This is a genomic window from Alkalispirochaeta alkalica DSM 8900 (assembly GCF_000373545.1).
Lineage (GTDB): Bacteria > Spirochaetota > Spirochaetia > DSM-27196 > Alkalispirochaetaceae > Alkalispirochaeta > Alkalispirochaeta alkalica.
In genome coordinates, this window is record NZ_KB891736.1 from 24,792 (window position 1) to 82,462 (window position 57,671).

The following is a 57,671-nucleotide window of genomic DNA, read 5'->3' on the forward strand; positions in this document are numbered from 1 at the left end:
GGCTGCGCAGGTGCAGACTGCAGCAGCGGTTGGGATGAGCGGCGGAGCGCTGGTGATGGCTCGTCTGCTCGCGCAGCCCGCCGGTGAAGCAGCCCGTGGGGTGAGTGTGATCACCACGGCCACCCCCGAGGGCGCCGGAGGGGCGAGAAGCGAGTTGCTCTGGGCGTTTCTCGGCTACGACGAGGAGGTGCAGGAGCGGCTTGTGACGGCGATGAAGGACCTGCGGGAGGGCGCGCGCCCCGGCGCGGATGCTCGGAGTTTCCAGGGGATCGATGTTGTACGGCGGAGCCTCGGGGGCGGTACGCCCGGGAGCATCTGGACGGGAAGCGGAGGGCGAGGACCCGGGGTGGTTCGTCAGGAAGAGGGATCGGGCCGGGTGCGGTGGTACGGCGGGATGCCCCGGGTGTCGGCAGAAGGGACGCGGCAGCAGGAGCGTGGAGTGGGGCCCGGGGGTGGTGTGATTCGCGGACCTCGACAGGTGTCGTCGGGCCCGGAGGTGGTTTCGGGGGTGATGATCCCGGGCGGGGGCGCGGGGAGGAGCGCTGTTCCCGGCAATCCTGCCGGAGCTGTGTCGATGACCGGGACGATGCCGGGCGGATTGGGGGGCGGCGAGGAGCGTGGTTTTGCGCGAAGGGCCGGAGGCGCTCCTGCTCCGGGAACTCCTGCCGGAGCCGGGGCCGAAGCAGCTCCTGCCAGGGCTGGGAGGCGGGAGCCCGAAGAGGAGCGGATGGAACGGATCCGGCGCAACTACGAGACCGACAAGGCCGCCCTCGCCGGGGAAAGAGATGCCCAGCCTGCCCTGGCCCGCAGTGCCAGCCACGACGTTGGTGGAGCTGGGGGGAGTGGGGGAGCAGGAAGTGGTGGCGAGATCATGACATCCTCTGATGAGTTCCTGAGAGAAATACAGCGTCGGGCGATGGAGGACATGGTATGAGCCAGTCGGTCCATGAAGAGATCAGGGTGTATGTTGAGGCTATCCTGACCCTGCATCGAGAGACCAGAGAACTGGATGAGGATAGTGACACACACGGTCTCTTCAGAAAGAGAGATTATGGTGGAAGTCAGAGTGGTTGGGATGTGCGGGGACACAGAGGAAATGAGGATCGGGTGTTCCCGCTTGATATGACGACGAGGGAACAGTATGAGCGGCTGTTTGGGGTCGATCTGTCGATGGTACGGATTCATCTTGGACCCGATGCTGATGAAATTGCGCGTTCAAATGGAGCCTTGGCGGTGAGTGTCGGGTATGACCTGTATTTTTCGCAGGGAAGCTATGCCCCCGATAGTGAGGAAGGCCTGAAACTTCTCGCGCATGAACTTGCCCACGTTGTTCAGTTTCAGCGCGGGAACAGACTGGTGTATGCCGAGGAAATCGAGCTGATGGAAGAATGCGCGCTGGCAATGGAGGCCTCGCTCTCCCGTGTGCGACTCCATGGAGTGCATGGACCAATTGTGGGTTCAGGCACGGAATCGGGGATTGATCCTGAAGGTCTGGAGGAAGCGCTCCGTGATGCCGGGCAGGAAGGATGCGTCGGAGGAAAACCGGAGGAAAAGAGTATGGCGGCCTTTCAGAACCGAAGTCGCGGGATAACCTACCGGGTCCAGCTCCCCAGTGGTCAGATGGTCTGCATGAGCCGAAAGGAATACCAGGCAGTAATGGATCGGGTTTCTGATGGTATCCGGGTCTGGCTGGAAGATGAACGACTTGCACGACCAGCCGAAGAGTATGAGCAACTTCTGCTCCGTTACTATAGCTGGCTGCAACGGGCCTGCGCCTGAGGGGGCGACAAATGAGTCACGAAACTGATTTTGATAAACTGGGTCGTTCCCTTCGGATAGTACAACTACTGAAACGATTTAACAGTGTGGCCCGAAGAGTAGAGCTTGCCGGACGCGCGCATGGAGGGTATGCGACCAGCCACGGGAATGATCTTGATGATGCTGAGGCTTTAATCAACTTCCACAGTAACGGGGTGGAGAGCGAAACCCGGAGATATGAGCTGGTGCGAAGGCTGTATGATGGCGATGGGGAAGATCTGAGGAAAACAGAGGAGCGGCTTGAAAAGGCATTGCAGGAGCTTGATGAGCCTATTGCAGATATTTTGTCGCACGAAGAGTTTGCCCGAAAAGAGCAGGAACGGTGGACGGCCAGACAGAGAGAGGCCCAGAATGTACAAAGCCGGTTTGATCAGCTGGTAGAGACGGTGAGTCAGCGCAGTGCCGAAGCCTTTCAGCCGGGGTTTCAGTGGTTTGGGGTGGAAAGCGGTAACACGGCTGATATCTGGAACAGCTCAGGCTATTATTACAAGGTGGTTCGGGAACGGTTCAGCGTGGATGCAGCGGGAAATGAAGAGGTGCTGTATCGGCATCGGGTGAACCGGAGTGAAGACCGAGGGGATTATGGCAACAGAACTGTGGCGTATCACGAGCGGTATGTGTTGTGGCGGCTGCCGCAGCGGAAGCTGTTGTCGCCGGATGCCCATTATCCGGGGGAGCAAATGGCGGTGGTTGAATTGCCGGTGGATAGCAGAGGCCATCATATCGTCGATCCCGGTTTGGTAACGGTGAGGGAATGGAACCGAGGGGAGGTTGTAGAGCCCGAAGGCGGAGAAGGTGCAGATTTCATCGGGCTGGTACGGGGATTGAAGGACTGGGAGCATCAGCGGCATGGTCTGAACCGGCAGTTACGGGAAGAACGACAGCGGGTAGAGCAAGAGAATGGGCGGCGACAGCAGGCTCGCCAGGAGTATCGAGAGCGCGTGAGGTACGATGAGTTGGAAGCGAAGGTTCGGCAGAGCGAGGGCGAGCTTATGCGGGTGAAGGGAGAGCGTTTGAGCGCCCGGGAGTCACGCAATGGGCTTGAAAGAATCTGGCGCGAATTATTGCTGCTGTTACCCACGCAGACCCAGCAGCGCTATAATCAGCAGCTTGCTGCCGAGCAGGACATGAAGGAACTGGTGAGGGAAGCACGGGGTGAGCTTGCGGCCCACGATGCGGAGCTTGCAACCATGCAGCCGATTGAGGGGCGTGTGGGGCAGATTGAACAGGAGATCGAGCGCATGAATACCGAGGTAGAACAGCGCATAGCCGCGATGAACCTGGATGTGCCGCTGCGGGCACTACAAGAGAATGGTGGAAGCTGGCAGGACATGGTGCGGGCAAGCTACTGCAACTTCCTGGTAGGCGCGGCGGTGGCTGAGCATACGAGGGATAATCCGAGGTTCTTTGATGAGCGTTTCGATAGCATTCAAATCCAGAATCCCCGGTTGAGATTCTCGATCAACGAGCAGGGAGAACGGGTGGTAACCGGAGAGCGCAGCGCGAACACTATGATACAGGCCCTGCGCGCAAACGCAGGAGGGAACAGGCCAGAAGCGGAGGCGCAGTGGCGAAAAATCAGAAATCCGCAGGCGGCACACGCGATTGTGAACACGATATCTGCACCGGTGATTGTAGGATGGGAGAATGAGGGCGTTGGTTCGGGACACGTAGCCGTACTGTATCCTGATCCGAATTATCTCCCTACCGCGTATGATGATTTTAATGAGCGGAACATGCGCATCTTCCAGGCCGGAGGATCCTCGGGAGCCACAACAGAGCTAACAATTGGTGGCGGGTTTGGACAACGAGAGCCGCTTGAGTACTTTGTGCTTGAGGCAGATTACCAGAAGTATCTGGATACTGTTTCGGAGAACCGATGATTTGTTTAAAAAAGTTTCGATTTCTGTTCTATGTCTTTTTGTTTTTTCCAGTACAGATTGAATCTCAAAATATTCCTTTCTCAATAGTAATTGATGATCCCGAAATACATCTGCTGAATGAACAGGATCGCGTTATATCCGGGACAGAAGATGTGATTAACTACATTGATTTTGTTGCCGGACAGGTAACAGAGGTGTATCGCGAACACTTCTACCACTACGACCTCGGCGTGCATGTTCTGTATAACAATGGTGCGTGGGTTGCATTCAATGAGTATCCGGTAGGTGAGGGACTCTTGTACTCACTTGAAAGCGGCCGGCGTGTTTCTGCCGGCGGAAACATGCCCGGGGTAATTATCGGAATGTCGAAAGATAGCAAATGGGTATTTGTTTTCAACGGATTTGGGTATGGGAATCCCTGGAGTATCTTTACCGGACGAATGTTACACACCGAGGCCTATGCCCCTGACGAACGCCCCGGGCGATTGTTCACCCTGTCTGCCGATGAGTTGCACGGAGACTACGAACCCGGGGAGCTGAGCTGGTATTTGCGCCGGTTGTATATGATCCGCTACATGTATGACACCCGATTTGTGATGACGGTGGCCATGGACGAGTCGGTAGATTTTCGTCCTACCGAGATTGGCGAGAGAGACGGATCACGAGTGTGGTATTCCCGCACGGAAAAGAACACCATGCTGCCCTTTCCGGTCGTGAATTACGAGGTGCTGCCCAGTTCTTTGTGGGTGCTGGATATGCCTGATGCGCTGCCACCAAACGATGAAGAAATCGGTGAATATACCATCACCCCGATACCCCTTGATCTGCGCGACTACGGCATTGACGGGGAGCTTGGGAGGGACGACCCGTTTCGCATTCAGGAACATCTGGGATACTCGGTCTACCTTGACCGTATTGCCTTTGCCGCCCGGATTATGTCGGATAATGGTAGAGCGTTTCGGGAGTATATCTTCCTGGTTCCTGAGGAAGGCGGAGCTCCCGAGGTGCTGGTAGAGATGGCCGAGGGGTATACCCTTGAGGACATGCTGTTCAGCCCCGATGGCCGGGAACTTGCCCTGCAGGTAGCTGATGAGGTGTATATCATCAGCGGGTTTGAGGCCTCTCGATAAGGTCAAGGTGCTTCCCCCGCCAGGGGGCGGAGCGGAAATCCCGCAGGGCCTGGCGGTGACCGCCGGCGAGGGGCAGTGAGCCGGAAGCGGGCACCGCGCGAGAGTGAAGCCTGTGCAGGCCAGGAGGTTCGTTGGGCGAGGAGTGAGCGGGCCCGAGGAATTGCAGCGGAGCACCCGGATGCGGCAGCGTGCTGCCGCAGGGCGGCCGAAGATCCTGGAGAGGATACAATGTACCGCCGATGCCCTATCCCCGATAGACATTTTACAGATCTCTTGATAGTACAGGGGCATGGTTTCTTTACGCAGGTTTTTCAGCGGCTCCAGGAGCGTTCCGGGCCTCTGTGGTGCCGGGGCGCCCCCGCTCTTTTCGGGAGGAATTTTCCGGATCCTCGTGTGCGCCCTCCTCTTTGCTCTTGCGAGCGGCCTCCTCCCGGCAGGGGAAACCGGGAAAAGCCCGACGCCGGGCGAGGTCGAAGCAGCAGCCGATCTTTTGCGGGAGCAGAGCTCCCCCCGGGAACACAGCGCTGCCGAGCGTTTTTCCGTTCCCCCTCCATTTGTGGAATACGCCCCGGTCGTGGCGATCATGGATTATACCACGGGAACGATCCTCTACGAACGGGGTATCGATGCGGAGTGGGTCCCTGCCTCGGTGACAAAACTGGTCACGGTCTATACGGCCCTGGAGGCGTCGCGGGATGACCGCTTCCCCCTGGAGGAGGCCCTGCCGGTCCACCCCGAAGCCTACGCCCGGGCTATGCCCCCCCGCAGTTCTCTCATGTTTCTTGGTCCCGATCAGCTGGTAAACGGTTGGGACCTTCTGCGGGGTCTGGCAGTTTCCAGCGGAAACGATGCAGCTGTGGAGGTGGCCCTCCGTGTGGCCGGCTCGGTGAGCTCCTTTGCCGGCGAGATGAACCGGAGTGTCCATTCCCTGGGGTTGAAGAGCCTCTATTTTGAGGAGCCCTCGGGGCTCAGTCCCGGAAACAGGATCACCGCCCGGGAAATAGCGCTGTTTACCCGGGTGTTTATCGAGCGCTGGCCCGAATCGCTGCCAAAACTCTTTTCCCTGCAGTCCTTTGCCTATCCCGAGGCCCGGCATTTTCCTGGGGGGCGGCTACAGGGGAATACCATCATCCAGTACAACCGGAACACCCTCTTGCGGGACTACCCCGGGGTAGATGGGATGAAGACGGGCTACACCAGCGCTGCCGGCTACAACGTGGTTGCCACGGCGCGGCGTGGCGATCAGCGACTGATCGCTGTGGTGCTTGGTGTTGCGGGGCCCACTCACCTCGAGGGAGGCAGACGCCGGTCCCAGGATGCAATCAGCCTCTTTGACTGGGCCTTCTCCTCTTTTCAGACCGTTCCCCTGGCTCTTCCTCCCCCTCAGGATATTCCCGTCTGGGGCGGGCGTGAGCGCTTTGGTACGGTGGCAGCCGAGCAGAATCTCTCTGTTGTGATCCCCGCCGGGACAGAGAGCCTGCTTCGGGGAGAAGTAGAGATGCCCGACAGTGTCTGGGCACCCCGGGAGCGGACATCGCCGGCGGGGAAGGTGCGGTATTTTCTGGGTGAGGAACCACTCCTGGAAGTCCCTCTGTGGTTTGCACAGCCCCTGGAGGCGGGAGGGTTTCTGCGCCGGAGCTGGGACCGCCTGAGGTGGTGGTTTTCCCGCCTTGCCCTGAGCCTTGTCGCATGAAGAGGGGCGCAGGGCGGGAAAGCAGCGTCCGGATCAGCCCGGGCTGATCTCCCGGGGGGCGCTAGGACTCGTGTTCCCCGGGGTTTTCCAGGGAGCTGGAACGTCGGCTCTCGCTGAGGCTCCCGCGAAGGTCGAAGAGGCTGGCAAAACCCTTGCGTCGCATCCACCGGAGCAGGGCCTCCTGGTAATCTTTTGCCCAGGAACCCGCTTCGGTCTCTTTCCCTGCACCGACGGGAATTGTTCCCAGAGTTGCCCCGGCCAGGATGCTCTCGGCCAGACTGTCGGGCTGTCCCAGGGGGAGGCGTGCGGCGATGTGCGGGGCAACCCGACGGTAGAGGAGCTGGATCGACGAGAGGACCGTGACAAACTCTGCGTCGGACCGCCGGTCCTGAATAGCCCGGGAATCGGTGGAGATCGTCTCGATATCGATGGCGGTCAGGGCGGCAGAGCTTTTCAGGAAGATCCCCTTCACCGAGCTTTCACCCAGGGTATGAACCAGAGCCTGCATACCGTAGGGTGCAGCGGGAAGCTGGACGGTGACGGGGATGTTTGTTTTGGGGGCTACTGCGGCGCTTGTCCGAAGGATCTCCTTCTCCAGCCGATCGGAGCGCATGGCCCGGCAACGCTCTTCCCGGAGCGGCATGAGGATAACGGCACCGGCTCCGGCCTTCTCCATGGCCCGGGTCGTGTTGAGCCACTCACCCCTTCGGCCGCATTGCAGGGGTGTGATGATCGGTATCTCCGTCAGGTCCGTGAGCTTCTCCACGTGCTCCAGATAGGAGTTATAGTTCAACCGTCGACGGATCTTTTCGCTGTCCCGAATCGCTCCGTCGGTCTGGTTGTTCCCGGTTATTTCCTGATCGTTCTCGCTCCAGGAGAGCCAATCCTCGTCCAGAGGAGGAAGCACCACGGCGCCTGCGCCCACGGTGTTCAGGTTGTCAACGATTTCCGGTGGAGGAAGTGTGTCAAGAAACTCGACGATCACCGGACTCTTCAGGGAGAGGCCTGCATAGGTTACGTTCAGGTCTATCATCGTGGCCAGAGTATAGAAGGGCTTGGCCCCTTAGGCAAGGAGCGAAATGCTGCCGAAGCGGAATGCTGCCGGAGCGGGAAGAGTTCCTACCAGGATCGGGCCAGGGCGTTATAGATTCGTCGTGGCACCAGCCTGGCGAGCGCCAGAATCAGGCGGTTGGAGAAACCTGGAACGTATACGGGCGATCGCCCCGTGATCCCCGGGGCGGGTCTCCACAGGCGGCGGAGAGATCGTTTCGCCACATCCCGGGGGTCCATCCATCGAATCAGCCCCCGGTTCTGGAGCCGTTGAGGGTCCCACCCCAGATGATCGTGAAAACCCGTGCGGGTGAACCCGGGACACAAAACCTGAAGGGCGATCCCCCGCCGTGAAAGTTCGGGGAACAGCGCCCTTCCCAGGGAGACGATAAACGCCTTGGTGGCAGTGTACAGGGCCGGTCCCGGTGCCGGAAGAAAGGCTGCTGCCGATGAGACCAGGATAATCCCGGGGGGTGCTGATGAACTCCGCCGGGGCCTGTCCGGGCAGAGCAGGGGAACGACCTGATTCACCAGGAGAGCTGTGGACTGAACGTGAAGCTCCCCCAGGGCCAGGACTTCTTCCGGTGATGCCTGCAGGAACGGCCGGTCCAGGCCATAGCCGGCGTTATGAATGACCAGTTCCAGCCCCGGGGTCTCCTTGAGTGCCTCCAGAAGGTGCTGGCGGTCCTGAGGGTCCCGGAGATCTCCCGGGACAAGCCGCAGGGGAGGGCCCCCAGGGAGTTCTCCCGCGAGCTTCTCCAGCAGGTGTTCCCGTCGTCCCGTCAGAATGAGTCCCCATCCCCGGTCGGAGAGCTCCCGGGCAAAGGCTTCGCCAATTCCACTGGTGGCACCGGTGATGCAGGCAATCCGGTGAAGAGGAATATCCGTTCCCATGTAAACGCTCCTTTCCGGGAAAACCGTGATCCGCCGGGGGGGCTGTCCCGCCGGAGAGATGTTATCCCGCCGGTAAAATCCTGTCCCGCCGGCAAGATCCTGTCCCGCCGGGGGATCTTGCCCCAGCAGGAGGAGGCTGTCAATCACGAACCGGTCTGGTGTATTCCGTCTTTCGGGAATATAATGGTCCGGTGATATACTTCCCGGGAAAAATGGCATTCCCGGAGAGAATGAAAGTTCCGGGGAAATGCCGGGGAACGATAACATGAACATCAGGAGGAACACATGCGCATCGACGATGAATCGGTCTTCTACTCCTTTCACAGCGGTCTGACACCGGTGGCTACCGTGGAAAGCGGTGCCGAGATCCGGATGGTTACACAAGACTGCTTTTCCAACCAGATATCCCGTCCCCAGGACTTTACAGGCCTCGACTGGGGCCGTGTAAACCCCGCCACGGGCCCGGTGGCGCTTCGCGGAGCCCGGCCGGGAGATGTCCTGAAAGTTGATATCCTGGAAATCGATATCGCAAATTCGGGGGTCGTCTGCGTGGTCCCCGGGGCAGGCGTCCTGGGTGACAGGATCGAGGCCGCCCATGTCAAAGTGCTTCCCCTGGACGACCGGGTTCACTTCAACGATCACATCGCTCTGCCCCTGAACAAGATGATCGGGGTCATTGGCGTAGCTCCCCGGGACGAGGCCGTTCCCAACGGAGTTCCCGGAGATCACGGTGGAAACATGGACAATCGCGTCATTCGCGAGGGGGCAACGCTCTATCTCCCGATCTTCCACGAGGGAGCCCTCTTTGGTGCCGGTGACGTCCACGGTGCCATGGGCGATGGGGAGATCGGTGTGAGCGGTCTGGAGGTGGCCGCTGAACTCACGCTTCGCCTCTCGCTGATTCCCCAGTCGGCCTCGACGTTCCTCCCCCTGGAGCATCCCCTGCTGGAGGATGACCACGATTTCTACTCCATTGTCTCGGGGGAAACCCTGGACGCAGCAACACACCGGGCAGTAGCAACCATGGCGAACCTCATCCAGCACAAGACCGGGCTCTCCCTGGCGGACTCCACCATGCTTATGAGCCTGGCTGGCCACACCGAGATCGCCCAGGTCGTGGATCCCCAGGTGACAGTCCGTTATCGCATGCCCAAAGCGGTGGTGGCAGAGTATTTTACGAGCCTTTTCTAGGCGCTGCCGATCCAGACGCTGCGAATAGCGATAGCGATCAGGGGCAGGCGCTCTGCCTGACCCTGATCTCGCACCCCGCCACCCCTCCTCCTCAAATACTCCGAGGTTCTTCAGAAACAGGAAGAAATCTGGCCTGACCGCTGGAAATTCATGATAGTATTTGTAATATTATAACCTGACCTCACAGGAAGAAGAGTCACAGGAAAAAAATCACAGGAAGAAGAATCGCAGGAAGGGGAGAAGGATGGAAGAAAGAAAGCGGATAGTAATTCTCGGGGGAGGCTACGGGGGCATCCAGGTAGCAAAAAAACTGCTGAAGCGCTTTTCCCGGAACCCCTCGGTAGAAATTACCCTGATCGACAAGAACCCCTACCACACCCTCATGACCGAACTCCACGAGGTCGCCGGTTCGCGAACCGGCCCCGAGGCTGTTCAGGTAAGCTTCAGAAAAATCTTTGGGGCCTCACCGCTCCAGGTAGTGGTGGACGAGATAACCGGCATCGATACGGAGGGACGGACTCTTCTCTCCTCCACGGCGCGATACTCCTACGATTTTCTGGTGATCGGCTCCGGTGGAGCACCGGAGTTCTTCGACATCCCCGGGGTACAGGAACACAGCTTTACCCTCTGGTCCCTGGAAGATGCCCTTCGGATTCGGGGGCACGTGGAGCGCCAGTTCCGCGAGGCGGCAAAAGAACCGGACCCCGATAAACGGAGGCAGATGCTGACCTTCGTCATCGCCGGAGCCGGTTTCACCGGCGTGGAACTGGCAGGGGAGTTGCTGGAGCGCACAAAGGAACTGTGCCCGGCCTGGCACATCGACGAAGGGGAAGTGAGAGTCGTGCTGGTGGAAGCCCAGGAGACGATCCTCCCCATTCTCCCGGAAAAATTGCAGAAAAAGGCAGAAAAACGTCTCCGTTCAATGGGAGGGGAAATTCTCCTGAAGGCTCCTGTCACCGCTGCCGGGGAGGGGACCGTTTCTGCGGGCGAACAGACCATCCACACCGACACGTTCATCTGGACCGCCGGAGTGCACGGCGGCGAGCTGAGTAACCGCCTGGATCTTACAAAGGGTCATACCGCCCGGGGGGAATGCTCTGTTGCCTCCGTGGAGGGTATCCACGGCATGGCGGGGTGCCGGTTCGACGAGTCCGAGCGCTACGTGGTAGGGCAGCGTGGTCGCCTCCTGGTGAATGATTACATGCAGTCCGTGGACCGGAAAGAGATATACCTGGTGGGTGACGTACTCTGGTACGTTGAGGGCGATCACGTGGTCCCCCAGATCGTGGAGACGGCGTTGCAGACGGCCGATACAGCAGCCCACAACATCATCGCCGAAATCGAGGGGACAGAGCTTCGGCCCTTCCGCTCGGCCTACCACGGCTTTATGGTCTCCGTAGGAAGCAAGTGGGGAGTAGCCGAAGTACTGGGGGTATCCATGGCCGGGTTCTGGGCGCTGGCAATGAAGCACCTGGTGAACCTGCACTACCTCTTCGGCCTGGCCGGGGTAAACGCCTGCTGGGAATACATCAGCGGCCAGTTCCTCACCGTAAAGGGAGACCGCTCCCTCTTCCGGGGACACCTCTCCTGGAAGGTGCCTGTCTACTGGACCGTTCCGTTGCGCCTCTTCCTGGGCGGGAAATGGCTCCACGAGGGGATCAAGCATATTCGCGAGGGGTGGCTCTATCCCGGCTACGACGGCATTCTGAAGGTATGGCCCGAATCGATCCATCTCCCCGGCGTCTCCTTTGGCCCCGCCGATGCAGTCTCGGCTGCAACCGAGGGAGCCGATGCCTACGGACAGCCCCTGATTGAGGCCCTGGCTCCCTACACCTGGTTCGCAGAAAACATTCTCTCCGCCTATCCCGTACTGGCCTTTCTCCTCCAGGCAGCGGTCGTTATCGGGCAGATCGGAATCGGCCTGGCCCTCATCGCGGGATGTTTTACCTTCCTGGCTGCGGGGGTCTCCATCGTCTTCAGCCTCATGTTCATCAGCTCGGGCTGGGGCAATCCGGAACTTCTCTGGTATATGGCCGCGTCCCTGGTGATGCTCGGAGGTGGCGGGCGAGGGTTCGGTCTGGACCATTACCTCATGCCCTGGCTCAAGCGATGGTGGAACAAGCGAAAAATCGCGCACAAGACCTACCTCTACATAGGAGAACCACGAGATTGAGTTTCTGGGCAGGGTACCCCGAAGTTCAGCGCGAGTTGACGCGCGTTCAGCACCTCCTGCAACTGGAGACCGCAGGCCCCGGGGGGATCATCTCCCGGGCCCTTCAGGATCTCTCCGGGAGAGACGCCAAACTGCTGAGGCCCGGCTTTGTAATTCTGGCCGCCAGAATCGGCAACGGCGGTAAGGACCTGACCGAGGGATCTATAGAGCGGGCTGCTGCGATCGAGATGCTCCATCTGGCATCGCTCATCCACGACGACATCGTGGACGGTGCCAGGACTCGCCGGGGGGGGNATTCCCTCCACATCACCCTGGGAACCAGGAGAGCCGTCCTCGCAGGGGATTATCTCTTTGCACGGAGTTTTGCGCTCTTTGCAAAATCGGGTGGTCAGGAGGGGCTCGAGCTACTCACTCCCTCGGTGGCCCGCCTGGTCTCGTCGGTCATCGACGAATCGTCGGGCCTGGATGACCCGAAAAATTCCCCCCTGCCGGGGGACCGTCCCCGCTTTGATCTGACCCCGCGCAGGTATCTGCACCGCATTGTGGGAAAGACAGCACTTCTCTTCGCCTTGAGCTTTCACGCCGGGGCCCTGGAGGGAGGGCCGCCCCCGGAGGAACTGACAGAACCCTTGCGGCGCCTGGGATACAATCTCGGCGTAGGATTCCAGATTATCGACGACCTCCTGGATATCACGGGAGATCCCCGGAAGACGGGCAAGCCCGGGGGAACCGACCTCAGGGCCGGTGTCGTGACCCTGCCACTCATTCTGGCGATGCAGCGCGATTCCGGGGGTATCCTGCCAGAGCTCGCCAACCAGGTGCGGCACGCCCGATGGCGCACGACCAGGGCCCGCGCCCTCGAGAAGATCCACCACCGGCTCGAGCGATGCGGAGCCCTCGGGGAGACCAGGTCTCTGGCAGAGCGCTATACCCGCCGGGCAGAGCGGGAAATCCTGCGTCTTCCCCCGGGAACCGATCGGGATATCCTTCAGGAAACCACGGCGCGACTCCTGCGCAGAAGCGCCTAGGCACAAGCAGGACACCCNCCCGAGGGAGGGTCCTGCAAAAGTCCTGCAAAAAGCGCGCTCCCTCGGCCTGCCTGTGGGGCCGTCAGAGCAAGCCCNCCCAGGGCCNNCTCTCCAGAACCGCCAGCCCCAGGGGCAACGCCATACTTACCGAGAAGAGCAGAAAAGCNGCCGAGATCCGCTGCATGGAAGAGCTCTTTGTCTCGTGAGAGAAGCCCTGGCGGTGCATGGCCAGGTAGAGAGGAAGAGAAAGAACAAGAAAAAGCGGAGCCGTAACCTGGGCACCGCCGTGGAGGAACCCCGCCGCCCCCAGGGTAAAGAGAGAAGCGTAGGCGAGGAATCCCTGGATGTAGACCAGAGATTCACCGACCCGCCTCCCCGTGATTATCGAGAGCGTTCTTCGTCCGGCCAGGGTGTCTCCGGCAATATCGCAGGTATTGTTTACCGTCAGGATAGAGGCGATAAAAAGCCCCGAAGGAATACCCAGAAGCAGTTCCCCGGGAGCGATCGCGCCGTTATGAACAAAAATTGTGAGGCACAGCAAAAACCACCCCAAAAACCCCCCTGCAAAAAACTCCCCCCAGGGAGTCCGCGAGATAGGATGGGNCCCCCCGTTGTAGAAAAACCCCACGGCCAGGCAGAGAGCTCCCGCAGGCGCAATCAGAGGGTGCACCAGGACTGCAAGAAAGAGACCCAGAATGATCGCGACCCCGTAGAGAAGAACCGCCACGATCAGGGCGATTCCCGGTGCTACCCGTTGGTGGACCAGAACCTTGTCGGCTTCCCGGTTTGTCTGCTGCCGATCAACACCGGTCCAGTAGTCAAAGAACGTATTGAACGCCGTAGTTCCCATGTCCACGGCAAGAACCGCCACGATCATAACCCCGGTACGCCCCGGGAAAAACCTTCCCGACGAGGCAAGGGCGGCAAGGATTCCCAGAGNAAGGGAAGAGATACTCACAATCTTGGTTCTCAGCTCCACGATTCGGGCGAACTGGTACAGCGTCACTCCTTCNCCTCCCTTTTTGGCACGCTCCCTGAAGAGTACCCGATAATCCGGGGGAATACCAGAGTAAAANCCTTCTCTTTTNNCCTCATTGTGTAGTAATATAGTCATGTAATGATGAACGGTNCGTACAAAGGAGNGTAGATGATGAATACGAAAACGATCACTGGCGGTTTCGCGCTTCTGGCTGGAGCGNTGGTNTTGCTGGCCGGGTGTGGCGCTCCCCCGCCTCCTGCGGGATTTGCCCCGGGGCAACGCTCCGAGGCCTATGCCTATGTGCACGGAGGATACGTGGGGATGGCCCTGGTCACCACGGGAGATGACGGACGCCTCTCGACCCACGTGGACGAGGCGTTTCTCCCCCATACGCTGGCCATNGTCGACATCGACTCCAGCGAGTGGACCCGGGAAAACACAGAGTCCTATCAGGTGCGGGGAAACGAAATCTTTGTCGCCCGCCACGTCTCCTACCAGGGAAAACCCTACACGGCGGTCTCCGTAGGGACGGCCCTGGCCTACGTTGCCGCCGATGATCAGGGCAACCCCGTCGGGAACGCTCTTCTGGATCTGGAGATTCTGAGGAATCAGGAGACCATGGCCCAGTGGTTTCACGGAATTCAGGAGGGAGCCTTCGCAGTCCACCAGAGTTTCGGCGGAGACCCTCTCCCGGTTACATCCACCGTCTACGGTGGCGTCACCAAACGGGACTCCACCTACTGGAGCAGCGGGGGAAGCGGACTCGGCTGGGAAGCGAACATGAACGCAATTCAGGACGCCGCCGAGCGCATCGGCTCCGGATTCCAGCTCGACGAGATCACCCGTGGAAACGATGATCGCTGGCGCCTGGCCGACGTGGTAACCCGTGCAACCGCCTCGGATTTCAAGGACTACTTCGGCCTGATCCAGGCAGCGGTGGGACGACTCAAGATGAAGTAGCGCTGGCGCGCTCCGATCCGGCCCTGGACAGTTCCTGCCTTCAGGGCCGGAGAAAGAGCCGTCAGGTCAGGTGGCGAAGAAGCGCTTCCCGCCAGGCCCGATACCGCCCGTGAAGCTCNGGCGCCTGCCGGGGCAGAAAATGAACCGCCGAGCCCGATGCGGCCTGCCAGGATTCTTCCGTAGCACCTTCTTCGCAACTGCGCAGGAGATAGCACAGCCCCCGAGCCGTAGCCTCGCTGTAGGCCGGACGAATCACCTCGCATTCTGTCAGCGACGCCAGGCGCTGACAGAGGGCATCGCTCTTTGCCAGGCCCCCGGTCATGATGATTCGCTTCACGGGTTCACCCTTTTCCTGCAGAACCCGGCGATTCTCCTCCAGCAGAAAGATCACACTCTCGGCCACTGCCGTGGCACGCTCCCCCAGAGAGGNCCCGGAGGAACTCTCNCCCACGTAACCCGAGGGGAAATCGGGAATCCAGTAGGGAGCCGCCAGCCCGGAAACCCCATTGAGGAAAAGCGGAGGGCTTTGGGACTCCTCGAGCCAGCCATTGAGATAGCGGGACCAGTTGGGTTCCTCCCCCCCTATCCACTCTACCAGCGCTCCAGCTGCTCCGTTGATCGTCCCCTCCAGAACCCGGACCCCATCGTCTCCATCGTCCCAGACAACGCTCTGCAGAAGAGGAGCCGAATCATCGTGGCTGGCGCGGGTAGGTTTCTGGATAAACGCCCCGGTGCCGATATTCACGTAGACCGCCTCTTCATCGAGCATCCCCGCCGCGAAAACCGCTGCCGACTGATCACCGGTGCAGACCGTCACGGGGATAATCTGGCCTCCCAACGCTATCGTGCCGTAGGCGTGNCTGCTCGGCACCGATTCGGGAAGCACCNTCCGGGGTATCCCGAAAAGCTCCAGAAGATCATCTGACCAGTTCTTGCTGTGAACATCCCAAAGCAACGTCCGCGACGCATTGGCAGGATCGGCCAGGGCCGGCCCTTCCCGAAGAGACCGGGCCAGGAGAAAACTCGCCAGGGGGCCACAACAGAGCGTCCCCGCCCGGGCCGCCGCCCTGACAGCGTCGTGGTTCTCCAGAAACCACCGCAACTTGTTCGCTCCGTAGTGGGGGGACACGCGGAGACCGGTAATACGGGGAATCTCCCGCGACGCCTCCTGGGGAAGCCTCTCCAGATGTTCGGCATCGCGACGATCCTGCCACGAGGCGATCGGAGCCAGGGCCGCCCCCGAAGCGCGGTCCCAGAACGCTACACTCGAGCGCTGCGTGGCAAAGCCGGCAGCCCGTACCGGAGGGATCTGGTGGCCGAGCTTTTCGGCAAGCCCCGCGAGCGCCTCCTCAACAGACCGGGCCATCTCCTCGGGATCGTGCTCGACCCGGTCCGGTGCGGGATGGCTGGTCGTGATGGGTGCACTGAACTCCTCCAGAGCGGTCCCGCAGGCATCAAAGAGAATCGCCCTGGTGGCCTGTCCCCCCTGATCTATCGCAAGATAATGCTGTGCCTGATTATCGTCATTCATGGTCAGTGCTCCTCGGCTGGTTTCAAGAAATCCCCCGGATCGCTGAAGATATGGACGCTACCCGGGCCTCAGGGATGAAACCAGTTAAACACTCCTCCCTGCTGCGGTCAAGAAAAAGTTTTCCTCAAAAAATCCCCATAAACCGGAGGAGCACAATATGGGCGCATCCCCGCCCATGCGGGCGGGGTCGGCCTGCGGCTCCCAATCTGCCGCGCCTTGCGCGGCAGGATTTCCGCCTGCGGCCTTGCGCGCCCCCGGGAGCACGCTCCCGGGGGGAGGGCGCCTGCGGCGCCCGGCCAGATCACAGAGGGAGAATTCCTGCCTATGCCTCAGCCTCTCCATCTCCTGCCGCATTCCGGGCACCCACCCGGGAGAAACCTCCGTGAACGAGGCCANGCCCNATCGCCTTTGCTACCTCACCAGTCACAGCAAATCGAATGCAGTGGTCTGGCCCGGATGANCAGGCCACGCTTCCCGGAGAGTTCTGTTTCAGAACTCCCCTGACAAGTCCTCTCCGATAAATCAGGACGATTCCCCCTCCCTCCTTGTGGTCTCCTTGCTTCGGAGTACCAGGTTGATCCGGAGCAGCGGGTTGGTCCCAAGTATGGGACCCCGGAAAAAAGGCTCGGGAAGAACGGGAGAGGGAGCATATTGTGAAAAAGAGTGTAACACGGTGGAGATACCGGTGGCAGGGATTCAAGACGATCCGCACGGAGATGACCCTTCTCTTTGGGGGAGTCTCAGCGGGTGTGCTCTTCCTCGTGGGCGCCGTCCTCCTGTGGCAGGTCCTGCAAATCCAGAACAGAACCGTCCAAGAGATGTCCCTGGAAATCGTGGAAGCCCGCAGCTCCGAGGTGGGACGATGGCTGGAGGGCCACCTCTCCACGGTTCGCCAGATCGCCCTGGGAAGGGAATTCCAGACCGACGAGTCTCACCAGATCATCGGGGAAGTCCTGGCAAGACACGAGACGATCCCCGAGGAGGTCGAAAACCTGTTCTTCGTAGATCTGGCCGGCGATTTCACCACCAGCGACGGCCTCACGGGGAACCTCTCCCACCGGGATTACGTCCAGGCAATTTACCAGGAGGGGCGGGACTACGCCGTGAGTCAGGGCCAGAGGAGTATGGCCACGGGAAACCCCATCGCCGTGGTTGCCCAGGCCCTGAAGAATACCCGAGGGGAGGTGACGGGCATCCTTGGTGCATCGGTCTCCCTGGAAGCCCTGGGTGAACTTACCCGGGCGATGCGCTTTGGCAGACACGGCCGTGGATCTGTCGTNGACGGCACGGGTTTGATAATCGGCGATGCCGAGGTCTCTCTGGTCCTTAATCTGAACATTGCCCGGGCCGAGGGATACCAGGGGCTTGCCCCCATCGCCCGGGAGATTCTGCAGGGCCGCTCCGGGAGAGGGGATTACCGGAACCCCCAGGGAGAGCGATACCACGCGATCTACGCCCCCGTTCCCGGGTCACCCAACTGGTCCGTGGCCTATCTGCTGCCCTATTCCGATCTCGCGGCACCCCTGATCAGGATAGCCTGGGTCACGGTGGGACTGATCCTTCTGGCGGTCCTGGCGGTCGTAGCTACAGCCTGGATGGTAGCTCGAAGCACAGCCATCCTCCTGAAGGATTTCGTGGATCAGGCCCGGGAATACGCCCGGGGCGATCTGACCCGGGATCTCTCCTCCGACTACGAACAGTACTATCTTCGAAAGCGCGACGAGTGGGGGGAGCTGGCGCGGGCCCAGGGAGCGATAAGCGAGAAGATGAACGAGATCGTGGGGAGCCTCCAGAGAGGAGCCCAGACGATAACCTCCACCAGCAGGGATCTGGCGCAGATAAGCAGCGATGTCTCCTCGGGAACTTCCCAGATGGCCTCAGTGGCCCAACAGCTTTCCCAGGGTGCCTCCGAGCAGGCGGCCTCGGTGGAAGAGGTATCTGCCTCGATGGAGGAAATGGCGGCCAACATTCGCCAGACCGCCGATAACGCCGGAACCACCCAGGACATGGCGCTCCTCTCGGCTGAAAAAGCACGGCGCAGTGGTGCTGCCGTGGCGGACACGGTGGGGGCCATGAAGGCGATCGCCGAGAAGATCAGCGTCATCGAGGATATTGCCCGGGAGACGAACATGCTATCCCTCAACGCTGCCATAGAGGCCGCCCGGGCGGGAGAGCAGGGAAAGGGTTTTGCCGTTGTGGCGGCCCAGGTCCGGAAACTTGCAGAAAACTCCGGTGAGGCTGCCAGAGATATCAGGCAGATCAGCGCCGGATCGGTGCGGATAGCCGAGGAGGCGGGAACGCTCTTGAATGAAACCGTTCCCGATATCGAGAAAACGGCCCATCTGGTTCAGGAGATCACCGCCTCTACCAGGGAGATGAACGCCGGCGCCAGCCAGGTAACCCAGGCGGTAATGCAACTGGATCAGATGGTCCAGCACACGGCCTCGGCCTCAGAGGAGGTGGCAGCCACCAGCGACGAGCAGTCGGCACAGACCAACGGTCTCGCCAGGACATCGGCCGCTCTCCTCGAAGAGGCCCAGAAGCTGGAAACGATCGCCGATTACTTTACTATCCTGAATCGGGGAACGGGCACATCCCCCGGAAGAGCGGGGCAGACGCCGCCGGAAGAGACCTCTCCGGAACAGAGGCGGCCCGAGCCGGGAGCACACCAGACCAAACACCTCAACCAGGCCGAACAACCTGACCAGACAAAACAGCCTGACCAGGCTAAACAGCTCGACCAGATCGAACAACCCTGTTCCGCTTCTCCTGCCGCTCCCGGAACGGAGGCCTCCCGAAAGGACTCCGAGACCGGGGAAGGCCCGCCCGCTCCCCGGAAGAAGATCGAACGCGGCATATCGGTCCTGGAGCAGAAGGCCCTCCTGAATCAGGACGAGCTGGATCTCACCTTTGAGGAGATGTAGAGTATGGCACATATTTCCGTTGACAAGACCCCCCGGGGATTTCGGATAACCCTCGGCGGCGACATTTCCCTCCGCGACGCCGCCGGTATCTTTGCAGAGTTCCACGAGGTGCTCAAACAGACCGGCCGCGACGAAACCATCCTGGTTGATACCGGATCCGTCACGGCCGCAGGACTCCCCTTCGTCCAGATCCTGATCATCCTCCAGCGGGAGGCCTTTGTCAGGGGAGTGGCGGTGGATTTCATCTCCCTCATGTCCCCGGCCGTGCACGAGGCGATCATCGATCTGGGGTGTCATCAGTATTTCCCCGAGTTGTTCGCTGGCCGGGATGTGCCCCCCGAGGAGGATCTTCTTTCTCTCTGCGGAATCTCCCGGGAAGGTGGAGTCTGATGGATTTTTCACCGGACCTCTTTCTTCAGGAATCGCGTTCGCTCCTTCACACTCTGGAGCAGGATCTGGTATCGCTTGAGGAGAATCCCCGGGACGAGGGACTGCTCCAGACAATTTTCAGGAACCTCCATACCCTGAAAGGGTCCGGTTCCATGTTCGGTTTCGAGAACATCTCGGCCCAGGCCCACGTCATGGAGAGTGCCTTCGACAAAATCCGGTCGGGAGTAATCACCGTTACCCGGGGGGTGATAGAGGAATCCCTGGCCGGGCTCGACAGGATTGCGGCCATGCTGGAAGACCCCGATCTTCAGCCATCCCTGGAGGGGTGGGCGCAGGTAACAGAAGATGCCCGCGACCAGACCTCGGAGAGCGCCTGCGGGGATGCAGAGGAGCCACAAAACCGCGTTTTTCATCTCAGGTTCCACCCGTCGCCGGAGATCCTCCAAAACGGAACAAGCCTGACGGGCCTTTTTCGGGATCTCGCATCGCTGGGCTCGGTACAGATCAGTTCCCATGATCTCAGACTGCCTCCCTGGGATTCCTTCGATCCCGCCCTGTGCTATCTGGATTTCGATATTCTCCTGGTAACTCCGGCGGAGGAGCAGGCGATCCGGGAGATCTTCCTCTTCGTGGAATCGGAGAGCACCCTCTCGATCGAAGAGGTCCCCTTCGACTGGGACGGAGACAGGACACCGCTGCTGGGGGAAATTCTCCAGCGCCGGTGTCATATCACGGACGAGCAGATTCAGAACCTCCTCGAGGCCCAGAAACAGAACAAGAAACTTGGTGAACTGGCGGTGATGCACGGCTTTGTTGATGAGGAAGAGCTCGAGACAGCTCTGGGCGAACAGCGATTCCTGCAGGAGCAGAAGAAGCACCGGGACCAGCCCGTTCAGCCCTCGTCCCTTCTGGTGTCGGACCAGAAAGTGAACGCCGCCGTTGATCTCGTGGGGGAGCTGGTAACCCTGAAGGAGCGCCTGTCCCTGCACGCCCTCGATGCACGGGACCCCTTGCTGGAGGACATCAGCGAAGAGCTCGACTTTCTTGTGAGTGATCTGCGCGAACGGATCATGGGAATGCGACTCGTCCCCCTGCAAACCATGTTCGCCGGTTTTCGTCGACTTGTCCGTGACCTTTCGGTAGAAACGGGAAAAGAGGTGGACCTCGAAATCACGGGAGGCGAAACAGAGCTGGATAAAACGGTGATGGACTCCCTGAAATCCTGTCTGGTTCACATGATCCGCAACAGCATGGATCACGGCATCGAAGCGCCGCAACAGCGCAGGGATCAGGGAAAATCTCCCCGGGGAAAGATATCCCTGCGGGCCCGCTACGTGGGGTCCCAGGTGGAGATAGACGTGGCCGACGACGGAGCAGGGGTCAGCCTGGAGAAAGTTCGTCAGAAAGCGGTCTCCCAGGGGCTCATCTCCCCGGACAGTTCGGTGTCCCGCGAGGATGTCCTGGGAATCATCTCCCGGCCGGGGTTCTCCACGGCCTCGAAGGTCACCTCCGTTTCGGGACGGGGTGTAGGAACCGACGCCGTACTGGCAGAAGTGGAAAAACTGGCGGGGCACCTCTTCCTCGACTATCGTGAGGGTCAGGGAACGACCTTCACCATCAGGATACCTCTCACGCTGGCGATCATCGACAGCCTTCAGGTTCGTGTGGGGGATCACCACTTCTCGATCCACCTGAACGATGTGAGGGAATGTTTTCTTCTCCCCGGTGCCCGGGAGTTTCTGGCGTCGAACCAGGGAGTTATACGGCACCAGGGGAGCCCTCTGCCTCTGGTGAACCTGCGAGGACATCTGGGGATCGAGGGGGCCCCTCCCGGGGTCGCTCACGTGGTCGTAGTGGATTCGGGATTTACCCGGGGCGGTATCGTCGTAGACGAGATCATCGGTCAGAGCCAGGTGGTGATCAAGCCCCTGAAGGGTGTTCCCGGGAAAACAGCCGAGATCAGCAGCTCTACCATTCTGGGGGATGGAGGAATCTCGCTGATCCTCGATATCCCCCGTCTTCTGGAGTCTCTCTGTGGTCATGAGGATAGCCACAGGAGCGGGAAAAACGCAAAAAAAACCAAGGAGGAACTTCTATGCAGCAGATAAGGGAAAACTCGGACCGAGGGGATTCAGTCGATTCAGCCGGTTCAGTCGGGGAGAGGGCGAAGGAGGCCCCCTCTGGAGAGACGGCCCGGGAAGTACAGCTTCTCACCTTTACCGTGGCCGGAGAACAATACGGTGTAGAGGTGGATCGGGTCCGGGAAGTCCTGGAACTNCCTCGTATTGTGAAGGTCCCCAAAACACTGGAATACGTTCGGGGAATTATCAACCTGCGGGGGACGGTCGTTCCCGTGATCGATCTGAAACAAAAGTTCGGTATGGACCGAACCGAAGAGACCATCGACACGGCAATAATAGTCATGGAAGTAACGGTCCAGGGAGAGGTGGCGATTCTGGGAGCCCTCACCGATTCTGTTCAGGAAGTGATTGATCTTCCCTCGGGGTGCATAGAGCCGGCACCGAAGTTCGGAACCGCCCTGGAGAACTCCTTTATTCAGGGAATGGGGAAACGGAACGACGAATTCATCATCATCCTCGATATAGACAAGGTCTTTAGCGTTCAGGAGATCTGTCGGTTAAACGAATCGGCCGAGGAAGCGAACTAGCCGGATCACCCCGGAGCTCCGCCGGGCGGAAGAGCAGGGCGAGGGAGTCGATCCCTCGCCCCGAGGTTTTTCAAGCTACGTCATCATCCGTACCCTCTTTCGGGAAACCTTCCCCGGATGAAACCCTTCGGAGCCGGTCTGCCTCGTGCGACGACGGGGGAAGAGCGAAGGGGTCCTGTGTCCCGGCAGCGACTCCCTCCGAAGAGAGGGTGAAGGATGCCACGATCTCCGCCAGAGAACGGGCCTGATCTTGCAGCTCCCGGGTTGCGAGCGAGAGCGCTCTCGTCTGGTCCGACTGGTTTTCGCTCGTGGCGGCCACCTCTTCGGCGGCGGCGGCGTTCTGCTGGACCATGGTATCGAGCTGAACCATGGCCTCGCTCACCTGGCGGGCGCCGGTGCTCATCTCCCGGGCCGAGGCGGTGATCTCCTGAACCAGGTCTGCGGTCTGCCTGATCCGGGGGACTGTTTCTTCCAGGAGGGCCCCGGCGTTCTGGACGGTCTCCATGGATCGCGCGCTGAGCGCTCCGATCTCTCTGGCCGCACCGGCGGAGTTCTCGGCGAGTTTTCTCACCTGGGCGGCAACGACGGCGAACCCCTTGCCCTGTTCGCCGGCCCGGGCGGCCTCGATGGCGGCGTTGAGGGANAGCATNTTNGTCTCCCGGGCGATNTCTTCGATGATGACAATNTTGTCAGCGATCTGTTTCATCGCCTCCACGGCTTCNNTGGCGGCCTGACCGCTCTGTTCTGCCTTCTGGGAGGACTGGAGGGCGATCTTTTCGGTGGCTTCGGCGTTGTCTGCGCTCTGCCGGATGTTGGCGGCCATCTCTTCCATGGCCGACGAGACCTCCTCCACCGATGCGGCCTGTTGGGAAGACCCTTCCGAGAGCTGCTGGGCAACAACGGCCATTTTTTCGGCTCCTCGGGCCGCTTCCTGGCCGATCTCCCGAAGGAGACCGCTATCTGTATTAACCCGTCCCGATATCTCCCCAATCGATGTGACAACTTCAGAAAAGCGCTGCTGCAGGGTCTGGACGCTCACGGCAAGGGTTCCTATCTCGTCGCTCCGTTCTGTTGTCCGGGGCGGGACAGGGTGATCCAGATCCCCTCGGGCCAGCACATCGAGATACTGCGAGAGTTCCTGCACCGGTTGTGCGAGACGACGTCCAAGCAGGGATGATACAAGCGTCACCGCAGCCAGCGAGATAACTCCCAGGAGAAAAAACTGCCTGTTCAGCCTCCGCAGGGGGACCAGGAGGGCTTCTCCTGGTACAGCCATGGCCAAGTGCCACCCGAAGTTTTCCAGGGTGACCGTGCGGATGATGTGGGGACGTCCCGCGATGGTTGTGGAGAACTGTCGTCCCCCGGATTCTCCGCTACCTTTCCCGAGGATACCCCTGGCGACCTCGGCGTAGCCGTCTATTTCCTCAAGGGAGGTGCCTGCANGTTCCGTATCGGGATGAGCCAGGAGCGAACCCTCCTGGTTTACAAGAAAGGCGTATCCTCCCTCGCCCAGACAGTATTCCGAGATCGCCTCGGTTATCTGACCCAGGGAGATGTCCGTTGCCAGAACACCGAAGATTTCCCCTTCCTGGTCACGCAGGGGGCGCGCGGCGGTTATGACCAGGTTCCCCGTATGAGCATCGACGTAGGAATCGGAGAAGCCGGGGCCCGTCTGGCTTTGTGCGGTCTGGTACCACCCCCTTTCGCGAGGGTCGTAGTCGTCGGGTATATTCCAGGCGCTCCCGGTGGTGTGAACGCCATCGCGGAAGGCGAGGTAGAGGGTGCCCACGGCATCGTCGTAGCCCGAGGATTGCAGAAAGGGATGATGATTTACGTGGCCAGGACCAAACTGACGAAGGGTCTCGTACATCCCGGGGGTCTCCAGGGTGTGGCCCACGCTGTCGATAAGGACGAGCTTTTTCTGGGCCCAGCTCTCCACGCTCTGCTGGAGCGACGCGAGATCCTGCCTGAGCCCCTGAAAGATCAGGCGGTTCGAAAGCGTTCTGGAGGAGAGGAATCCCGCCACGGAGAAGATCGCGATAATAGCAGCAGCCAGGAAGAAGAGGAGCAGGCCGAGTTTTGTCTGTAGTCTGAAAGCTTTCCGGCCCGGAATCTTTTCCCCGCGTGGCCTGATGAGGGAGGTGCTGGGGGATTTCCTGTCGTCCGATTTCCCGATGGTTCCCGTCGGGTCAGCAGAAACCGGGACGTCCTCGGGGGTCCCGGGGGTGGCAGGCTGTTTCGTCACGCTGTGGTCGTTCATGGGGATATCCTGTTTCTTCGTAGAGAATTTCAATGCCCAGGCCGCCCGAAGAGTCGGTTCTGCCTGACAATTCCAGTTGATCAGAGATAGTACGCGAATGAGGGGGGTAAATCGTACAGGATTATCGGAGAGGACATCGGGAGGAGGCTCAGGACCGGCGGGAGCCCCCCTCCGGCACATCGATCTGGAAAAAACTGCCCCGGGTGTTTCGAATTGTCAGGGTCCCCCCGATTTGTTTTACCAGCATCCTCACCAGGGTCATGCCCAGAGAGGTGCCCTCCGATGGGGCATCCTGGAACCCCGAGCCGTTATCGCAAACGGTGAGCCTCATGAAGGTGGGGTGCTGCGAAAGAGTCATCCGGAGTGTCGCCTCCTCACGGGGATCGGGGAAGGCGTGCTTGAAGGCGTTTGTTATGAGCTCGTTCAGGATGATCCCCAGGGGGATCGCCGTCTCGACCCCGGCAAAAAGCTCCTCCAGGTCGAACTCCAGGGAGATCCGCCGGTGTCCGTGGGCGTGGGCCAGATGGTGCGAGATCTCCCTGATATACTCTGCCAGGGAAATGCTCGAGCAGTCCCGGGTTGAGTAGAGCATCTGGTGTACCACGGACATGGCCATGATGCGGTCCCGACTCTTTACGAGGGCATTCACGGCTTCCTCGGGGGATTCAACCTCCTCGGCCTGGAGGTTCAGGAGTCCCGCTACGACGGAAAGGTTGTTCTTGACGCGATGATTCAGCTCGCCCAGGAGGGTCTCCTTCTCTGTCAGTTGCTGCCGGAGCTCTTCCTCGGCCGCGCGCAAGCGCTGTTCTGTCCGGATCCGGTCGGTAATGTCCCGGGCTGCGGCGTAGAGCAGATCCCCGTGAGGTCTTGTTCGCCACTCGATGTACCGATACTGGCCGTCTTTTCTGCGATAGCGGTTGATAAAGTTCTCCACCCTTCCCCGGCTTTTCAGCTCCTCCAGCATTCTCAGGGTTTCCGGGAGATCATCGGGGTGGACAAAGGAGAGAAAGGGCGTGTTTTCGATCTCCTCCAGGGGATATCCCAGGGTCTTCTCCCACTCCCGGTTAACCCGCAGGAGTGTGCCCTCGCTGGTGGCAATGCAGAGCAGATCGATGGCGGACGAAAAGAACCTGTCCAGCTCCCGGCTTGCCGCTTCTCTGGACGCCAGGAGCTGGCGCAGGTGCGCTATGCCCAGTATCACGGCGGCCGAGAAGATAATCTGCATGATCAGATAGTAGGAGCGTCTCAGGGAAACTCGCTGCATCCAGAAGGAGAAATCTGTCTCTACGGCCACGTGGATATCGCGATTCCTTAACGGACGGTGGTGCTGGATGCGGCGGACCTGATCAAAACCGCTCACGGCAACTCCCGAGAAGGTTCCTTTGTCTGAAACCTCGTGACCTGTGCTATCGGGGAAACTGGTGATGCCCCTGGCCAGATCGAGTTCGTGACCGTCCTTGAGCCCCGTGTATACCGTTCCCTGACGGTCAAAGAGGTAGATGAGCGTCCCCCGGTCCATCTGGAGTTCCTGAAAAAGCCCCGAGAAATAGAAGGGGTTTACCGAGGCCAGGAGAACCCCGGAAAATTTCCCCTCCCGGTCTTCCAGGCGCAGGCTCACCGGGAGATACCACTTTCCGGTAAGTCGCCCCAGGGTTGGCTCCCCCAGAAGAGGGCCCCGCCAGGGAGATTCCCGATGGTGCAGGAAGAAAGGACGGTCACCGCTGAAGGTGGGGTCAAAGTCCGGCTGGTTTGTTGCCACCACCTGCCCCAAAGCGTCTATCACCGATATGAGATTAAAGAGAGAACTGCGGGAGGCGACAAAGATCTGAAGGAGGTTGCTCATCTCTTCAGGACTGATACCACCCTCCCAGTTCTCCCGGAGGAGAAGCAGGGACGACTCGATTTGCGAAAAGGTCCCGCTGGCGTGTTTCTCCAGGACGGTAGCAAGGTTGCGGGTGTAGTCCTCTCCCCGGCCTCGCTCCAGCTGGTAATCCTTCCGGACCACCCAAAAAGTTATGGACCAGGTCCCGAGGAGGATAAGCACCCCCAGGATCAGGACCGGTTGCTTCTGCAAGGCGGGAGTCCGGGATTTCAGGGTGTCCCTCCAGATTGCCACGACGGACCCTGCCGGTGCAGGTCATCGCGGGTAGTGGTCGTTGCCGACGGGGACAATGATATCACGGTTCGCTCGTTCGGAGAGAGAAAGTGGAGGAATATTCAGAAAATAAACGATATATATTACCCCGGACGGGAGCTCGGGGCGGTGCAGATCACCCTGTTGCGCCCCTGCTGTTTGGCAGCGTAGAGCGCCTGGTCGGCCTTCTGGAAGAGCTCCTCCTGGGATGCTCCGCATTCGGGGTAGACCGAGATGCCAATACTCGTACTCAACCTCAGGTCGGGAGAGATCTCGGATAGTGTCAGAGATTCCACGGTCTTTCTGAGTCGTTCTGCGATCGCCTGTGCCTCGGAGCGGGAGGTCTCGGGCAAGAGGAGGCAGAACTCTTCTCCCCCAAAACGAAAGATCAGGTCCTTTTTGCGAAAGGTGTTTCGCAGGAGCTCTCCGATCCGTCGGAGCACGATGTCCCCTGCTGCGTGACCGTAGGTGTCGTTCACCACCTTGAAATGATCCAGGTCCATGACCATAAAACTCACGGGTTTGGAGGTGCGGGCTGCCTGGTCCAGGAGCGCCACGGCGAGCTTCTCTCCCTGGTGTCGCGTGAAGGCTCCCGTGAGGCTGTCCCGGTGGGCCAGCAGGGTGAGTCGTTCTACCTCGTCGTACAGACGAACCAGGGTGTGGATCGTGGCCAGGGCTATGGTCATGGTGTAGGGGAAGAGCGCGTATTGGGTGATAAAGGCCATGTTGCTGCTTCCCCGATAGTTTCTGCTGATGTAGATATCCACCAGGACCAGGAAGACCATAATCAGGGAAGAGACAAACATGAGATAAGCCGCCGGTGAACTGCGGAAGTTCCTGAAGAGGGTTCGCATGACCACTGCCAGCGGAAATATCCAGGAGATCTGGACCACCGAGAAATTAAGCCGTGTCAGGAAGAGTGTGCTGGGGTGCAGAGGGATCAGGAGAAGGAAGACTGCCGACAGGGCCAGATAGGCGCCGTGGATCGCCCTGAGCGGTTCCTTGAAGTAGGTCATGACGAAGAGCATAAAGAGCGGTATGGCGGCCCAGAGAGATCCCAGCTCAAACCGGGCCGCTCTGGCGTAGTTGTCAAAAACGATGAGGTTTGTCTGGATCCGGAAAAAGAAATAGATCGCCACGGCCAGGCAGAAGAGACCGTAAAAGAGGTGCTCCCGCAGTGCTTTTCGGCGAATGAAAAGAGTGAGGAAAAAAAGTCCCGTCATGGCGTAGCAGGCGGTAAGCATCTGTTTGATCGTATCGGTCAGGGCGCGCTGGCGCGTGAAATGATCATACGGCCCCAGGAGGGGGCGGGAGTAGAGCCCCGCCTGCCCCCAGGGCCTGGCCGAGGTGTAGATCGAGATGGTGTTCTCCCTGTCCCGGTAGAGATAGTGTCCGGGTACACGATAGAGCCGGGATATCCCGAAGGCTTCATCGGCTCCGCCCAGGTTTATTCCGCCGTTGCGTCCCAGGAAGCGGCCGTTTACGTAGACCGTGTCAAAATCGACCACGTGGCCCAGTTTCAGGGCGGGGCTGACCCCGCTGTCCACGGTGATCGGGGGGAGTGTGATGCGGTAAATCCCCCCCCTGAAGGACCGGGACGGGTAGTGGTGGGGAAGGGCCTCCAGCTCCCGAAGGCCCCCGGGGGCTTCGGGAAGATCCCTGAAAGTTTCCGGAAAAGCGGCTGCTTCTCTCCCCGGGCGGCCTGGCCCGGGAGGAATATTACCGTACCATTCCTCTTCGCGACCTGGGGAAAAAAGCATGCTTCGGGCTATGGCGTCCAAAAAAAAGGGCTCTCGAAGGAGGATGGCCTCTTTCGGCCTCCGGGGCTGGCCTCCCTGGACGCCGCCGAAGGAGAGATTCTCCTGAAGGAGAAGGGCCTCCCGGATCTCTCCCGGCAGGGGCTGCGCCAGACCCGGAAGGAGAAATAGTACTGCGCAAAAAGAAGCCACCCGTCCAGACATATTCCCATTATAATAATCTGTGTTGATTTGTGAGACCTGAATTGTCGGATTGCACGGTTGTTGTGCATGCTTCACGGACCCGTCCACGCCCTGCGGGTATGGCGGGGTCCGGGGATAGAGGTCTAAGGGGGAAGACGATGAAGATCAGGCCCCTGGAGGCCGGCCTGTGCCGGGCTCTGGTTCCGCTTGTGCATGACTGGGAGACCTTTTACCGGGGAAGGAAGGAAAGCACCTCTGAAGAGGCCCGTTCCTATCTGGAAAGAATCCTGGACGAACCTTCGGGAGGGGCCGTGATTGTGGCGTGCGAAGGGGAGCAGATTCTGGCCTTCGCCACGTATGCGATCCTGTATCCTGCGCCCTGCAGGTCGGGCCAGCTCTACATGAAGGAACTCTTTGTTTCTCCTGGAGCGCGAGGTCGGGGCGTGGGAAAGAAGATGATGAAATACCTGGCGCGCCTTGCCTGTTCCAGGGGATGCAGTCGCTTCGACTGGACTGCAGAAAGGACAAACCCCGGAGCAGGAGCATTCTACCGGGAGCTGGGAGCACGGACCGTGTCGGAGAAGGAGTATTACCGCCTCGATGGAGCCGATCTGGAGCGCTTCGCCGGGATTCCTCTCACCGTTCCACCGAAAAGCGAATCGGCTCCGGATCCGCTCATCACCGATTGACCCGAACCCCTCCCGGTGGTAGCTTGAAAGGTACCCAATGGTCAACAATATCACCGTTTCGTCTGCCGGGGTTCTTTTCTTTTTCTCTCTCGCTCTCGTTGTCGTCCTTGTCTCTTTTGCCCGTCTCTGCAACCGCGACGACGCCAGACCGCTCATCCTGGCGGCTCTCATTCTTCTTGTCCGTGACGGGATCATCTGGTTTGTGCCCCTGCCTCTCCTGGTCCAAAGGCTTGCCCTTTCCTGGGGATTCGCCGGGGCCTTCCTCTGCTTCATCGCCTGGACGGGGTTTTACCGGCGGTCCAACAGGACGCTCTGGACGGCGATCGCCCTCGCCCTTGGAATAGGGGCCTTGTGTCTTCTCTTCCCCGCAGGAGCGTATCGGCGGTCATTTTTCCTGCCGTCGCTTCTGGCGGGGCTCGCGGGGATCGCCCTGTTCAGGGTAGACAGATACAATCTCTCCTCAGCCCGGGAGGTCGAGGAGGTGCGCCCCCATCTGGGAACAGCCCTGGCAATCAGCGGCTTGGCGCTCCTCTTGTGGCCGCTGGCATCGGGAGGTGCTCAGGTCGGCCTTCTTCTGGCAGGGACACTGCCCCTCTGGTCCACCGGAGGCGCTTTCATCCCCGGCGCAATCAGGGCGTTCCAGCGGGAAGTCCGGTTTCAGCAGCAGAACACCGATTATATCTTTGATTTTATGTCGAAGGTGGGTGATCTGCGGGAGAAAGATACCCGCCTGATCCTCGATCCCGCGCTGGAGACGATCCTGCGTGCTACCCGTGCCGATTCTGGTGTCGTAGTCACCAGACTGGACGGCGATTTCCGGGTTCGTGCGGTACACGGGTTTTTTCCGCCTCCCTTTCCGGTGCCCGACATTGTGAAGACAAAACTCCAGGGTCTCCGCAATTTCCTGACTCAGGTGCCTGTGAGTTTCGTGACACCGGTCTGGGGTGATGTCCTCAGGACAGGAGAGGCGGTTCTCGTTCCCGAGGCGGCCAAACATCCTGATCTGGCGGGCCATGCCCGGGATCGGGTGTTACACCTGCGTTCCTTCATGACCCTTCCCCTGATTGTGAACGGCGGAGTATGGGGCCTTGTGTCGATCGCCCGCCGTGATGATCCCCAGCTTTTCAACCGGGCCGATCTCTCTCGAGCTCGGAGCATGGTGAATTTTGTGGCCCTGGCCATGGAAAACTACACCGCCTACGCGAAACTTCTCCAGGCCCGGCGGGTCGAGCGCGATCTGGAAATCGCCGCCACCATACAGGAATCCTTTCTGGCTCCCTCCGATGTCAGGGCTGCGGGGGTCGAGATCGCAGCGGTCTGTCGTCCTGTTCGGGGCGTGGGGGGGGACTACTACGATATTGTCTCCCTCGGTGCCAGCCGGGTAGCGCTCATCGTGAGCGATGTAGCGGGCAAGGGGGTTCCTGCGGCGCTGGTGATGATGATCGTCCGCACTGCAGCCAGACTCGCCCTGGAAGAGACAGCCGATGCAGGGGAAGTCCTTCGCATGATTAATACAGCCGTGAGTGGCAGTGTCGGTGAGGACCGTTTTGCTACGGTGGGAATCGTGATTGTCGACACAGTCCGGGAAGAGGCCGCTGTGGCGAGCGCAGGACATCACCCGCTCCTGCTGCTCACCCCCGAGGGCACGGTTCGGGGAGAGTGCGATGTCGAAGGGCTTCCCGTAGGGATCGAGCAAACGGCGAGCTATCCTTCCCGGACTGTTCCCTTTCCGGCGGGTTCCTGGGGTGTTCTCTACACCGACGGATTTCTGGAAGCGGTCAACCGGCAGGGCCACGAGTTTGGTCTTCAGCGGTTGGTGGGGGCCCTTCAGCACGGGGCCGGATCTTCGGCCGAGGCCTCGCCCGGGGCCAGGGCTGTTCTGGACGGGGTTGTCTCGTCAGTGGCTGCCTTCGCGGAAGGAGCTGCTGCCCAGGATGACATGACGATGGTTGTCTTTCGTGGCCAGGGCTAGACCTTCCCGAGCAAAGTGAGCATGTAGAGTTCCAGGTAGGTCTCCAGTTCCTTTCGGCGCTTGATACGCTCGAAGGAGCTGGAAGCCGCAATTTTTTCGGCGAGATCCTTGATATGCTCCGGCGTCGGTGGCTGAAGCGAGCGGTCGTAGCGTCGACGGCGCAGGACGTCACGGCAGAGGGTATTCACATCCTGCACGAGGTTTTCGTGGGCCCTGGGATCTATCAGGGGGTTCCAGGACTGCCGCAGCTGGTCGAGCCGCTCCTGGGGAGTCTGGCCGGGTGAAAGATACCGCGACTGAAGCTCGGCGATGTGCGCCTGGAAGTGCTGTTTCCTGCCCCGGCCACTGGATGGGCGAGGGGGCGCCTTTTTCTTCTGGTTCGTTTCTTTTTGTCTTTTCCTGTGATCCGTGGAGGAAAACATCGCCCGGAAGAGCCGGATGATGCTTCCCAGGACCGGGATCACCATCCAGAAGGGGAGTTGTATTCGGGCATCACGGTAGACCTCTTCCCGGGTGATTCCGAGGATCGATGACCAGCTCCGGAGGGAATGCTTCGAACGGTCGATCATGGCCATGGCGCTCGTTTTTTCGTGGTGGGGCAGCTCCTGGCCGTCCACGACGAGAAAGAGCGTCTTGAACGAGGCCAGGCCGTAGAGGAGGGGGAACTCCTGGCGGACCTGCTCCAGAAGCTCAAATTCGAAGGCGGCATCATCCTTGTGCCAGTCTTCGCTCTGGTCGTTCTGCAGTTCCGAGAGCATCCGGTGCGTCAGGGAGCGGCGCAGAACCGGAGTGGCTGACTGGACCAGGCGGAGCAGGAGCGGAACGTACTGGGCCGAGTGCAGGATGAGACCTTTTTTCTCGGGGGTGTCTATGGAAACGAGTTCCGAGATATCCTGTTCTGAGGGGCGTTTCAGCATCTCCTCTATCCATGTCTCGATATCGGAGCGGGCGATCTTCTTTGTCAGGAGCACGCCCCGATCATCGGTAAGCATATAGAGGTCATGAAGTTCGAACACGTAGGGCGGTTTCTGGAGGTGCTTCCGAAGGACCTTCCGGGCTTCTTCCCGCTGCAGGTCCTTTTGGATCCGTGTCTTGTGGTGCACCACGTAGTAGCCCAGGAGGTACGCTGCCTGGCAGAAGGCGTGCTCCCGGTCCAGCTTCTCCCCTTTCTGGGCGTATTCCTTGATGATCATGCTGGACATCTGGGTCCAGAAGTGAAACTGGAAGTCGTTGGGTTTCAGGATCGACTGGAGGGCCTCGTTCGGGCGAATTTGGGCAGTTTCTATCTCGTCCCTGACCAGCATTTCCCGGTTTCGGAAGATAGCCCTCAATTTTGTTTCCATAAAACTGGCGGCGTTATCGCTGCGCAGATAGTCCCTGATCTTTGCAAGGACCAGCGGAAGCATCTGTTCCCGGAGAGATCGCACGGTAGTTATCAAGGGGTTTATTCCGTCGGGAAAACGGAGCCGGAGAATCTGCCCCGGTTCTTCTCCCTCCGATTCGATCCAGTGCATCAGATTCTCAGCTACTGCTACGGTCTGAACGATGTGTGACGGAATGGCTACGGGAATGTCCTCCTCGGCCGGAAAGGAGAGGGTCCGGTCATCGTTCATGCGGGTGTACCACCGCTGGATTTCGGCCGTATAGAAGGCGCTGTAGTATATGGAAGAGGGGAGTAACGACGCAGGATCGCGGGTAAGTTCGATGACTCCTGCCTGCTCCAGCTGTTCCAGATGACCCAGAAGCAATCCCTGTGATTCCGGTCCCAGGAGGAGTTCGAGTTCGGGGTGATCCTCCTGGTAGCGGCGTACGAAAGATGGAATATACTCCCTGAGTGACATCAGGGAAAAGCGCGGAGCTCGTACGTGTCGAGCGTAGCGGTGTATGATCTTCTGAACATCCCGAACAGTGGCCATGGTTACTCCCTTTTTTCTCTCCAGCCTGCATTGTACGAAGAGAGAAGCCTCAGGGCAACAATAATTCCTGCGGGTTCTACAATAAACCCGGGGATCGCATAATAAAATTGACACTTCTCTTGTGCCCCGGCTACACTTACCTCATGAATGACCGTAGCGGGCTGACCCTTCTTCTGCTTCTCTTTCTTGCAAGTCTTGTGGTTGGTCTGTCAGGGTGTGCCTCGGTTGAGTCTGGAGACGATCCGGAGGAGCCCTTCCTGCAGGAAGAGTTCCGTCCGGAACCAGAACCTGAGCTGGAGCCGGAACCAGAACCCGAGCCAGAACCCGAGCCCGAGCCAGAACCCGAGCCAGAACCCGAGCCAGAGCCGGAACCTGAACCGGAACCTGAACCAGAGCCGGAACCAGAACCCGAGCCTGATCCTGAACCCCCGGTGGTATCGGAGGCTGTGTATGACAGGACCTTTCTGGAGGTGGAGGAAACAATTCTTGAGCTGAACGACATTATCCGGCGCAGGGATTTCTCCGCCTGGAAGGATCGTCTCACGGAGCAGTACGTTCGGGTGTACTCGGACCCTGAGACGCTTCGTCTGAATTCCCAGAGCACCGTGCTGGTGCGTAACAACATTGTCCTGCGATCCTTGCAGGACTACTTCACCTTTGTCGTCGTTCCCAGCAGGGCAAACGCCCGACTCGATGATCTGGTCTTCCTCAGTGAGGACGTGGTGGAAGCTATTATGGTTATCAACGAACGGCCTTACGTGTTGTACCTGTTGAAAAATGTTAATGACGTCTGGAAGATCGATACCTTTTAAGGTATAGTTTTTTGGTATAGTTCGCTTCAGGGAGATGAGGGACACAATGAAAATGAGATACGTGCTGCTTGGTTTGGTGCTGATGGCGCCCCTTTGGGTTATGGCGGAAGAGCAGGAAGGGGCTCCGGGCAGAACTATTGAGGATTTGTTTCTGAGTCAGGACATCGAGCTTCAGATCCTCCGCAGTCAGGCACTCGGAACAGATCCCGAAATGAAGCGTCTGGCGCTTCGCAGTATACGCGCCATGGTAGAGCAGGGGGTCACCTCGGACGGGGTTTTTGTGGTCCTCGAAGCTCTCGCCTCCGAGGGTGTTTCCAGGCAGGTTCGCTCCCAGGGGGCGATCGTAAACAACTTCCCCCTGATCAGGAGGGAGGCCACGGAGCTTCTCGGACAGGTAGGGGGGGAGCGGGCAAAAAATACCCTGCTCAGGGTTCTTCGCGATGACCCCGAGGTGGTCGTTCTGGCCGAGGCAGCGTACGCCCTGGGCTCGATCGGGCTGAACCAGAACAACGAGGTATCGGATTATCTGGTGCACACCCTCCTGCGGGAAAATGCCCGGTCTACTCCGGATAACAACCTGGCTTACTCGATCGTCATTTCTCTGGAGCGTCTCTCCGAGGCCAACGGGGGGCTCGCCAACCCGGAGGTAATCAACGCACTGATCGAGACAGCTTCGAGTCCCTACATACGAACGGTGCGTATGCGTGCCGTCGATGCAATCGTGAATATGAGGGATCACGGTCGCTGACCGAACCATGTCGCACCGCTTCTTCTCGTTCCTTTCCACCGCTTGGCGGGTGGTCCGGCTTGGGGTGCTCTTCGTCTTGCTGGTGATCTTTTTCTCCCACGCCGTGGTGAAGCACGCCGCCGAGGGAAAGATCATCACCGATCCCCGGGAGCTTCCTGCCGGTTCGGTTGTTCTGCTCCTGGGAACGAGCCGGTATACCCGGTCGGGTGCGCCTAACCAGTTTTTCCACCACCGTATCCAGGCTGCTGCCAGAGCCTACGAGACGGGCCGGGTTTCCGCCATCGTCGCCAGTGGGGACAACTCGAGCGCCGGCTACAACGAGCCCCTGAGTATGTACAACGCCCTGCGTGAGGCTGGCGTAGACTCCTCGGCGATCGTGCTGGACTACGCCGGGCTTCGCACTCTGGATTCGGTCTGGCGGATGCAGCATGTCTTCGGTCAGGATCAGTTTGTGATTATTTCCCAGCCCTTTCACGTAGAACGGGCTCTCTTTATTGCCGGTCATCACGGGATCGGGGCCACGGGTCTCGGGGCCGAAAATGCCACGGGGGCGCTCCACTTCTATGTTCGCCTGCGGGAGTATTTTGCACGGGTCCAGGCGGTGCTCGATGTGTATCTCTTCCGGACGGAGCCCGAACAGACGGAACAGGGTTCTCCCATTGAGTTTACGCCCCCTTTCGACGTAGAATCGGCGCCATGAAAAGGGTGCTGAATCTTCCCTGTGCAGGAGGGGGAACCTACACCGTAGAGCCCGAGAAAATTATTGCCCTGGGGCTGAACTATCACGACCATATCCAGGAGAGTCTCTCCGTGAAGGTCCAGGGGTTTGGGACCGATGTTCCTCCGGAACCGGTTCTCTTTCCCAAGTTGCCCTCATCGATCATCGGTCCCGGCGAGGCGATTCGACTTCCCCGGATTCTGGAGGACTATTCTTTCCAGGAGGAACGGACCGATTACGAGGGAGAGCTGGCCATTATTATCGGCCGGGAGGGCTGTGACATCCCCCCCTCTCGTGCCGGGGAGTACATCTTCGGCTTCACCTGCGCTAACGACGTCTCCCAGCGCAATCTCCAGAACGGGGATCGTTCAGGATGGTTTCGGGGGAAATCGTTCGATACCTTTCTTCCTTTGGGTCCCCGGATTGTACCAGCCGCCGAGATGCCGAATCCCCAGGATCTGGAAATAATAACCCGACGCAACGGCCAGGTGGTACAGAAGGGCTCCACGGCCCGGATGATCACGCCCATCGGGGAGATTATCTCCTTTATCTCCCGCAACTTCACCCTGCGTGAGGGGGACATCATTCTCACGGGAACCCCCGCCGGGGTCGGCCCCCTTGTACACGGCGATGTAATCGAGGTGGAGATTCAGGGTATCGGTGTCCTCCAGAACCCCGTTCTTGACCCCCGGTGCCCGTAGGTACGGACGGCATGGATTCACATTACCGCTCGTTTTTCGAGACCCTGGGTTTGCCAAAACTTCAGGTTCACCACCCCCTGAATCATTTCGATTTTCGGCGCCCCGGGCGGGTGATCCTCGTCGTGGGGCCCATGGGTGCCGGCAAAACCGCCTTTGCCGCCCAGGTCTGGCGGGATTCCCGGATTGTTCTGAAAAAGAGCGATTCCGTCCGGGCGCTTACCCGGCCTTGTGGATCGAAAGCTGATCTTCGGCGGGTCTTTTTTCTCCGTTCCCGCCTGGATAAGCGCCGCTTCGAGGGCTCCCCTGAAGATGTGCTGACCTACCGGGGAGGCTGTGAACAGCTGGGAGGATCTATTGCCGATATCAGCAGTTCCTTTGAGCTCGAGCGGGTTGTGGAGGAACACCCCGAGACAGGGACCTGGATCCTCGATGAGGCCTCCTTCTACGATGAACGCATCGCCTACGTTATCCGCCGTCTCACGGCGGAGCGAGGGCTGGTTTTTATTCTGCCCACGCTGATCCTTAACTTCCGGAATGCCCTTTTCAACGATACGGCGGGTCTTCTGCTGGATGCTGCCCGGGATGTCTTTCCCCTCACCGCCTACTGCGAGCACCCGGACTGTCTGGAAGACTCCAGCTACACCTACCGCTACTATGTGAGGGACGGTCTGGAGTGTCCGGCCTTCTATTTTGATCCCCTGATTATCGTGGGCGGAGATCAGCAGCACGATGACGGCCTGGAACCAAACTACGCCACCCGGTGTGGCGGGCATCACGTCCTGCCGGGCAAGGAATACACTTATCTTGTTCTGAAACCTCTCGGTGAGAGGGCCGCTGCGGGCGATCTGGGGGATCTGCGGCAGGAGTTGAGACTTCTCCACAGCGACCCGGACCACTCAGCTCTGGGGCAATGGATATACCAGCACCATCGGGGGGAATCCGAGCGGGACCAGTTGTGCAGAAACGCTCTGGTTGTGCCTCGTCTGGCAGAACGAGCTCTGGTCTATCTCTTTGCAGAGCAAAACCTTATAAGCGAACAGGTGTTGCGGGATCTTGTGAAGGATCTTGATCTGGACAGAAGTTTTCTGGTGCAACGCCTCGCCGATAACAGAAGGCCCCTCGATTTCTCATGCGATCCCCCGGCGCTGCCCCGAGCGCCCCGGGAGGATCACAAAGCCGAAAATCGGGTCTGAAACGAAAGGAATCTCGAGCCTATGACAAATGAACTGCTCTGGTTGGCCCTGTTGGTGCTGAACTTTGGTCTTATCATCCTGGCCTGGTATTTTTGGGGGAAGCCAGGTCTCCTGGTCTGGATCGCGATCGCCGGAATTACGGCGAATCTTCAGGTGAGCAAGACGGTGATTCTCTTCGGGATGACCGCTACCTTGGGGAATATTGTCTACGCCGGATCCTTCCTGGCCACGGATATTCTCTCGGAACGGTTTGGGAAGAAGTGCGCCACCCGGGGTGTCTGGATCGGATTCTTCTCGATCCTGGCCTTCACGGTCCTGATGCAGCTGGCTCTTCTCTTTGCCCCGGCTCCCTCGGACGAGATGCAACTTCACCTGGTAGCGCTGTTTGGACTGCTTCCCCGGATTGTTCTGGCCAGTCTTGCTGCATATCTGGTGAGCCAGTCCCACGACATCTGGGCGTTTCAGTTCTGGAAGAAGCGTTTTCCCGGCCCGCTCTGGCTCAGGAACAACCTGAGTACCGGTGTGAGCCAGCTTATAGACAGCCTGGTGTTCACCCTGATCGCTTTCCTGGGTGTTTTCCCGGCGGGGGTGATGGTGGAGATCGTGATAACCACCTATCTGTTCAAGCTTGTGGTGGCGCTCCTGGATACACCGTTTCTCTATCTCGCTCTGGCCCTGCGTCCGCAGGAAGGCGCGAGCCCCGCGTCGGGTGAGGAATAAGACCCGATCGGCTCCGCTCCCGGCGTCTGCCGGGAGCCTGGAGGGCCCGGGTATCGGAACGATTTTTCGGGACTACTCTTTCCAGGGAAAGATCATTCCCCGCAGTGTTCGCTTGCCGATCCGTTCCCGGTCTTCGTAGAGGAGCGCATCCCAGGGGATTGGGGATTTGGGGTTCCCGGTTTCTTCCAGGTGATCGTATTTGTACAGCCGGAGCTTCAGCGCCGCCTGGTACCAGAGGGCGATCCCCGCTGCGCCGGGAAGCAAGAAGGCCGTAAAAGTCGAGAGCAGAGCGATTACGGCGGCGCCCAGGGCAATGGCGATGGTGAAGAAGGTGTTGTCCAGGGTAAGCAGGAAGGATTTCTTCAGGACAGCCAGGGGCTGTCCCGTGAGCCTGGCCCGCACGGGCAGGACGTACTGAAGGGCAAGCCACCAGATAAGCGACATCCAGAACAGAATCGCCAGGGCAAAGATGCTGAAGAGATTTCCCAGGGCTGTGTAGACCGGGACGGCCACCAGCAACAGTGCAACGTGGAGTATCACAGCTGCCCCCAGGGAGAGTGTCACCGGAAGGAACTGTCGCAGGGGGGAGAAAAAGGAACTCCATTCCAGGCTTTCGTAGTCGACAATTGCTCGGGCAACGCCTGCCATTCCTCCGATGTAACAGAAGACCAGAAAAACTCCGACCACCAGGGCGCTTATACCGGCGGCGGCGCCGTAGGGAGCCACTGCTGCGGGAAGAAGGATCGGGAGCGCCACCACGGCGATGAACCCCAGGTTCAGAAGCATCACGGGCAGGAAATTATCCCAGAGATCAAAAAAGGATTTCTTTATCAGGAAGCCAAACATGGCGGCAGTATACGCCTTCTGACGCGGGAAAAGAAGCCCGTCGGCGGGATTTCTCAAGCCCTGTGGTAAATTATTCTGCCTGCCTGCCTGCCTGCCTGCCTGCCTGCCTGCCGTATGTTTATATTCCGGGACGCTTGCCTCGTAAAGGTAGTGGAAATGTCAGTAGATGGGTTATACTGACTGGTGTTATGAAAATTCGACGGCTCCCTTTCGTTTTCCCGGTCTTTTTGTTTTTGGGGGGTGTTGCTGCGCTTCCTCTTTCCCTGGTCTCGCCCTCGCTTCCCGGGGTTTCTGCTCTGGAGATTGATCGTTCCGAGCTGGAGGCGGTCTCGGGAGCNGATATCGAGTTTGAAAGCTTCCAGGGAGAGGTCCAGCAGTTCGACAGCGACCAGGCCATACGCGGTATCGGGTCTGCCCTGGGTCAGGAGGCCACAGGGGAGGGTACCTTTAATTATTTCAACCGCTACATTCTTCGGCGTGTCATCGGAGATCCCCTGGACCGGCGACGTGCTGCTGATATCATGGAATTTTCCCCCGATGCGAGGGTTGATCACATCGAAAATGTGCGCCGCATCCTCTCGGGGTTCCTCGTGGGAGCCTGGGGGTACCAGCGTGGCGATGCGGATCTCCTGGCCCGGTTCATCACGATTTACAACGCCGTTCATCGTGGCGACATGGCCTTNTTTGAGGCCCGCTACCGCGAGGCTGTGACAGAATCGCTCGACCCGGAGCGNGTCGGCATTGCGCTTTCCTACCGGGAGTGGCCCGGCATGACGCAGATGGTAATTCCCTTGAGAGGCGACCGTGGTCCCGGTGATCTCGATGCGGTCGACCCCGGGCAGCTTGTGGGGCCCGCCGTTATTGGAGATCTCCGGAGCCGGGCCGATCTGGGTATCGATGAACGTAAGGCGATCATCGAGTTCATCGAACGGGTGGTAGAAGTTCGTCTCGATGAGATATCCCGGGAGCGGGCCGCTATTGAGGAAGAGCGGGAAGAGATCGCTCTCAGAAGAGAGGATCTGCAGGAAGACCGTGAGCCTCAGCCGGAGGTTGAACCCGATGAAGAGCTCCCCCAGGTCACCCCCGCTGCCCCGATCCCCGGGGAGGCCCCGCCCGGAGAGATCGGGGAAGAGCCTGATGATCCCGAAGAGGCCGAGCCCCGGATTTCTTTGACTGATGAGGTAGACAGAGACGAAGAGGAGCTTCTCCGGGAGCGTGAGGANGCTCTNGACCGGCGGGAGGAAGTCCTCCAGGCCGAGGAGGANGAACTCGAGGTCCTGGTGGATCAGCTCGAGGAACTCTATCAGGAAACTGCCCGGGACCAGGCTGCGTTGAGNGAGAGGGNCGCTCCGCCGGAGCTGGTTCCCTTTGTCCTGTCCGACGGACGGGGTGGCTACGAGATCGCCGTGGTGAATCTTGATGGTCCTGCCCTGGAGGAGCGACAGATCGTTCCNCTGGCAGGGCGTCACGTTCTGGAGTATCGGGNCGGGNTACTGGTAGTTCATCGGGGGACCAGACGAATGCTTCTTCTGGANCCGGCATCGCTCGCNGTGCGNGCCGAGAGCGAGCGTTCCGTGAGGCCCGGGAGCAGGATCGTGGTCCAGGGCGATGCAATTCTCACGGTGATCGAAGAGGAGGGGGCTGCCTTTGTAGGCGAGTTTGACTCGGGGCTCGTTCTTCTTCGCCGTTCGGCCGATGCGGTGAATCCCGACACCGACATTGTCGTGCGGGGGGATCAGGTGCTGGTTCAGGGAGTTCAGGGAGACCTGCGTCTTCTGAGACTCCAGTAACACCAGGGGGCCCGGNAGGATCGGGAGCCCCCCTGCACCGTAGCTGATTGGGTGCACGGAAAGGGGTGGGGCGGTGCCGGGCCTTGAGGGGGCGCTCCCCCCGGATATTCCTGGGACGCCCCGCAGAGCTCGCTACCGCTATTCCTCGGGGGTGGGGGGAAGGATTTCTTCCGCCTCATCCTCGGAGGTCTTCCCGCGGCGCGAAACCCCGAGGCGCGACAAAAAACGGAACGGAGCCGTTATGGCGTGCCAGATTCGGCTACCCAGGCCAGCCAGGTATCGCCCAAGGCGTTTCAGCCCCGAGGGGTTGCGGATGCGGTCAAGTCTCAAAAGCGCGTCAGCCATCTCGTCGCTGGTGAACTCCTTGCGAACGGCGTTCTCGTCGAGTTCCATCTGGAGGAGCTCCTCCTGGGTGTTGCCGGAAAGAACAGTGCAGTCGATCTCCTGCCAGCCGAGCAAGCGGGCGGCTTCCAGACGGCGGTGTCCGGCGATCAGCGTCAGATCTTCCGTGACCACCAGGGGATGGAGGAGGCCGTTCTTGCGGAGGCTCGCAGCGAGTGAATCGAGGTTTCCCAAATCCTGCCGCGTCCGGTTTCGTGTTCGTATCGATGAGACAGCTACCCGTCTTACTTCCCTGTCGCTCATGTGGTTCGCTCCCTTATCTCCAGCTGATCCATCGGGGGTTAGTCCAGCANGGGATTCACCCCGCCTCCATCATCCCACGGAGCGGGTGCAAGATCAAGTTGATCCCGGAGTATGTTCAGCGGTATTTCATCGCCATCCANGTCNTCCTCATCAGAATCCTCGGGGATGATAACCCGCCCGGCCGTCCGCTCCCGGCGGCCTTCGGGGGAAAGATCCAGGCTGAGATCAAGCTGGCGATGCAGGGCAGGACCCGAGCTGTCCAGGGAGAAGCTTGCCCGGTCCAGGGATGTCCGGAGGCGGCTTACCAGCTCAGGAGCCTGCTGCTGTGCAAACTGCTCGCTCCGGTCGAACTGGGTGGGCTGTGTTCCTGCGATGAAGACCTCCCGGATTGTTCGGCCTGAATAGTCCGCTGGAGGCAGAAGACCCTGTCGCGCCGTAACGGTTGCCTCGACAATGCCATCGGGGCGGACAAACTCCCGGGANGGAAGTCCCCGGTGGATGTCTTTCATGTACTGTCCCCAGACAGGCCCGGTGGTGATAGCTCCGGTCTGGTTCACGCCCAGGCTGTTTGTTCCACCCCGGTCAAAACCGAACCAGACAGCGGTGGTGTAGTAGGGGGTATATCCCACGGTCCAGGCGGCTCGCCAGTTCTGGGTAGTNCCCGTTTTTCCTGCCGTGGGGTGATCGAAGCCCCCCGCCATATTTCGGGCGTACCGCAGGGTCCCGCTGGTGACGGTGGTCTGAAGCATATCGGTGATGACATAGGCCGCCTGGGGGCTGATGATCGGTTGATGAGCACCGGTTCTGCGGTCCTCGCGGCGAACTTCTGCCTCGGGCTCCAGGATAACGCGGCCCGTTCTGTCCTCAATATACCGGATTCCCAGAGGAGTCCGGCGCCTTCCCTGGCTCGCCAGGGCGCTGTAGGCACTAGCCATCTCGATCGGTGAAACCTGAACTGTCCCCAGGGAGACAGGGTAACGTCGCTCGAAGCCCCGGGCGGATCGTTCAGCCTCGGGGATGCCCAGGAGGCGGGCGGGAATATCCAGACCAGCGGAAAATCCCACCATGTCGAAGATCTTCACCGAGGGGACGTTCATGGACCTGGCCAGGGCGTAACGGGCCAGGACGGGGCCCACCCACTCGCCCCGGAAGTTCCGTGGTGCGTAGGGTTCTCCGTTGTCAGCGGTAAAGACCATGGGGGCGTCGTAGATCATGGTTGCCGGTGTGATCACTCTCTGATCGATCGCTGCGGCGTAGTACAGGGGCTTGAAGGCCGACCCCGGTTCCAGAGCTCCGCTCAAGGCCCGGTTGAACTGGTTCCGCGATTCAAACTCGCGCCCTCCTACCATAGCCATGATATGGCCCGTATCGTTTTCCAGTGTGATCAGGGCACCCTCTACGGTTGAGCGCAGTGAAGAAGTTCGCCTTCGTGCGTAAGATTCCCGTGTGGCGTGGCGGAGCGGGTCCTGCCCGGTGCCAAAGAGCAGGGTGATCGCATCGATCAGGGGATTTATCTCTTCCTGGTATTCCTGGCGGGCTCGATGTCGTTGCTTCGAGTGACCAACTTGCAGGTTGGGGGCGTCAAAGCCGAGAGCGAGGAGCTCGATAACCGGAACGAGGTCATCCCCNCGGGAGACGCGGGAGGCGATGTTCTGGCGGTACACGCTGTTTGCCCGGGCGAGCCCCGTTCTGACGTGACGATCGGCTGCTTCCTGAAAGTCCAGGTCCAGCGTTGTATGAACCACGTAGCCGTCGGTATTGACGTTAAGCGTCCCCAGGAGNTAACGGTTTTCCAGTTCGTAGCGAATGTACTCGGAGAAGAAGGGGGCCCGGTCTTCGCGCTCGAAAAAAGCTGTGGAGGTATTGGCCCTGGTAAAATCGTAGGTGGACCAGTATTGCTCCATGCTCAGGTCGACCTCGTCCTGGGTGGCGTAGCCAAGATCGACCATCCTGTTCANGATCACCCGCTGCATGTTCCGGGCCTGGTTGGGACGCCGGATGGGGGAATAGAGCGAAGGATTNGCCAGCTGGATCACGAGCATGACCGATTCTGCTACAGTGAGGTCCCGGGCCGAGTGGCCGAAGAAGAACTGGCTCGCTGCCTCAACCCCGTAGTTTCCGTGGCCAAACCACATCCTGTTCAGGTAGGCTTCGAGTATCTCGTACTTTGTCCAGTGTCGTTCGAGCTGCAGGGCCCACCAGAGTTCTACGACCTTTCGGTAGAGTGAGAAATCGTTCCGGTCGGCGTAGAGGTGCCCCGCGAGCTGTTGGGTCAGGGTGGACCCTCCGGAGACGTAGCGGTTTGTTACCAGGTTCCACGCTGCCCGGGTGGTTCCCCGGATGCTGAACCCCCGGTGGTCGAAGAAGGTCTGGTCTTCCCGGGTAATAAGGGCGTAAATCAGATGGCGGGGCAGTTCATCAATGGTGATGAGCTCCCGGTTCTCGTCGGAAAAGAACTCCGTGATAAGTCTCCCGTGGCGGTCGAGAATCTGCGACGGAAGGGCCGATTCCTGATCGTGCAGGCTCTCCAGGTCCCTGATATTTTCTATCGATGCGATTGCCAATCCGGTGACGACGCCCATGGCGAGAACGGCTGTTGCCAGCACGCCAATAAGAATGGCCAGGGCAGTTTTAAGTCTTCGGTCCATAGGGAGACTCTACGGACGAATACAAGTTCGTGTCAACATTAACCGGACTCCTCCGGCNGCGAGGCCGGGATCGGGGACAGATATGTGCCNCGCCTGTTTCGGGGCAGTGATCGGGAGCGGAGAGGAGTGACGAAACACAGAACGNGAGATCACAGGGGATAATTCACAGGGAGAAAAAAATGACCGGTTCGGCAGAACCGGCCAAGAGCATCGGCCCGATATAGTAAACTGGGAGGGGAACTATCCCGGGCTCCGATGGTATCTTTATCGTCTCTCGCCGGAGCCGACTTTAGCACATGCCGAAACTTCAGCGTTCTTCGATCAGAACATCCAGATCCAGCCCCACCTCGTAGCGCTTGTGGGGTTTGAGAAGAACCGATCTGCTGATAAAGAAATCACCCAGACCGATAAAGAGCATGTAGCGCCCGGGAGGCCGTTCCAGCGGGGNTTCTNCGTGGAGGGGAAGGAGTTCTCCATCGAGNAANACCTCGGCCACCGAGGGAAGCCGAAAGACAAGAAACGAACGTGGCTCGTGGGGTTCCAGGATAATCCTGGTGGTGGTGGCCCTCTCGACCCCTACGTTCTGAAGGTGTTTCAGGTACTGGCCGGCCCGGGCCTCAAGTTGATATATGCCGGGAGCAAGAAAGGAGAGGGNGCCAGGNAAAATCTCCCTCCCCTCCAGGCTGAGAGAGAGGAGGGGGCGTGNTTCTTCCAGCAACGCTTCATCCCCGTCCAGATCAATAACAACCCCTCCGAGGGGAGGAACGACCGGTTCTACCCGCAGGAGGTGGGAGTAGTCTCCCCGGCCCGGGAGGAANCCCTTCGCTGCGGGTACCATCTGGAGGGCCAGAGCACCCCGGGAGAGATCTGCCGTGGCTGAAACGTCGTCCAGGGCAGGGATGGTTTCGCCTGTGGCGGGGCGGGATGAGGTAATCCCGATCGTTACGGTCTCGCTGNGGCCGGGGTGCAGAGGAATCCGGGCGAGCCTGCGNCCGGATAACGAAACATACCCGGGCGTGTCCTCCAGGAGTTCCTTCGGGGGAGGATCGACGTCACCGAAGACCAGCAGGGAAAACCCGCCGGGAGGATACCCTCGGGGCAGGGGGGCTGCGGTGATGCGAAGACCCTGGAGGTAGGGAAAATCTTCCTGGCCCAGAAGCAATACCACGGTTCCCCCTTCAAGGTGAAACTCCATCGGCTCGGCTGATGAAATTGTTTCCATCGCTGTAACCTCACCGCGGAGGGCCTGCCCCTGCACCGGGAAGAGGGAATACAGGGTCAGAAGAACTGTGGCAGGGAGAATTCCGGGGATCGGGAATGAAAGCCTTCCGGTCTGTTTCATTGGATTAAGGGCTCCGGATCCAGGGGAGTTCCCCGGTGAAGAATCTCGAAATGGAGGTGAGGCCCCGTGGAGAATCCGGTGCTTCCCACAGTACCCAGACGCTCGCCAGCTGCAACGGATGCTCCCGGTTTCACCAGAGCTTCCTGCAAGTGAGCGTAGACCGAGGTGTAATCCCCGCCGTGGTGAACTCTCACGGAGAGTCCGTAGAGGGGGTCTCGCTCTACGGATGCGACCACACCGTCGGCGCTGGAACGGACGGGTCGACCAAAGGGTGCTGCAATATCCAGGCCACGGTGAAAGGACCGGGCCCCCGTCATGGGGTGACGGCGATAACCGTAGGGAGAGGAGAAGACTCCTTCGGGAAGGGGGTTGCGGAAGGCCGGGCGGAGGAAGAGGTCCCGCTCGCGGCGAGTAAAATCCTCCTGCGGGACGAACTTGAGAAGTCGGGAGAGGGGGTCCCTCTCTCCCGAATCGGGAACAATCATCTCCCGGCTCTGTGGTGCCTCTGACAACCGCCGGATCATCTCTTCTTCCAGAGGGGTCTCGGGGTGAGGAGGAAGGAACAGCCCCGGCCGGGAAGGGATATAGAGAGGTTTCCCCGGAGCGATCACGGGGCGGGAGAGCCGGTTCAGGGTGGCGATCGAGCTGTAGGGAAGCATCAGGCTGGAAGCAACCGAGAAGAGGGTGTCTTCCCGGGATGGAAGGTACCGCAGGATCTGCAAGGGCGGAGGGGCTTCGCCCCGGGACCGGTTGTCCCGGTATTCGGCGAGGATCTCCTGATGTTGCAGGTAGATCGGGTCATCCCTGTCCAGACGGAGGATCGTCTCCTGGGCAGGCAGGAGCGCTGCTGTTCCCGTCAGCAGGACGATCAGGGCAACGAAGAGAGCCGGAGCGGGACCTCTCTGGACGGGGGAAGGACAGTGCATGGATCAGAACCTCCCGGGATGCCTCCGTGGAGACCCCAAGCCCCAGGCGATACGCCCCGAGAGGAGAAGCGCTCCCGCCAGAGCCGGGGCGGGGGAACTTCGGACGAGTCCGGTCAGGAGCAGGACCACAGCCAGAAGAGTCATCCCTCTCAGAGGCAGGGGGGCCTTTCCTGCTTTTTCGCTTTCCCTGGCGAGGCGGGAACGGTACCGCTGCCGATAGACCAGCGCACCCCCGGCCAGCAGAAGTGCCAGTACCAGGGCGTTAAAGATGCGCGGGGTTCTCGTCGCCAGAAACCAGACGGGTGCCGTTGTGAGGGCGCTCGCTACAACGAGAGCTGCCAGAGTGGCGATAGCCCGGGATGCGCGCTGCAGGAGCATCCCATACCCGCACAGAAGCGTTGTCGCAGTATGTTTCACGGGAAATCAGTCTCCTCTTTACCAGTCTTGCTTCCGCCTTCACCAGTCCCGCTTCCAGCCCCTCTTCTTGCCTCCTGGCCGTTCCCGATGCCTTCCCCGAAAGAGCCCTCTTCGAGGATAGAGTCATCTTCGGGGATGGAGGAAGACTCAGCCGGGGCGAGGAGCTGTTTCCGCTGCTGGCGGAACGAGAGGGCCTCCTCGTCGCGGCCCAGGCTGAGGGCGACCTCTTCCAGGGCCTCCAGGGACCGGATCGCTCCCGAGCGGTTGCGAATCGCCAGATACACCCGCAGGGCGCGCAGATGATACTGGTAGGCCTCGTGATTCCGGGCGAGGCCTTCGTGAATGCGTCCCAGGGCAAAGAGGGTCTCCGCGATTCCGGGGCTGTTTTCTGCGCGCTTGTCGTAGGTCAGGGCCTGGTACGCTTCCTGGAGTGCTTCTTCGTGCCGGCCCTGCCGCGATGCTACCGAGGCCAGCATGTAGTGGTTGCTCGCGAGTTCTCCCCAGAGGCCTCGTTCCTTGTTCATGGCCCGGGCCTTTTCCAGATACTCCCGGGCCGTTTCAAAGGCCCCCTCCCGGGCGTGGAGGGTGGCAATGCTGTGATACAGGATCGCGCTGGCTGGTGCCTGGCCAGCTTCTACCGCTTCAAGGGCGCTGCGGAAAAAAGTTCGGGCCTGGAGGCTCTCACCCGACTGCAGAAAGGTCACGCCCAGATTCACCTGGGCCTGCATCTGCAGTTCTGCCTCCTGGGCCAGTCTGGCGAAGTCCAGGGCTGTCTCGAACCGTTCCCGNGCTTCCTGAAGATCCCCCACAGCGAGGTANACCCGGCCGAGGGAGTTCTGGGCCTGGGCAATTCCCGGCAGGTGGTCTACAGCGGTGTTCTGCTCCAGGGCCAGTGTAAANAATCGCAGGGCAAGATCGTAGTTTCCCAGGGAGAGTTGCTTGTTGCCGAACTCGGCGTAGCGGGCCGCCTGGTTTTTCCGGGCGGTCTCAAACTCCGGGGTGGCCGGTTTGGAAGCGCACCCNCCCAGGACTCCCGCCATAACGATCATGATCAGACCCAGGGNAATCGGAACACCCNGCAGGGGATTCAGAGGGGAGNTCCCCCGGATGAGGAGNAAGCCCTTCCGGGGGGGCTTGAGGGTTCTTTCAGAACTGTGCATCGCGGTGACTCCGGAAGGTCGACGGCTGGGGCAACTCCGGGGGGATACCCCGTCGTATCAGGGGATTATTGCTCAAGCCCTCCAGAACATCCTGGGTGATTCCCAGGGTCTCGCGGCTCTCCTCAAGAATGCCGGCGATCTGGGGCTGCGACTGGTTTGCAAAGATCGCGAGTTCGTTGACCTCGGACAGGGAGGCGTTAATGCTCTTCAGGATCTCCTCGATCTCGTCAAAGATGCGGTTGTCGTCCCTGAGAAAGGTGGTAATGGACCCGTCGGCGTCGAGCAGGCGGGGTATCAGTCCCGTGGGGTCCTGAAGTTCTGCCGTGGTCTGCTCCAGATTACCCGCTATAACGGCGGTGCTTCCCAGAATATCGAGCGTCGGTTTTCGTGTGGCAGCCAGGGTTTTCTCGAGCTCTGCCTGAATCATCACCGTCCGGGCCAGGGCCTGGCCCAGGGGTTCCGTTGTCTCTCCCGCCAGGGCCAGATTCACGTGATGCATCGTCTGGTCCAGGGAGGTCATCAGCTCGGTCATACTGCGCAGAGCGGGTTCGATCTGGGCCATGATGCGGGCCATCTCGTCCGTGGCGGGAGGAACCTGGACGAGCCCCTCCTGAACGAGTCGCTGCCCCATGGAGCTGTTGATCGCCGGCACCAGGCTGTGTTCGTCCAGAGGAGTAGCGGTATCCCTGCCCTGATAGAAGACCAGGAGGTTTCCCAGCCCCAGGGGGCTCGCGATCAGGTGGAGAACGCTGTTTGGCACGACCCGATCCTTGTAGGTGTCCTGGACGTAGAAATCGACGCGTACGTAGTCCTGCTCTTCCAGAGAGATATCGGTTATCCGGCCGATGGGAAAGCCCTTGTATCTGATGGACATGCCGACGCTGAGCCCCTCTGCCGTGGGAAAGAGACTGTAGAACTCGTAGTTTCGGGCAAACCACCGCTGGTTTGCACCCATGGAGACAATTATGCCGACGATGAACAGCAGAGCGCCCAGAGAAAAAACCCCCACCACCTGCTGGGCGAAACGAATGCGAAACTTCACCAGTTCCTCCCCGGGAGTGCAACTCCCCGATCAGCCAAAGGGGCTTTCATCTTCCCCTCCCAGAATTTCTTCTCCCAGAATACCAAGTATATCAGTATCGTAGGCGGTGCTCAAACCCAGCACGCCCTGGAGTATTTCCCGAACCCGGGGGTTCCCGGCGCGGGTGCTGTTATGGGCCGTGTCAAAGAAGATCACCTCGCCCCGGTCGATCAGGAGGAACCAGTCGGCGAGCCGGGCGGCAATAGTGCTGTCGTGGCTTGCAATCACCAGGGTTTTGCCCTGCCTTTTCAGGTCCTGAAGAATCTCCAGGAGGTTCTGCTGGGTCGCGGTGTCCAGGCCATTGCTGGGCTCGTCAAAGAAGCAGATATCGGGATGTGTNATGAGTGCTCTCATGATTCCTGCCATCATCTGGTTCCCGCTGGAAAGGCGAGCCGGACGAAGGTCGAGAGACTGATAGAAACCGATCCGTTTTGCCAGATGGGCGATTCGTGCCTCGATCTCTTCAGGGGGAAAGCGTGGGGTATTGTACTGGAGAGGGAGGGAGAGATTCTGGCGAAGGGAAAGATTCTGCCACAGTGCGGCATCCTGGAACACAAAGCCCTGACGGGTGCGCATCTTTCTGAGTTCCCGGTCGGAAATCTGCTGGAGGTCCCTCCCGTCGAGGTGGATTCTGCCCGNGCTGAGAGGGATGATCCCGGCCAGTATTTTCAGGAGGAGCGATTTTCCGGCACCGCTCGGGCCCATGACGAGGACGCAGGNTCCGCTCTCGATCCGGAGAGATGTTTCCTGCAGCAGGGCTTCGCCATTATGCACGAACGAGGCCTTCTCGAGCTCTATAGTCATGAGAGATCTCCTGAATCTGCGAGCCACGCTCCCGCACCGGGGCACCCTGAATCCACCGTTGCTGGAACCACAGGCGAGAGGGATGTTGAACTCCCAGGTGCCGAATCCAGAGCTGCTGGATCCACGGATAATACTAGATCCATAGATAGTAGATGATAGTAAGAAACATGTTCACCGTGATAATCAGGGTGAACCCGCGACCCACACTCCGGATGGCCATGACGGGCACTTCCGTAGAGGACTGTTCGACCTTGAACCCGTAGTAGGTGGCTACCAGGGATATGATCGCTCCCGAGGCGATGCTCTTGGCCAGGGAGATAGCGATATCCGGAAGGATCAGGGCGTTGAGAAGGTTGGAGAAATACTCCCTGGCGTGGATCGTTGTGATCAGGGANGTCACCAGAAAGGAGCCGAGAAGACCAAAGAGGTTGAAATAGAGGTTGAGCAGGACAACCGAGACAACCACCCCGAGGAACCGGGGGACCACGAGATAGCTGATGGGATCGATACCGTTCGCCACGTAGGCCTCGATCTCGTGACTGACCACCATGTTTCCCAGTTCCGTGGAGATGGCGGTTCCCGATCGGGCGGTCACGATGAAGGCGGTGAGGATCGGCCCCAGCTCACGGGTGATCACGGTGATGAGGATCGCGTAGACCAGTTCTCCCTGTCCGAACTGGGGCAGGAGGGTCACTCCCTGAACGATGATGATGGCTCCCAGGCCAAGCGAGAGCAGGGCGATCACGGGGAGGGCCTCCACGCCGGTGAAGAGAATCTGGAGGGTCAGGACCTGGCGGGATCGCTTCTTCAGAAAAAAGAGAACGGTTTCGCGCAGGACCCTGTAGCAGTAGCCCATGGCGTAGAAGAAATCCTGTACTGTGGCAAAAACCCGCGATCCCACGGTCTCGAAAATCATCTTCTGGTCTATTCCTCGCTTTCATACTAGGATAAGAGGAAGACCCCGGCAAGGGCCATCGTTGNGGCATCAGGGTTTCGTGCTTGATTTTTGAATGGTAAGTCGCTACAGTTCATCCAGGGGAGGACCTTTGCCCAAGTCAGTCCGGTACAAAGCCAGTTCAGTTGTCTATTTCCACGGTGATACCGACGAGCGTATCTATATCCTGAAGTCGGGCCGCGTGGTCCTGCGCTCCCAGGATATCGAGACGGGTCAGGAGATTCACGATCTGGTGACAACGGGTGAGTTTTTCGGGGTTCGGAGTGCGCTGGGTCGCTATCCCCGCGAGGAAGATGCCCTGGTCTCCACCGACGCAGAACTCATCCAGTTTTCCGTGACCGAGTTCGAGCAGGTCGTAAGCGCCAACACCCGGATCATCGTAAAGATGCTCAAGGTCTTCTCTTCCCAGTTGCGGCGTATCCACGGGAAGGTCTCGTCCATGCTGAAACAGCAGGATACGATGGATCCCGAGGAGGGGCTGCACAACAGTGCGCTCTTCTACTACAGCACCCGGCGTTTTGATCATGCCCGGTATATCTGGAGNCGCTATCAGGAGCTGTATCCCCGGGGGCGCTACCTCGAGGAAGCCCGGAAAAATCTGGAGCGAATGGGCCACGGTGAGGCCAGCGCCGTGGAAGCAGAGGCTTCCCTGAGGGGGGATCTTTCGGCCAGCCCGGGGGGCANCCGGAAATCATCCGTGGACAACCGTCCCGAGTCTCCGTCGAAACTCTTTTTTGAGGGGGAGCGCGCCTTCTCCCGGGATGACTTCGAGGGAGCGATCGAGCATTTTCAGCGGCTCCTCTCGGCCTACCCCGACGATGAAGAATACGCTCTGAAAGCAAAAATCGAGCTGGGTCGATCCTACTTTGGCAAGGGTGATTACGCCGCTACGGTCCGCCATTTCTCCCGCCTTGTTCAGGCGGTTCCCCGTCTTCCGCAAATGGCCGAGGTACTCTATTACGTTGGGGCAAGTTACGCCCGCAACGGCAACGGGGACAAGGCGAAGGCCTTCCTCGGGAAGGCCCGCTCCTCGGGTGAGGACGACCCTGCCCTGATCAGGAGAATCGACCGGGCTCTGAAGGATATGGAGGGGTAGCGTGGGGGCTTTCGACCGCTTTGCCAAGACCTACACAAAGGGGCAGATGATCTTCTGCGAGTACGAACCGGGCAATACCTTCTACCTGATCCAGGAGGGCCGCGTCCAGATTACCAAAGTAATGGGTGATCTGGAAAAGGCCGTGGATATTCTGCATCCGGGTGAACTCTTTGGAGAAATGGCGATTCTCGAGGAGGCNCCCCGTAGTGCCAGTGCGATCGCCCTGGACAAGGTCACGTTGCTGGAGTTCAATCGGGCAAACTTCGAGATCCTCATGCAGGGAAATCCCCAGATCGCGCTGACTCTGCTGAAAACTTTTGTCAAACGGATCCACGATCAACGGCGGCGTTTCCTTATTCTCAAGCTCGAGGATGTCCAGGCTCGTGTAGCCGACGTGTTTCTCATGTTTTTCGAGGGCCAGAATCCCCGGAACCAGGAGCAGGATCGGTGGGAGTTCCCCGTCACGGTGAACGATGTAGCCCATTGGGCAGGTCTTCCACCGGAGAGGGTAAAGGCCGTGGTCAACCAGTTTGTCAAGCAAAACAGAATGAGTGTCTTCCCCGACAAAATCGTGGTAAATAACATCCACGACCTGCAGCGTCTTGTGGCAAGTCGCCGCAGGGAGCAGGGATGAGCGTGGAGTTTCCCTGAGATGTGGGGGGATCAGCTTCGTCTGGGTTTGTACCGCCTGAAACGGCGCAGAGCTGCCCGGGCCCGTTACCGCATCATTCATGATGGTTCGGGCAGGGCCTGGCCCCTGTACCACGTCCGGAGCAAGGGCGGTCAGGTTTTGGGTGTGCCCGTGGTCTTCTTTCACGGGTTCGGCACCGATGGCTCGTCGTGGCTCTCGTTTTTTCCGGAACTTTCGGAGAACCGGGAGATCGTTGCCGTGGATCTTCCCGGTTTCGGGGGCCATGATCCCCACGAAAGCGATCTCTACACCCCCTCCTGGTACGCAGGAGTATGCGTCTCGCTTCTTCGCGAGCTGGCGGTTCGCTGGGGGCAGCCTCCTATCCTGATTGGAACCTCCCTGGGGGCGATGATCGCCGGGCTTGTGGCGTGTGAGATTCCCGACCTCTGCCGGGCGGTTGTCCTGATTGATCCCGCCGGTATTCGCCCGGTGCAGCAGACCAGGTTCTGGGAAGACTACCGGCAGGGCCGGAATATCCTCCTCCCCCGAGACGAGACCGAGTGGGACACCATGATGCATACCCTCTATCACCAGCCGCGGCCTCTGGCGGGGTTCCTGAGACGGACAGCCCTGCTGGAGATCAATGCAAAAAGGGATATGCTGGCGCGGATCTTCGACCGGCTCTTCTCGGAAGGGGACGATCCGCTGGGCGAGCGCTTGCAGGAGCTCCGTTCGCCCGTAACGGTCCTGTGGGGTGATCACGACCAGGTAACCGATATATCGGCCCTGGCACGCTTTCAGGAGGCACTTCCCTCGTCAAAGCGGATCGTGGTCGAGAACTGCGGTCACTGNCCCGCCTCGGAGGCGCCCTGGAAGACCCGGGAAGCCTTTCTGGACGTGCTGGCTCGCTACGGGTGATCAGCCGATAATGCGTCGTCTGTTTTTGACCCACCGGGGAGATCTCGTATCGGCAGTAACGGCCTCGGAGGCCCGTCAGCTTCTTGCCGTGGCTGAACGGGTCCAGGCTCCGGGAATAGCGGCGATTGTGGAGAGCCTGGGACGGAGCGCCTTCGTTGCGGCCAGCCTCGGGGAGAACCTGCGGGACTTTCCGGTGGTGATCGTCACGGGGCGAGGGGCCCTGACCGGCGCTGTGGGGTGTGTCCTGGCGAGGCATCTGTCCAACCGGGGGGTCTCCGTAACGGTTTTTGCGGTGAATCTTCCCGACGGGCCTTCGTTTCCGGGACTTGCAGCGGCAGGGGAGAACCAGTGGCGAGCTCTCCTGGAGACGGGTGCTCCCGTGGTATCGTCGCCGGTGGATCTGCCACGGCAGGCGGGGCTGGTTGTGGACGCCCTGCCCGCACTCGGTCCTTCGATGCTGGATAACCCGAAAATAGCCCGGATATGCCAATGGATCAACCATGCCCGTCAGGGGGGAGGAGAGGTGCTTTCCCTGGATATCCCCTGCGGGATCGACGCCACCACGGGNGTAGTCGCAGAGGGTGCGCTCCGACCTGACAGAACGGTGTGTCTGGCCCTGCCCAAAACCGGGCTTCAGGGGGCTTCCTGCGGAGAAATCGTTGTGGCCGACGCGGGGATTCCTGCCAGGGCTTACCGCAGGATCGCGATTGTGGCTCACCCCTGCGTGTTCCACGAAGGGTTCCTGTTGCCCCTCCAGACGACGTTCTGAGGCTCCCGGCGGAAGATCCCTTGTTGTTCCATCTGGCCTCTTCGGGGCTCGTGAACTCGTGATATTTCTTGCCATTCCAAAAAACCTCGGGTAGTCTGTAGGAAGATGAATCTTCGCCTCCTCCTGGACAGCAATTCCGATGCCATGTGTTTTCTTGACCGGGATTTCTGCTTGCTGGCCTGTAATCGCAGTTTTGAACTCCTCCTTCTCCGGCTCTTTCGACTGCGAATTTCCGAGGGGGATTCTCTGATTGAGGCCTTTCCCCGGGAGGCTCGGGATATCTGGCGCGAACGGTNCCTCCAGGCCCTGGCCGGGAAGGCCTTCTCTCTGGAGGAGCAGCACCGGGTAGACGGCAGGAACTGGTATTTCGAGATTTTTCTCACACCCGTTCACGACGGGGGTCAGGGAGTACANGGCGTTTCCATCGTCGCCCACGATATCACCGAACGATATTATGGAGAACTGCGGACAACCCGCCTGGCAGTCAGGCTTCAGACACTTCTGGAGTCGGCCGTGCGGTTGAACAGCTCCATCCGCCAGCCGGGGCAGATCTATCAGGACACGATGAAGCTTCTGGCCGACAGTGTCTATTTTGACACCGGGTCGGTGCAGTTGCTGGAAGACAACCACCTGCGGGTTGTCCAGGCCTGGGGTTTTCCCAGCCCCGAAAAGGTGGTGGGCTTGAGGTTCCCCCTGGACCGGCGCTTCCCCAATGTGGTCGTGCTCGAGGAGAAAACCCCCGTGGCAGTGGAAGATATCCACCTGGAGTATCCCTTCTTCCTCACCGAGGAGGGCAAGTACGAATCGGGTCACATCCGGTCCTGGCTGGGGGTTCCCCTGATTCAGGAGGGGCGGGTAGTGGGAATGTTCACCATGGACCGCTCCAGGGTCGCGCCCTTTTCCCAGGGGGATATACAGGTCGCGACCGCCCTGGCTCATAACGCCGCCGTGGCGATCGTCAATTCCCAGTTGTATCACCAGCTCCTGGCGGCTAACGAGACGCAGCAGGTCCTCCTGCGGGAGCTCCATCATCGGGTAAAGAACAACATGCAGCTCGTCTCGAGTCTGATGAGTCTCCAGGCCGAAGACCTCCATCAGGAGGCGCAGGAGGTACTCGCCAGTCTCCGCACCAGGATCCTGGCGCTCTCGGCGGTGCACGAGTCGCTCTACAACTCGGAGATCCTGGATCGGGTAAATCTGATGAGCTACGCCGACCAGGTGGTTCAGGAAATCGAGACCGGCTATTACCGGGAGGAGCAGGAAATCACCTTTCGCATCGAGGGGCCACCGGCGGTGGAATGCCTTCTGGATCGGGCCGTTCCCTTCGGGCTGATCGTGAGCGAGCTGGTTCTGAACGCCGTGAAACACGCCTTTCCCCGGGGCCACCAGGGCGGGGAGATCGTCGTTAGCCTGACAGCTCCCGATGAGATGACGGTGCGCGTTCAGGTATCGGACAACGGTGTTGGCTTCTTCCCTCTTTCTGATGGTGGGGATGGTACTGCCAGGCCCGGCTCCCTCCAGGGGAATGTGCTGGTCCAGACAGGGCGGAAAGATCGCAGCTCCTTCGGAATGACCCTGCTGGAGAGTCTGAGTGGCCAGTTGAAGGGCTCCCTCGGNAGGGAGCCCGCACCGGGAGGGGGGACGGTCTGGACCCTGGAGTTTGCCACGGGGCTGGTGTGCTCCGGGGAGGGCTGTGAACCCCAGNCACACACCAGCCAGGATCCTGCTTCGGACTAGGGTGTGCGGGNGCGCGTTTCNCCGGATCTGCGGTTCTGCAGGAGCCGGGCATCGGCGCCCTCTCTCCTGTTTATTTGCTGGCCGGAATCGGTTCCCGCCAGCCGTTGCCCCCGGGGAACNTCTTCGTCCTGCCAGGCGACCTTTCCCTCTCCTTCGCCCGCTCCTGCCCACCGGGGGAGTCTCGAGGCTGTCCAGAACTCCCGGGTTCCTCCTTCCGAGTGTACCGCGATCGGGGCGATGTGATCTCCCAGGACGAATCCCTCCACCCGCGCATCGGCTCCGTCGGTAAAGAGAGCTGTCTCCTGATGCCCGTAGGGTCCCATGTGAAGCTCGTACATCCTGGAGCTNCCCGGTTCCCGGAGATGCCACTCCTGATCCTCCCAGATCAGGGAGCCTTCCAGGGTTGCCAGAATTCCCCGGGCAGCNACGACCCGTCCCGGGGGATCGATCAGGCTCTCCGATGCGTCTCTCCCGGACAGGGGNGCGTCGGCCCCTGCTGCGAGTGTCCCTGCGCCGATCAGACAGATTACCGNAATAATGAAACCTTTCATGATAAACCTCCTATGGTTCATTCTGTGATGAGATAAGTATCGTTCCGGCCTGTGGGGCCGCTATGGATCTCTGGTGAAGGGTCTGTGAAGATTGAGCGGATGTATCCCAGGGTAAATTTTTCGAGATCCGGTTCATCTTCCAGGTCTATCAGCATCAGGGTGATATCCAGGTCTTCCGGCAGGTCGAGAAAAAGGAGCAATGCCTCCGGTTCTTTTCCCGACCGTCGAGCCAGCTCCTCCAGGGTCATGACAGGAGAGATNTCTTCTGGCGAGAGCGGTGACCCTTCCCGATGGGTGGAAGAGGTATCGCTGAGTGTCCGGCCTGCTCCGGTCGCGGCCAGGGGGGCAAACATGATGATCGTCGCCAGGATCGTCATGGTCCAGCCCGATATTTTCACAAGGGGGCGTCTGAGAGGGCTGGCTCCTGGCGTGGTCCTCTCAGCCTTCTTTCGGGGGAGAGGCGTGGCGATCATCAAGGTTTCCTGGACAGGGCAGGCCTGCAGACAGCTTTCGCAGCGATTACAGCGCCTGTCGCGAAGGGTCTCTGTCAGAGAGGGGGCTATTCCTGCGGGACAGGCCCGATCGCAGCGTGTACAGTTCACGCAGGAGCTCTGTACCCTTCTGACCGTCACGGGGCTGATCGTTCCGATCAGGCCGAGGAGGGCTCCGTAGGGGCAGATCCAGCGACACCAGGGGCGGTCAGTGAAGAGCGATGCCCCCAGAAGGATCANGAGAATGATCAGGGCTGCGGGTGCTGCTCCCCTGGTCCAGACGTGGATGAACGCCGGAGAGGGGTTTATCCTGTCCAGATCGAAGAGGAAGGGGTTTCCCGGGACAGGAGCGCTTGCAAGGACCACCAGAGCAAGAACTGCCAGACCGAGGCTCCCGCCCAGACGACGGAGCTTCGGGGGAAGAGCTCCCCCTCGGGAGGATGGGGNGGGTCTCGNGATAATCCTCCGTCCCAGACGGCCTGTCCACTCCTGGATCGTTCCCAGGGGACAGAAACTCCCGCAAAAGACGGGGCCCAGCAGGAGCGTGGCCAGAATGACACCCCCTGGAATTGCGATCTTCGACCNGTCCAGGCCGACCAGAGCCTGAAGAGCGCCAAGNGGGCACAGGCCGGGAAGCTCGGGAACCAGGGGGGTGTGGATNCCCCGGTTCCGGAGGCTCGCCCCGATCAGAACAACCAGGAGCAGCGCCGTCTGGGGAAAGACTCTGTGAAGCGGTATTGAACGCTTGA

The 57,671-nt window shown here is 59.9% G+C and carries 43 protein-coding genes and 1 pseudogene (1 of these 44 only partly in view); 26 read left to right on the forward strand and 18 right to left on the reverse strand.

Going from position 1 to position 57,671, the window contains the following annotated elements; all coding sequences use genetic code 11:
* The 5 genes and pseudogenes from B071_RS0111295 to B071_RS17300 all read left to right on the forward strand — a co-directional run.
* Positions 1-934: pseudogene (locus B071_RS0111295) on the forward strand (hypothetical protein); the annotation flags it as partial.
* On the forward strand, positions 931-1,779 hold the full coding sequence (locus B071_RS0111300) for an eCIS core domain-containing protein (protein ID WP_018527191.1): 849 nt from the start codon (positions 931-933) through the stop codon (positions 1,777-1,779). The pseudogene B071_RS0111295 and the gene B071_RS0111300, both read left to right, overlap by 4 nt.
* Positions 1,780-1,790: 11 nt before the next feature.
* Positions 1,791-3,701: a coiled-coil domain-containing protein gene (locus B071_RS0111305; RefSeq protein ID WP_018527192.1), complete on the forward strand. Its 1,911-nt coding sequence runs from the start codon at positions 1,791-1,793 to the stop codon at positions 3,699-3,701.
* Positions 3,698-4,831: a hypothetical protein gene (locus tag B071_RS0111310; protein WP_018527193.1), complete on the forward strand. Its 1,134-nt coding sequence runs from the start codon at positions 3,698-3,700 to the stop codon at positions 4,829-4,831. Before B071_RS0111305 ends, B071_RS0111310 begins: the two co-directional genes overlap by 4 nt.
* A 289-nt stretch (positions 4,832-5,120) precedes the next feature.
* Positions 5,121-6,524 carry a D-alanyl-D-alanine carboxypeptidase family protein gene (locus tag B071_RS17300; RefSeq protein ID WP_018527194.1) on the forward strand — a complete coding sequence of 468 codons (1,404 nt, stop codon included), beginning with the start codon at positions 5,121-5,123 and terminating at the stop codon, positions 6,522-6,524.
* Between the two features lie 61 nt (positions 6,525-6,585).
* Here the strand turns inward: B071_RS17300 and B071_RS0111320 are convergent, their stop codons facing one another.
* Together B071_RS0111320 and B071_RS0111325 are read right to left on the reverse strand one after the other, a co-directional pair.
* Positions 6,586-7,557: a beta/alpha barrel domain-containing protein gene (locus B071_RS0111320; RefSeq protein ID WP_018527195.1), complete on the reverse strand. Its 972-nt coding sequence runs from the start codon at positions 7,555-7,557 to the stop codon at positions 6,586-6,588.
* A gap of 86 nt (positions 7,558-7,643) precedes the next feature.
* The gene (locus tag B071_RS0111325) at positions 7,644-8,468 is read right to left on the reverse strand and encodes an SDR family NAD(P)-dependent oxidoreductase (RefSeq protein ID WP_157703197.1); all 825 of its coding nucleotides are present in this window, start codon (positions 8,466-8,468) and stop codon (positions 7,644-7,646) included.
* A gap of 285 nt (positions 8,469-8,753) precedes the next feature.
* Here B071_RS0111325 and B071_RS0111330 point away from each other — a divergent pair, with 285 nt between their 5' ends.
* From B071_RS0111330 to B071_RS0111340, 3 genes are all read left to right on the forward strand, one after another.
* Positions 8,754-9,659, forward strand: coding sequence for an acetamidase/formamidase family protein (locus B071_RS0111330; RefSeq protein WP_018527197.1), 906 nt, complete (start codon positions 8,754-8,756; stop codon positions 9,657-9,659).
* 244 nt (positions 9,660-9,903) lie between these two features.
* On the forward strand, positions 9,904-11,832 hold the full coding sequence (locus tag B071_RS0111335) for an NAD(P)/FAD-dependent oxidoreductase (protein WP_018527198.1): 1,929 nt from the start codon (positions 9,904-9,906) through the stop codon (positions 11,830-11,832).
* Positions 11,769-12,860 carry a polyprenyl synthetase family protein gene (locus B071_RS0111340; protein WP_083914924.1) on the forward strand — a complete coding sequence of 364 codons (1,092 nt, stop codon included), beginning with the start codon at positions 11,769-11,771 and terminating at the stop codon, positions 12,858-12,860. Before B071_RS0111335 ends, B071_RS0111340 begins: the two co-directional genes overlap by 64 nt.
* Positions 12,861-12,942: 82 nt before the next feature.
* On the opposite strand, the gene B071_RS0111345 is transcribed toward B071_RS0111340, so the two are convergent.
* Both B071_RS0111345 and B071_RS0111355 read right to left on the reverse strand, forming a co-directional pair.
* Positions 12,943-14,229, reverse strand: a complete 1,287-nt coding sequence (locus B071_RS0111345; protein ID WP_438829693.1) for a prenyltransferase — start codon at positions 14,227-14,229, stop codon at positions 12,943-12,945.
* 631 nt (positions 14,230-14,860) lie between these two features.
* The gene (locus B071_RS0111355) at positions 14,861-16,330 is read right to left on the reverse strand and encodes an FGGY family carbohydrate kinase (RefSeq protein WP_018527202.1); all 1,470 of its coding nucleotides are present in this window, start codon (positions 16,328-16,330) and stop codon (positions 14,861-14,863) included.
* Positions 16,331-17,046: 716 nt separating this feature from the next.
* Here B071_RS0111355 and B071_RS0111365 point away from each other — a divergent pair.
* From B071_RS0111365 to B071_RS17305, 4 genes are read left to right on the forward strand one after another with little or no spacing between them, the layout of a single operon-like run.
* On the forward strand, positions 17,047-19,254 hold the full coding sequence (locus B071_RS0111365) for a methyl-accepting chemotaxis protein (protein WP_040588306.1): 2,208 nt from the start codon (positions 17,047-17,049) through the stop codon (positions 19,252-19,254).
* 3 nt (positions 19,255-19,257) lie between these two features.
* The gene (locus B071_RS0111370) at positions 19,258-19,644 is read left to right on the forward strand and encodes an STAS domain-containing protein (RefSeq protein ID WP_018527205.1); all 387 of its coding nucleotides are present in this window, start codon (positions 19,258-19,260) and stop codon (positions 19,642-19,644) included.
* The gene (locus B071_RS0111375; RefSeq protein WP_018527206.1) at positions 19,644-21,752 is read left to right on the forward strand and encodes a chemotaxis protein CheA; all 2,109 of its coding nucleotides are present in this window, start codon (positions 19,644-19,646) and stop codon (positions 21,750-21,752) included. The genes B071_RS0111370 and B071_RS0111375 overlap by 1 nt, the downstream gene beginning before the upstream one ends.
* A complete protein-coding gene (locus B071_RS17305; protein ID WP_018527207.1) occupies positions 21,740-22,312 on the forward strand; it encodes a chemotaxis protein CheW in 573 nt (190 codons plus the stop codon). Before B071_RS0111375 ends, B071_RS17305 begins: the two co-directional genes overlap by 13 nt.
* A 70-nt stretch (positions 22,313-22,382) precedes the next feature.
* Here the strand turns inward: B071_RS17305 and B071_RS17310 are convergent, their stop codons facing one another.
* The 3 genes from B071_RS17310 to B071_RS18595 form a co-directional block, all read right to left on the reverse strand.
* Positions 22,383-24,752, reverse strand: a complete 2,370-nt coding sequence (locus tag B071_RS17310; protein ID WP_083914900.1) for a methyl-accepting chemotaxis protein — start codon at positions 24,750-24,752, stop codon at positions 22,383-22,385.
* Positions 24,721-26,688 (reverse strand): sensor histidine kinase, encoded by a 1,968-nt coding sequence (locus tag B071_RS0111390; RefSeq protein ID WP_018527209.1) that lies wholly within the window; start codon positions 26,686-26,688, stop codon positions 24,721-24,723. The genes B071_RS17310 and B071_RS0111390 overlap by 32 nt, the downstream gene beginning before the upstream one ends.
* Positions 26,689-26,810: 122 nt before the next feature.
* A complete protein-coding gene (locus B071_RS18595; protein WP_083914902.1) occupies positions 26,811-28,667 on the reverse strand; it encodes a GGDEF domain-containing protein in 1,857 nt (618 codons plus the stop codon).
* 137 nt (positions 28,668-28,804) lie between these two features.
* On the opposite strand from B071_RS18595, the gene B071_RS17320 reads away from it, so the two are divergent.
* Both B071_RS17320 and B071_RS0111410 read left to right on the forward strand, forming a co-directional pair.
* Positions 28,805-29,335 carry a GNAT family N-acetyltransferase gene (locus B071_RS17320; protein ID WP_018527212.1) on the forward strand — a complete coding sequence of 177 codons (531 nt, stop codon included), beginning with the start codon at positions 28,805-28,807 and terminating at the stop codon, positions 29,333-29,335.
* 37 nt (positions 29,336-29,372) lie between these two features.
* On the forward strand, positions 29,373-31,307 hold the full coding sequence (locus B071_RS0111410; RefSeq protein ID WP_018527213.1) for a PP2C family protein-serine/threonine phosphatase: 1,935 nt from the start codon (positions 29,373-29,375) through the stop codon (positions 31,305-31,307).
* Here B071_RS0111410 and B071_RS0111415 read toward each other — a convergent pair.
* Positions 31,304-33,223 (reverse strand): hypothetical protein, encoded by a 1,920-nt coding sequence (locus tag B071_RS0111415; RefSeq protein ID WP_018527214.1) that lies wholly within the window; start codon positions 33,221-33,223, stop codon positions 31,304-31,306. The genes B071_RS0111410 and B071_RS0111415 overlap by 4 nt on opposite strands.
* A 143-nt stretch (positions 33,224-33,366) precedes the next feature.
* Here B071_RS0111415 and B071_RS19975 point away from each other — a divergent pair, with 143 nt between their 5' ends.
* The 6 genes from B071_RS19975 (at position 33,367) to B071_RS0111445 (ending at position 38,115) form a co-directional block, all read left to right on the forward strand.
* Positions 33,367-34,035: a hypothetical protein gene (locus B071_RS19975; protein ID WP_051075301.1), complete on the forward strand. Its 669-nt coding sequence runs from the start codon at positions 33,367-33,369 to the stop codon at positions 34,033-34,035.
* Positions 34,036-34,081: 46 nt separating this feature from the next.
* Entirely contained in the window at positions 34,082-34,783 is a 702-nt protein-coding gene (locus tag B071_RS0111425) for a HEAT repeat domain-containing protein (protein ID WP_018527216.1), read from the forward strand.
* 64 nt (positions 34,784-34,847) lie between these two features.
* Positions 34,848-35,483, forward strand: coding sequence for a SanA/YdcF family protein (locus B071_RS17330; RefSeq protein ID WP_157703198.1), 636 nt, complete (start codon positions 34,848-34,850; stop codon positions 35,481-35,483).
* Positions 35,480-36,202, forward strand: coding sequence for a fumarylacetoacetate hydrolase family protein (locus B071_RS0111435; protein WP_018527218.1), 723 nt, complete (start codon positions 35,480-35,482; stop codon positions 36,200-36,202). The genes B071_RS17330 and B071_RS0111435 overlap by 4 nt, the downstream gene beginning before the upstream one ends.
* A gap of 11 nt (positions 36,203-36,213) precedes the next feature.
* Positions 36,214-37,395, forward strand: a complete 1,182-nt coding sequence (locus B071_RS0111440) for a hypothetical protein (RefSeq protein ID WP_018527219.1) — start codon at positions 36,214-36,216, stop codon at positions 37,393-37,395.
* A gap of 21 nt (positions 37,396-37,416) precedes the next feature.
* Positions 37,417-38,115, forward strand: coding sequence for a queuosine precursor transporter (locus tag B071_RS0111445; RefSeq protein WP_018527220.1), 699 nt, complete (start codon positions 37,417-37,419; stop codon positions 38,113-38,115).
* A 72-nt stretch (positions 38,116-38,187) separates the two neighbouring features.
* Here the strand turns inward: B071_RS0111445 and B071_RS0111450 are convergent, their stop codons facing one another.
* On the reverse strand, positions 38,188-38,961 hold the full coding sequence (locus B071_RS0111450) for a hypothetical protein (protein WP_018527221.1): 774 nt from the start codon (positions 38,959-38,961) through the stop codon (positions 38,188-38,190).
* Positions 38,962-39,149: 188 nt separating this feature from the next.
* On the opposite strand from B071_RS0111450, the gene B071_RS0111455 reads away from it, so the two are divergent.
* Entirely contained in the window at positions 39,150-40,751 is a 1,602-nt protein-coding gene (locus B071_RS0111455) for a P83/100 family protein (RefSeq protein WP_018527222.1), read from the forward strand.
* A gap of 138 nt (positions 40,752-40,889) precedes the next feature.
* Here the strand turns inward: B071_RS0111455 and B071_RS18605 are convergent, their stop codons facing one another.
* The 8 genes from B071_RS18605 to B071_RS0111500 all read right to left on the reverse strand — a co-directional run bounded on the left by B071_RS18605 (position 40,890) and on the right by B071_RS0111500 (position 50,690).
* Complete coding sequence (locus B071_RS18605) at positions 40,890-41,396, reverse strand: ParB N-terminal domain-containing protein (RefSeq protein WP_018527223.1); 507 nt, start codon at positions 41,394-41,396, stop codon at positions 40,890-40,892.
* Between the two features lie 38 nt (positions 41,397-41,434).
* Positions 41,435-44,044 (reverse strand): penicillin-binding protein 1A, encoded by a 2,610-nt coding sequence (locus tag B071_RS0111465; protein WP_018527224.1) that lies wholly within the window; start codon positions 44,042-44,044, stop codon positions 41,435-41,437.
* A 1,338-nt stretch (positions 44,045-45,382) separates the two neighbouring features.
* Positions 45,383-46,312, reverse strand: a complete 930-nt coding sequence (locus B071_RS17340) for a M23 family metallopeptidase (RefSeq protein WP_018527226.1) — start codon at positions 46,310-46,312, stop codon at positions 45,383-45,385.
* Between the two features lie 3 nt (positions 46,313-46,315).
* Entirely contained in the window at positions 46,316-46,729 is a 414-nt protein-coding gene (locus tag B071_RS0111480) for a hypothetical protein (protein WP_157703200.1), read from the reverse strand.
* Positions 46,726-47,889 carry a tetratricopeptide repeat protein gene (locus B071_RS0111485; protein WP_018527228.1) on the reverse strand — a complete coding sequence of 388 codons (1,164 nt, stop codon included), beginning with the start codon at positions 47,887-47,889 and terminating at the stop codon, positions 46,726-46,728. The genes B071_RS0111480 and B071_RS0111485 overlap by 4 nt, the downstream gene beginning before the upstream one ends.
* Positions 47,876-48,931, reverse strand: a complete 1,056-nt coding sequence (locus tag B071_RS17345; RefSeq protein ID WP_018527229.1) for an MlaD family protein — start codon at positions 48,929-48,931, stop codon at positions 47,876-47,878. Before B071_RS17345 ends, B071_RS0111485 begins: the two co-directional genes overlap by 14 nt.
* A 30-nt stretch (positions 48,932-48,961) precedes the next feature.
* Positions 48,962-49,774 (reverse strand): ATP-binding cassette domain-containing protein, encoded by an 813-nt coding sequence (locus B071_RS0111495; protein ID WP_018527230.1) that lies wholly within the window; start codon positions 49,772-49,774, stop codon positions 48,962-48,964.
* A gap of 133 nt (positions 49,775-49,907) precedes the next feature.
* On the reverse strand, positions 49,908-50,690 hold the full coding sequence (locus B071_RS0111500; protein WP_018527231.1) for an ABC transporter permease: 783 nt from the start codon (positions 50,688-50,690) through the stop codon (positions 49,908-49,910).
* Between the two features lie 94 nt (positions 50,691-50,784).
* Here B071_RS0111500 and B071_RS0111505 point away from each other — a divergent pair, with 94 nt between their 5' ends.
* The 5 genes from B071_RS0111505 to B071_RS0111525 all read left to right on the forward strand — a co-directional run bounded on the left by B071_RS0111505 (position 50,785) and on the right by B071_RS0111525 (position 55,880).
* Positions 50,785-51,825: a cyclic nucleotide-binding domain-containing protein gene (locus B071_RS0111505; protein WP_083914904.1), complete on the forward strand. Its 1,041-nt coding sequence runs from the start codon at positions 50,785-50,787 to the stop codon at positions 51,823-51,825.
* Between the two features lies 1 nt (position 51,826).
* On the forward strand, positions 51,827-52,459 hold the full coding sequence (locus B071_RS0111510; RefSeq protein ID WP_018527233.1) for a Crp/Fnr family transcriptional regulator: 633 nt from the start codon (positions 51,827-51,829) through the stop codon (positions 52,457-52,459).
* Positions 52,460-52,477: 18 nt separating this feature from the next.
* Positions 52,478-53,374 carry an alpha/beta fold hydrolase gene (locus B071_RS0111515; RefSeq protein WP_018527234.1) on the forward strand — a complete coding sequence of 299 codons (897 nt, stop codon included), beginning with the start codon at positions 52,478-52,480 and terminating at the stop codon, positions 53,372-53,374.
* 10 nt (positions 53,375-53,384) lie between these two features.
* The gene (locus B071_RS0111520; RefSeq protein WP_018527235.1) at positions 53,385-54,143 is read left to right on the forward strand and encodes an NAD(P)H-hydrate epimerase; all 759 of its coding nucleotides are present in this window, start codon (positions 53,385-53,387) and stop codon (positions 54,141-54,143) included.
* A gap of 105 nt (positions 54,144-54,248) precedes the next feature.
* The gene (locus tag B071_RS0111525; RefSeq protein ID WP_018527236.1) at positions 54,249-55,880 is read left to right on the forward strand and encodes a sensor histidine kinase; all 1,632 of its coding nucleotides are present in this window, start codon (positions 54,249-54,251) and stop codon (positions 55,878-55,880) included.
* Between the two features lie 568 nt (positions 55,881-56,448).
* On the opposite strand, the gene B071_RS18610 is transcribed toward B071_RS0111525, so the two are convergent.
* Positions 56,449-57,671, reverse strand: the 3' portion of a protein-coding gene (locus tag B071_RS18610) for a 4Fe-4S binding protein (protein ID WP_083914906.1). It continues 193 nt past the right edge of the window; 1,223 of the gene's 1,416 nt are visible here — the last part of the coding sequence; the start codon falls outside the window, past its right edge — the gene reads right to left on this strand; it ends in the stop codon at positions 56,449-56,451.

Coding starts and splice junctions, on each gene's coding strand:
- B071_RS17300 (WP_018527194.1), top strand. CDS start 5,121: ATGGTTTCTTTACGCAGGTTTTTCAGCGGCTCCAGGAGCGTTCCGGGC.
- B071_RS17340 (WP_018527226.1), bottom strand. CDS start 46,312: ATGCACTGTCCTTCCCCCGTCCAGAGAGGTCCCGCTCCGGCTCTCTTC.
- B071_RS0111310 (WP_018527193.1), top strand. CDS start 3,698: ATGATTTGTTTAAAAAAGTTTCGATTTCTGTTCTATGTCTTTTTGTTT.
- B071_RS0111440 (WP_018527219.1), top strand. CDS start 36,214: ATGGATTCACATTACCGCTCGTTTTTCGAGACCCTGGGTTTGCCAAAA.
- B071_RS0111300 (WP_018527191.1), top strand. CDS start 931: ATGAGCCAGTCGGTCCATGAAGAGATCAGGGTGTATGTTGAGGCTATC.
- B071_RS0111450 (WP_018527221.1), bottom strand. CDS start 38,961: ATGTTTGGCTTCCTGATAAAGAAATCCTTTTTTGATCTCTGGGATAAT.
- B071_RS17320 (WP_018527212.1), top strand. CDS start 28,805: ATGAAGATCAGGCCCCTGGAGGCCGGCCTGTGCCGGGCTCTGGTTCCG.
- B071_RS0111320 (WP_018527195.1), bottom strand. CDS start 7,557: ATGATAGACCTGAACGTAACCTATGCAGGCCTCTCCCTGAAGAGTCCG.
- B071_RS0111330 (WP_018527197.1), top strand. CDS start 8,754: ATGCGCATCGACGATGAATCGGTCTTCTACTCCTTTCACAGCGGTCTG.
- B071_RS0111325 (WP_157703197.1), bottom strand. CDS start 8,468: ATGGGAACGGATATTCCTCTTCACCGGATTGCCTGCATCACCGGTGCC.
- B071_RS18605 (WP_018527223.1), bottom strand. CDS start 41,396: ATGAGCGACAGGGAAGTAAGACGGGTAGCTGTCTCATCGATACGAACA.
- B071_RS0111415 (WP_018527214.1), bottom strand. CDS start 33,223: ATGGCCACTGTTCGGGATGTTCAGAAGATCATACACCGCTACGCTCGA.
- B071_RS0111445 (WP_018527220.1), top strand. CDS start 37,417: ATGACAAATGAACTGCTCTGGTTGGCCCTGTTGGTGCTGAACTTTGGT.
- B071_RS0111425 (WP_018527216.1), top strand. CDS start 34,082: ATGAAAATGAGATACGTGCTGCTTGGTTTGGTGCTGATGGCGCCCCTT.
- B071_RS18595 (WP_083914902.1), bottom strand. CDS start 28,667: ATGTCTGGACGGGTGGCTTCTTTTTGCGCAGTACTATTTCTCCTTCCG.
- B071_RS0111305 (WP_018527192.1), top strand. CDS start 1,791: ATGAGTCACGAAACTGATTTTGATAAACTGGGTCGTTCCCTTCGGATA.
- B071_RS0111370 (WP_018527205.1), top strand. CDS start 19,258: ATGGCACATATTTCCGTTGACAAGACCCCCCGGGGATTTCGGATAACC.
- B071_RS0111435 (WP_018527218.1), top strand. CDS start 35,480: ATGAAAAGGGTGCTGAATCTTCCCTGTGCAGGAGGGGGAACCTACACC.
- B071_RS0111410 (WP_018527213.1), top strand. CDS start 29,373: ATGGTCAACAATATCACCGTTTCGTCTGCCGGGGTTCTTTTCTTTTTC.
- B071_RS19975 (WP_051075301.1), top strand. CDS start 33,367: ATGAATGACCGTAGCGGGCTGACCCTTCTTCTGCTTCTCTTTCTTGCA.
- B071_RS0111335 (WP_018527198.1), top strand. CDS start 9,904: ATGGAAGAAAGAAAGCGGATAGTAATTCTCGGGGGAGGCTACGGGGGC.
- B071_RS0111375 (WP_018527206.1), top strand. CDS start 19,644: ATGGATTTTTCACCGGACCTCTTTCTTCAGGAATCGCGTTCGCTCCTT.